The organism is Croceibacterium ferulae (genome assembly GCF_003660445.1).
Classification (GTDB): Bacteria; Pseudomonadota; Alphaproteobacteria; order Sphingomonadales; family Sphingomonadaceae; genus Croceibacterium; species Croceibacterium ferulae.
In genome coordinates this window covers 1-52,213 of the sequence record NZ_QZVQ01000016.1, presented here as the reverse complement: position 1 = coordinate 52,213, position 52,213 = coordinate 1, and the positions used below count along the sequence as shown (strand labels likewise).

The following is a 52,213-nucleotide window of genomic DNA, read 5'->3' as shown; positions in this document are numbered from 1 at the left end:
ACGGTGATGAGGTTGCCGGGGGTGAACCGCGTCGGCTCCAGCACGGACAGGTCCTTGCCTCGCGCCGCCATGGTGGCTTCCAGCTCGTAAGCGATGTCGAAATTCTCGACCAGCGCGGTCTTGCCGCGGCCGGTGACGAAGATCATCTGTTCGATCCCCGCTTCGCGCGCCTCGTCCACCGCGTACTGGATCAGCGGGCGATCGACGATGGGCAGCAATTCCTTGGGAACCGCCTTGGTGGCGGGAAGAAAGCGCGTGCCCAGCCCGGCGACGGGGAACACGGCCTTGCGGATCGGTTTGCGTTCGCTCATGTTGCGGTGCAATATAGTTGGGTCGTCTTCACCGCAAGTGTCTCTGATGAACGCGAGCTGCGGGCTATAGTAGCGCCGCGTCACGCTCCGACGAATGGCCTCGGGACAGGTGAGCTGGGCAGCTGATTCGCGGAGGATTGCCACCTGAGCCGTCCCGAATGCACACCTTCACACCGTAAGATGCCATTTCCTTACACCCAACAAGAGAAGGGTTGCAACTGGCGTCTCACCCGTTTTCTTTGGCAAAAGAAGTACTTGCCTCCGGGCACAGCCTGAAAGGTGCCGCAAAGTCCTGTACCAACAGGAGACAACCGCGCGACATGAACATGCAATCGTTAAAATTGTGTTGTGCTCGCCAAGGGATCGCCTAATTGTGCGGTGCAAGATTGAGTGCCCCAACCAACGAGATAGGGAGTCTGACGTGAGAACCTTAGCCACCATCCTGGCCGCATCGGCCGCAATGATCGCCGCTCCTGCCGTTCAGGCGGCTGACATCGTGGCCGGTGGGCCTGTGCCCGCCGGTTACTCCTTCGAGATCGACGGCGATATCACTGACGGCCCCGTCTCGGCTTCGTACGGCCGCACCGGTATCGCTTCCGGCAACTTCACTGACAACTTTATCTTCCGCATCGACCAGGTCGGGCTCGGCTCGGGGTCGATTTCGACCATCCTCTCGGGCCTGATTGGCTCCGCGACGGATCTCGACTTCACCTCGGTGACCTTCAGCAATGGAACGACCACGTTTCCCGTCGAGATCATGAACTCCGGTGGTCTGGAGTCGGGTGGTCTGGCGAACATTCCGGTGTTCTTTGGCGCGCTGAACACACTCTCCGTGTCGGGTCTGTCGCGCGGCGCAGGTTCGTACGGCGGCACGCTGGCGTTCACGCCCGGGCCGATCCCGGAGCCGGCCAGCTGGGCGATGATGCTGATTGGCTTCGGCGCTGTCGGCTCGATCGTTCGTCGTCGTCGTGACGATAACGTGAAGGTCCGCTACGCCTAATCTGACTTGAGCGTATGCAGAAGGGCAGCGACGAAAGTCGCTGCCCTTTTTTTATGCCGTGAGCAGATGTATGCTGGGGGCAGGGACCTCACGCATGGGCAAGACGCTATCACGCCCAAAGCGGGAAGATGGATCATAAACAGCCGCAATCCGCGCCTGCAAGGTTCGCGCGTCTTCCCGCCCAAGGAAGTGCCGATACAAGGAATGGCTCGAGCCTGGGTTCTCGCCGGCAAACCGTTCGATGTTGTCCTCAATCTCGCACACTGGGAGTTGCATCAACTGCGAAGGGGCATTCACGGCGGTGTTCGTTTTTAAATCCCCCAGCTTCCGAAAACCGAGCGCGGCCTCGTAGAACCGGACATGGCGGGGGTTCACCTCGATGAGCAAGTCCGTGCAGCTATGGTGATGCGTGCCATAGGTGAATATGGTATGAAACAGAATAGCCAGAAGCGGCTTCGATTGCGCAGAAGGATCAAAGGCAAACTTAGTCAGCTCGCAAACGCTGGCTCCTCGCTTGCGCAGCTCAGCAAGCTCCTCCGGGAAACTTGCATCAACACTCAACCCGACGGGCGAGTCGACGCTAAGCGTCAATGTACCCAGAGTGTCGGCCCCGTGCGTGGCTACAAAGGTGGTCCGGCTCTCGTGCTTCGTTAACGTGTGCTGCGCCCCGTATCCTCGCCAGCCATACAGCCGATTAATGATCTGCTCGGCGGCGACCAGATCCTCGTCGCTCGTCGCGACGCGGATGATGAAGTTGCAGTCCGGCATACTGCGCCGGAAAAGCACCAGCTCGTTAACCCTTTCTGCACACCCGTTCTGGTAAGACTGATCGAGACGCGGAACCGCGCAATCTAGCAGCATAGGACGACCCCCTATTATGGAACAAAGTGCCAGCTTGAAGCGTACGACAGCAGGCACGCCTTGAGGCAGTTCGATGTTTCCAGATCAATTTTGACCCTGGCGATCCCACACCAGGTTAACCATACCTATCAGGCCTTAGCTGCGCCGGTGCACACAATCGATGAACCGACGCCTTTTTGGGCATCGTTGGCAGAGCACCAATCCTTCGTGGCGCTGCTCAGTCGTTGATCAATTCAAAAGCGAGTCAGCTGGCTTCTGCAGGAGACTAACCGCTCCCAATCACTCATAAGTGTGCGCGGTTAAGACCGCTTCAAAATGGCATTAGGTGCGGTTGCGGGGCTACGTCGCCGTGATTTGTTCACCATGAAAGGCGTGGATCTACAGCGCCGGCTGCAAGCGTTGCCCGATCTGAGCGGTTTGTGATGAAGTGGATTTGAAGGTAGAAGATCAGCAAGATTTCTGACCTAAAGCTATATCGGTAGAGTGTGCTTCTGAGCTTGAGCACCCGACGATCTGCTTCCAGTGGATAAGAAGTGGCTCGCTCTGGACGGATGCACCAACGAGCTCTCACATGAGGAGATTGGATCGAGCTATGCCCACTTGCAGAGCGCAAACGGCTACCTAGCAGCGCCGAAGGTATATGCCCCAATCACCCCCAGGAGCGATCAGTTGACCACGAACAATGTGGTCAGTCGCTGCTACGTCAGGGCAGAAAGACAAGCGACCACTTTGGGCGAGGATCCGAAGTGATACGGCCAGTCAGCGGCTTTGTCTCGCCGTCAGCATAAAGCGAGCGCTCCTCACGGGCATTCAGCCGACTAGTCTCCACGCCACGGTTTGCCTTCGGAGTCTTGGGCACTCAATCGTCTAGATTCCAGGGCCTCGAACAAGACCTATTCGATCTCGACCTTCACAATTGCAGGCCATCGCGGGGTGCATCTATTCGGCCGCCGGCGATTTCGTAAGCAGTGCCGACCTGCTTGACACCCACCCTCTGCTCCACCGCCGTCCGGCAGTGTGACTTGAAGGCAAGGGGAGGGGGGGGGGGTGAATTCTGCGGCCGATTGTGACAGGCACTTACCTGCCCATCCAACGCAACCTCACGCTACGTTGGATAGGACCAGGTTGATTCCTCACTGACCAGGATTCGGATCTGCAGCCTGCGGCTGCTTCGTAGGGTCACTTAAGGTTTTGCTAATCACGATCTCAGCCTTGGCTTTCTCCTCCTTCAGCCAATTTGCGAGCGTCGTCTGCGTTGTCGCCTGAGCTGCAACGCTCTCGGCAAGAGCGCGACTCTGATCTGGACTGAGCGGCTGCGTCTGCTGGCCCGTGACAACGCCGGCGAAGACGGCGTTCGGCCCGGAGAGAACAAATGGCTTGCCGTTGGGAACGCCTTCGAGTTGTTGCACTAATTCCCTTGGCATCGCCACGCTGTCCCAAGACAGACTTGCGGGCTTAGTCACTACGTTAGCGGTAGCCAAGATCTGTTCGACTTGGGTCATGCTGGCTGAGCGATCAAGAGCAGTCATTACAGCCTTGTCCGCGATGGGGGCGAACTGGAGACCTTCAACCTGAAAGATTGTTCTCGTGCCGCGTGCTGCTTGAACGGACGCGTCGATCTGCCTTGCGTCAGGCTTCGGATTCAGGGTCGCTAGAAATCCGACCGCTGCGTCAGCCAACAACAGCTCACGCATACGTTGCTCATTCAAGATATAGCCGGGAGTCTTGTTGAGCTCCCGTTCCTGGGCGAGGCCAACGAGCAGCTTGCGATTGATCAGTTCGTCGAGCGCCTGCCGACGAAGCGCCGGATCTTGAATATTCTGGCCGCCGCGCGCCGCAAGCTCGTTGTTAAGCTCCGTCGCGGTGATCTCGTAGCCGTTAACCGTGGCAACTGCATCCTCGCCAGGCTGCTTGCTGTTACAAGCCGCTAGCGTTACAAGGAGTAGTCCCACCAGTGGGGCTTTAGAGGCGTTAAGCGTCATCAATCATCTTTCTAGTTGCGATACTCAGGTTTGGTGGTCGCGGAGTTCGAATGGCATGGAAACAGTTTACGATTGGCTGACGATCGGCGTATTTGGCTTCTTGGTGGTGCTTTTTCTACATCGATCCGTCGATGTTGAAAAGCCCAAGGACCATCTTTGGCAGTACTTGTTGGCCGGTGTTGGATGCGCTTTAGCCAATTGGCTTGGTAACGAGCGCCTTGACTTCGTAGCCGTGGGCGTACTGGTCGCGACCCTTATCTACATCTACCACGCTTTACGACCATTCACGTTCCGCTCCGGCAAGTGAATGAACAGAGAAGCAATGGCCGCACCTGCAGAAGCTGTTATCCAAACAACAACTTTCGGGCAGGCGCCTTAACCGAATGGGTCAGAGCTGAGACGAATGAATCCAAGATCGGCAATGCTTGCTGTGCATTCTCTGCAACTACTGAAGTTCGCACCAGCATGCCATCGGGTATCCGGCCAGCGAAGTTCTCCCGTAGAACGGTCCAGCGCTGATCGATACGGGAGGTGGGGAACTCCCTGCCGATGCGCGTCCAATAAAGGACTTGCTCCTTCCGGACACTGGATCTGGTATCAAGCAGCTTGGCAGCAATCGTCCGGCCGTTCCCGAGTGGCAAGTCGACGCGACGGGAGCTGTCGATAGCAAATCCAGCAGCTGGATAGCAAAGCTCCGGACGGTGCATCTGCATACCGCCGCTCTGTAGCGCCCCGTATGCGAGCAGCAACGTGACCTCGTTCTGGCCATCGTGATATGCGCGAACCATAACGTTGCTGTACAGCCGATCGGTAAGGGATCCCTCCGGAGGCATCACTACCGCCGCAGCGGGCATTGCGCGCCAATTGCCAAGCGTTTGGGGCAGGGCATCCTCCAAGGCGTGCGCTGGCAGAGGATCAACGGTCGTATTCTGCGCGACTGCGACACTTCCGCCGGCACATAGGAGACCAACACCGCCAATCAGAAGATCGCGCCGGGTCGTAGCGACTTTCATTCCAACCACGCTCAACGCTCCTTCACGAACAGCTTAGTATAGACACTATCCGCAAGGAACATGCCGGCAAGAGCGACTGAAAAGGTGAACAGCCCTGCCATGTCGTGCATAAAGCCTTGGGCCACCTGACTGCCAGCGTGATACGTCAACAAGACAAGCGCGACAACTCGGATAAGATTGGCCAACACGGCCATCGGGATGATTGCAGTCAGCAGAACCGCAGCTCTCTTGGCGTCGTTTCCGGAATTTAGATAGTTATAGAACAAGCCGATCGCCGTTAATGAGAGCAGCGACATCAATCCGGCACACGCATCAGCTACTAGAAGCTGATACTGGCCCACCTGAATTATCGCGCCTGTGTTTGCGACTGGATAGCCTACAATACTAAGTAGATCGACCGCAGCTGCCGAGATCCACATCTTCAAAGGCTGTGTCAATTCGTCGATCAAGGAACCAGGTGGCACTATGAGGAACGCAAGATACAAGAACGGAAACCAAAGCTTTCTGGCGACCTGTGGCCCAAGGTATACGATTGTCGCGGTTAGCAAGACGAAATAGAGCGCCAAGCTTTCCACACTCAAGATGGCAAAGGTGCGAGCAAAAAGCCACACAAGGCCGAATATCAGGACAGGAACCGCCCAGAGCGCGCTCGTGAGTTCGCGCCGCTCCGCCGAGATCATTTTCCGCTCGCGCCAAATCAACCATGCGCCCGTGGCAAGGATGATAGGTCCGTGAACTCCGTACTCGGTTGCCCAGTGGTCTTGCGCTATCGATACCATGGTTGGCACCGCCATAGCGAGCAGCCCCAGAAGCGCCACAATGACGCTGGTCAGCCGGAAGTTCGAAGCTACTTCGACCCCGTGCTGAGATGGGGCAGCGATGTTCTCCATGAGCTTGTCATTACCCTCATTCAAATCAAAGACTCGTACGAGCCTGCCCGGTCTGTACAAGGGATTGGGGATCACTGCAAAAGCCGGTTGGACCCTGGCAGTGCCGATACGGGCCAACCGCGTTGATGCCCCTGCCTGCGTACCGCAATTCACCAAGTCGATTCTAATGAGAGCCGGTTGGTGAGCCTGAGAGAAGCTTCGATTCACCATGTGATTGAGGGAACCGGCATATAGCCGCGCCTGCCCCTAAACGGCGGCGAACAGTGTGCATCGGTATCGCACATAAACCGGAGTTCTGCTCGGCGCATCGACGGGTGACCTGTCATCCCGGCTCCTATTGCGTCTGACATGCGGCTGACACACCGCGGCCTGCAGGATCAGTCAAAATGGTTTGGTAAGGCCGGAAAGCTTGCAACGCTTGAGGGCTCCGCCCGCGGGGTGCGCAAACTGAGCATACATCGCACGGAAGCGCGACAGACAACTCGGTGAACGGCTATGCAGTGCACTCACTTGGAATCTGCGTAGCTCACCTAAAACCGACGATCATTGCCGGCTGTCCTAGCGCGGTACAAGTTGTCGACTAGGTCTTCGTAGTGCCTTGAGACGCAGTGCCATTTGGAAGAGGAGCCCGTACCAGCTGCGTCAGCTAGGGCGGATTTCGCCCGATCTGAATCATCGGGGAATCCCAAGCGCGTGATGATCTGATTCAAACTGCTGGCCGGGTAGGAGGTCGGCATGGATGGGCCAGCCCTTGTCGATGGATCTGCGCAGCCGGGTTCTGGCTGCGGGGGATGAATGAGCCAGCTGTCGGGCTGCGGCGGCACGGTTCGGTGTCGTGCCGGCGACAGCCGTTCGGTGGCATGCGCAACGTCGTGTGACAGGCAGTTATGCTCCCAAGCCGCAAGGTGGCGACACGGGCTCGCGGCGGATCGAGGCGCATCGCGACAGAGTGCTGGCGATTTGGGCGGAGGCGAAGGACATCACGCTGGATGAACTGCGTGTCGAACTGGCCCGGGCGGGGCTGACGGTGCCGAACGCCGCGCGCTGCACCGGTTCTTCGCGCGCCATGGCATCACGCGCAAAAACAGACCGGTCACGCGGTCGAGCAAGACCGCCCCGATGTCCTGAAGCAGCGCCATGCCTCGTTCGAGAGACAGTTGGATCTCGATCCGGAGCGCCTGGTCTTCATCGACGAGACGTGGACGGCAACCAACATGACCCGCAGCCATGGCCGCTGCACCAGGGGCGAGCGGCTGCGGATAAGCTACCCACATGACAATCGCAAGACGACCACGCCGGTCGCGGGCCTCAGGATGAGCGGCATGGTCGCGCCCATGGTGCTCGACGAACTGATCAACAGCGACTGGTTCGAAGCCTACGTCGCGCAGGTCTTGGTGCCTGAACTCCGGCACGGGGTTGTCGTGGTCATGGAAAATCTGTCGAGCCACAAGCGCTTGGCCGTGCGGGAACGGATCGAAGCAGCCGGCGCAAGTCTGGTGTTGCTTCCGCCGTAAAGCCTCGACTTCAACCCGATCGAGAAGGCCTTGGCCCGCATCAAATCCATGCTGCGAAAGGCGGCCGAGCGGACCGTCTCCGGCTCGTGGTGCCCGACCGGCAAGCTGGTCGATCTGTTCCAACCGGCCGAATGCGCCAACTACTTCGCTTCCTGCGGTTATGGTCCAAGCTGAACGAAAACCGCTCTAAGCCTTTTTTGACAATCAGCGGGCAAACGATGCCCCTTGCAGACCTCAACTTTGCGCACTGATGGCGGGGTGCAGGTGGGGTGACAGCACCGGTCTGATAACTCCATCCTCCATCGCAGACATCAGTTCTTGCGCGTGATTCGAGGCAACAGAAGTCCAGTGCGCTGACGATAGCTGCTGTACGCTGGGGCGAGAGGCGATCGCATGATGTCACGCTCTTCGGTTCTTGCAGCAAGGACGTAAAGGAGGACAACGGCAAGCGCCAACCCGCCAACAAGGTACGATTGTGTGAGGAAGGCGCATGCCAGCCAGAAGATCGAGTAGGCAGTATAAAGAGGGTGTCGCACGTACCGATAGGGCCCGTGCTGGACCACTTGCGCCGGCACTATACCACTAAATGCGAGGCCCAGATTGCGTTGAGCGATCGAGCTCAGTGCCCAACGGAAAAGGAGCGCAGTCGCTGTCGCTATCGCAACTGTCACAATGAGCCGAGTGCTTGGTACATCCGTCTGAACAACAAGATATATGGTTGCTATGCTCAGCATCGCTGAGAGCGAGACAACCGCAAGGAGGAGAGGACGCGCTTTGCTGGAGCGGTCAAAGTGTGACTGTGCGGTAGCAAACCATATTCCGATGCAGAATAGGTGAAGGAGTCCGCCATATTTCGCAACTTCGAGAAAGCTCATTTCATTCCCCTAATTTTTGCTATCGCGCGCTTTGGCAAACTCAAAAGGCTCGCTATTCTGTCGAAGCTGTCGCTTTCCTGCCCAAGTGCTGTAATTCACATTTGTTTCGCAAAGGGTTAAATCGCGCATACGATGCAAGCCGGTCATTAAACCTTTAGCTCGAATGCGTTTGCCGCTGAAGCGGCTCCTCAGCGATTGTACCACTCGTATGTGCGCTCTCTCAAGACGTGAGAGAGCTTTGCGCTAACCTCAGTAAGCCAGTGGCTCCCGCTTAGATGTGCTACACTCGTCAAGCGAAAAGCCAGATCGCACCCGCTCTGGTACGGGACAGACCGCAGCCTTGATCTAGTCTGAGGCGCAAGCTAGGCCCAGCTTGCCGGGCAAACTGCTCTGCTTATAGCGTTTGCCGACCCGGTGTGAGGCCGACCGTCATATTGCGGATGTTTGTCGTGTACAGACGACAGCGGTGTGCCTTATCGAAGGAAACTACATTGAACCCTCTCACGATTGTACACGTCCAAACGCGAATGAACAGTTCGGGCGGATGCGAAGAGAACACATGGGCGAGTTGCGTACATCAGGCAAGCACCGGCCACGTTGTTCATCTTGTCTGCGGCCGCTCGTCGGCCGTGGACGCCTATAAGGGACGACATCCAGGTGTCACAGTGCACCATGTCGACGAGATGGTCTGGAATATTTCGCCGGTTGACGATATTAGGGCCTGCCGGGTTCTGGCGCAGCTTTTTGAGCGCCTCAAGGCTGATGTAATTCATACGCATTCAAGCAAAGCTGGTATCTTAGGCAGAGCCGCTGCGAAGTTAGCCGGTGTCCCGGCACGCATACATGGCGTTCACATCCTCCCGTTTGATAATGTGTCCTCTGGCGAGAAACTTGTTTACTTGGCCGTTGAGCACATGGCCGCCTTTGTCACCGATCATTTCATCCATGTCAGTGAAGGTACAAAAGCTGCGTACAGAAGCGCAGCCGTTGGCCAGTCAGTGCCTCATAGTGTGGTACGTTCAGGCATGGAGGTTGAAAAGTTCAAGGGCGCATCGTGGCCGGAAGATTGGTCTCAATTGGTTGGGGAAACGCACCCTCAACACAAGCCCTCTGTCGTTCTGATGATGGCCGCCTTGGAGAAGAGGAAGCGTCACGCTGAATTCATTCAGGAGTTCGCTAAGCTGAGCTCCCCAGATGACAGGATTCGTGTCCTGTTCGCCGGCAGTGGACCAGAAGAGGGTAACCTGCAGCAGTTAATAGATCGACTGAATGTTGGTGATCGAGTTCGGCTGCTAGGGCACAGAAGCGATCCGCAATGCCTTGTGGCACTCAGCGACGTAAGCGTATTGTGCTCGCTGCGGGAAGGCTTGCCGCGCGTCATTGTTCAAAGTTTGGCAGGCGGCAAGCCTGCGGTTGTCAGCCCATTTCCCGGGATCGAGGAGATCGTTACTCATGATAAGAACGGTATTGTAGCACAGTCCACTGAGGCTGAGGATGTTGTCCGCGAGACGATGGCTTTGATCCGTAACCCTGAGCGCCTCGCTAAGTACACGGCTGGAGCCGAGAATGCGTCCGTTGACGCGTGGTCTTTCGCATCAATGTTCTCGCAACTGGATGCAGCATACGCACTTTGTCTCAGCAACCCAGATGTGAAATCCCGTTTGCGCAAGGCTGCGACGAGGCGCCGGCCCTTACCGGCGCCGAGCGCTGCAAATCACCTGATCTAAGATGGTGATGGTAACATAGCCCGGTAGGCTTGCAGCTTGCATGACAGCCGTTAAGAGCTCTCATGCGAGGAAGCAGATCGCTTGCCTTCGACGGTGCCGGAGGTCTGATCGCTAGTTACTCGATTGCCGAGCGCGAAAGTAGCGCTTCTCCTCACCACCAATATCATTCACTCACCGGCCACCTGGCACACCCAAGCTCATGCGCTTGGGTGTGCGCTTACGGGACAGCGTGTCGATCGTCGCAATTTGGTACCGCGCCGAGCATAGGCTCGACATTTTCGTATGGCGGGACAACAACTTAGCCAACGCTGATCGCGAACTCGCGGCACGAACTCGCGCACTGCCCCTTTTTTGATCCGGCCTTAGGACTGAATTCACTTCTGAGTGCCGGGCGCAAAATGAGTATAGAGTTTTGTCTATTCGACTTGTCTCCAAGGTCGTCATGAACGCACTTTCGGTGAAACGGAGGCACGCCAGCATCGCTGCGGCTTTTTGCTTGCCAATAATTTCAGGCTCTGTTGTTCTATTGTACGAGAGTCGCGCTGTTCCAAGCGAACGTGCTCATGAGGGCGGAGTGTTAGCTGATGCTGCGGATATGCTTGCGCAGCTTTTTGGTCGGGCACCGGGCCCACGATCCGGCACGTTCATTTTCACAAAGCAGGTCCGCGATGACAAGCATCCGCTGGCCAAGGCTGTGGGGACCTCACCCAAGCCGCCGCGACAGAGGGCGCTCGGAAAGACGTTCTATGAGCCGCCCAGCGCTCCTCGTTTCCCCGACGCACCTGAGCGCCAGCCCACAACCATCCTGTTCCCACCCGACCTGCCTCAGCTCGGCTACGGCCAGCAATATTCTGGTCCTACGAGTTTTCAAATCCCACTGGAGTATGGCGGCAATCCGCCCTTCTACTTCCTTCCTCCTGCTTCAGGTGTTGGCGGTGACGCGCCGCCACCTGTCGCACCTATCCCCGAGCCATCGACTTGGGCAATGTTGCTTCTAGGATTTGGTGCCTGCGGAAGCCTTCTCCGCCGTCGCAAAATGAACAAGCGGTCGGAGGCCCACGCGTGAGCAGGGTATCATGCGCAACAGCCGCGTCCGGTATCTTCGCCATCCTTGCACTACTTGCTCCTTTGACCGCTTGCGATAATGAGGATGGATCTCGTAGTGCAGCGCTGAACATGCGGAGCCAGCACGCGCATACGTTAGCGCGAGCGAACCCAACTGGCCGGCTGGTTCTGAGCGGCAACAGTGCCAGCCTAGCAAGCGAGCATCAGCTCGTACCATCAGGCGCCAAATCGCTGCTTGCGCTTCACGAACGGCTAGGACCTGGCGAGTATGTATGGGATGACACTGGCGTGGCCCCGGGCACTCTTCTGATTTGGATAGATCTCGAACGACAGCTGATATCCATCTTCCGAGCGGGTCATGAGATCGGCACGTCCGTCATCTTATACGGCGCTGGGGAACATCCCACGCCACTCGGCCGGTTTTCAATTCTGCGCAAGGATCGGGATTACCATTCCCGCTCTTATGACGCGCCAATGCCCTATGCATTGTTCGTAACGGATGACGGGGTCGCGCTGCACGCCAGCCCCCAGGGTATCGGGCGAGCAACGCACGGGTGCATCGGCTTGCCCGAACGATTTGCCAAGCTGGTCTTTGACAATAGTTCGATCGGCGACAAGGTCACGATTGTCAAAACAGAGCGCGTACTAAGCGAGCAGGTCTCTACGAGGCTCCTGGAAACCTAACGGGTCGTTTACCCTCAATGCGCACCAAGTGTCCACTGCACCAGCCCTAGTAGGCGTAGGAACGGCAGGACACAGGTTAGTGATTGCACAGACATGTCGCGCTGCAAAAGCGACAGCTATATTGCTGATTGGTTTGGCACTCGGCGCAGCGCAACCGCGTACAACCAATCTAGAGCAGCGCCTCCTCGCCAGCCATAATCACGAGCGTTCTATCCAAGGTATCGTGCCGCTGGTCTGGGATGCAAGACTAGCTCAGCACGCCAAAGCATGGGCCGACGAACTCGCAGCTGACGGCAAGTTTCATCATTCACCAACAGGTCGAGATTATCCGTTTGAAGGCGAGAACATCTGGGGGGGAACGCCAGACAGGTTCACTCCAGAGGCAATGGTGGGCTTGTGGATCCGTGAGAAAGCTCACTTCGTCGCAGGAACCTTTCCTCGCAACAGCATAACCGGGTCTGTTGAAGACGTAAGCCACTACACGCAAGTTATGTGGCAAAGAACAAAGGCTGTAGGTTGTGCCTTAAGTCGAGGTGCAGAAGAGGAGATCTTAGTCTGTAGATACAGCGAGCCTGGGAACATCCGCGGCCATCGACCTTTCTGATACGAAACGTGCGAAGTTCAGCATTGTCGATGCTTTCTGAGCGCAAATTGGCAGCAGCACCCACCCACGAGGGACAAGGCAGATTGAGGCCTGACTAGCTGAATAAGTCCTGACACCAACTCGAATAGGGCTCAGGTTATGCTACAGAGCCTTTGGCTACGTTGCCCACCGATTGCCACGGCGACGAGACATGATTGCCGTCAGCCTTGCAGCGGCACGATGCCTTCAAATTGCAAGGAGCAGTTTAGGCGACCATCATTTCCTCGCTCGCCAAGCCATGCATGCGCGGATCCTCAACTCCGATCGCTCCGAGGATCATCGGTCGCACCTTTGAACTATCAACCACTGGTCGAGACAGATCGGGTACCTGCCCCTTGTTGTACCAAATCATGATGCCCTCAGGCACATGGTAGGCTGTTCCGACATCACGCGCGAACCGAAGGAGTCCGGCTTCTGCAAAGGGTACTCGGCGCCCACTTTGATCGATCGTGAGCCAATCATGATCTTGCAAGGGTCCAGGTTGAGCGACACCGATGTTGACCGTCGAGCCGCAGACAAAGCTTTTATAAGCGACCGGTCGGCCGTCAGAAAACCGCAGCCGCGCTATCGCAGCGGCAAATTGCTCAGCATCAGCGGGCGTTTCGAAACTGAAGTTGAAATCCGGATGCATCGCCAAGTGGGACGTGTAAGTGCCCTGAAAACCAACAGCTTGTACAAACCGGCTCATGTCGGTGATACGCAGCTGGTCTCCTCCGCGTCGATCTATGGGAGCCTGGCCCATGCTCGACGAAATAACGAGACTGGCTCCGGCTTTATCGGCCAGACGCCGAAGTACTCCGATTTGCTCATCCGCTACGTCCATTGCGAAGGCGATATTACTCGCCCGCACTGGGTCGCGGCGCTGCTCTGACTCATCGCTTGATAAAGCATGCTTCCAATATCGGTGCATCATTCCCGCCACGTGATTGGTGAAGAAGGTGCAGAGATCTGGCCGGCTGCGATTGTACGCATGCAGAAAGACGTCGAAAGCTACAGGTGCTTGCAGCACTGCACGCCGGGTCTTGTAAGCTGGATTGCGCCGCTCCAAAGCGATCTGCTTCGCAAGCCGCATGACAGTTTTTACCGAAAGACCGGCGTTGAACAACCGCAGAAAGATCTTTGCGACGCTCCCGTCGATCTTGACAGCCGAAACTATGCCACCGTCACTTGCTGTCTGCCGCAAGTTCAGTTCCTGCAGGGCTTCGTACACAGGCGGATGTGCGTCAGCTGCTGGTGCAAACGTATCTGGAACGTAGAAAGCGTACTGCTGGTCGCGAGGAACCGGGTAAGACTGCAAGCTTCCGAACACTCCGACGTTCTTGCCAGCCTGAGCCGCAGTCTCCCATAATGGCGGGTAAGCCGACGCACTGGTCAAATCTTGGTTCAGAAACTCAATCTTATGAACCGTGTTGTCCACGCCGCGGTGCAGCGTCGGCCAGGTGACCCAAGGGTGGAGTTCACCCTGATCTGTCGTAACAGTGGTGTAGTTGCGAGAGGCAGCAACGATCTTCGCGATATTCGAGTTTGGTCGATTAGCGGTGTACCAGTCCACTATCGCCCAAGGAACTTCGTTCAGTTCGTACATGATCACGGAACAGGCACTCTGATCCGAGTGGTTCAAACGAGTTGACATGCTACAAACTCTCTGAACGAGGGAAGCCTGTCCTTAGCATTGTCACTGCTCACGACGCAAGCCGAATAGTCGCGCTTGCCTCAACTCGGGACAACTGCCGCTCTTGCTGGCTAGCCGCTCGCGCCCCTCGGCAGTACAATAATGTAGCCTGAAGTTTGTCTGATATCCGTATCGTTGTCGTTGATACAACAACACGCCGCCCTACCTCGGTCTCCTGGTTCTCGATGCCGATTGTAGGGCTCGAGACACTTCGAATAGCGGCAGCAGTCTCTTTAATCGTCGCGGCGCATAGGACTGCCCAAGTTTCAACTGCTCCCAGCAAAACTAGCCCCAGCATCTCTGAGTAACCCAATGATTTTTAAGGCTTGGTAGTGAGCGCCGCAATCTGGCGATTAACTTCTTCCTTACGGCCGACGCCCGGCGATCTCCCGCAGAACAGGCTGCGAATGTCGTTCGCCAATGTCGGACATGTAAGACCTGTCGTCGGTGGTAAGCGGCCTGTCCGCCTTACGCTCTTGACGCCGAAGTCCGGAGCTAGTCCGCGGCGAGCCCGAGATCGCGCCGGAGCCGTTCAAGCTGGCGCAAGGCGTGCCAATCTTAATTTGCATCGACCGCCTCCGCTTCGCCCAAGATTGAACTAGCTGGATAGCCTTCAAGTTGCGGTGAACCGCCCAAGATCCGCCATAGTAGTACGCGTGCACGTTGAGCCCGCCCGGCGGCAGCCGCAGCGCGCTCGCCACTTGCGTCAGATGTTCGCCGAGCTTCCAACACCGTCAAGAAATCAGACAATCCGGCGCGGTAGCGGATCTCAGCCAAACGTGCCGCTCGACCAGAAGTGTCTGCCTCATCGATTGCGGCCGCTAGCTCACGGTCGGTTGCAGCCACGAGCCCGTATGCAGTTTCGGCATCGCCTAGGGCACCGAATACGACTTCTCGGTAGTTGGCGAATGCTGCAACCTTATCTGCCGCGGCAGATCCGATTTCGGCTTCAATGCGGCCGAAGTCGAGTAAGGGTGCCAGCAAACTTCCTCGGCCAAAGCCGACAGCTGATTGGTCGGAAAACAGGCGGTCCGGACTGAAGGCAAGCAAGCCCAACGCTGCCGACAAGGTCAAGCGTGGAAAACGTTGCGCTGCCGCGGCGGCGAGATTTGCGTCCGCCGCGGCGAGATTTGCAGCCGCCGCTTGAATATCGGGCCGCCGAATAAGCAGGTCGCTGGGGACAGCCGCTGGCGGGGGCATAGACGAGCCTCTAACCCATTGACTCTGGAGTATAGCAAGGATGCTTTGAGCTGACGCACCAGTTAAGCTCACGAGTCTTCCGACAACCCAGGTCCGTTGGTTTTCCAGTGCCGCGATACGGCTTCGGCTTGCAGCTACTCCACTCGCAGCTCGTATTCGGTCAAATTCTGGTGAAATCCCAGCTCGCTCACGGGAGTACGCCAGTTTCACCAGATCTTCGGCCGCCGCAAGGTCGCTCTCGAGTGCAGTTTGACGGGCAGCCAAGGTCCGCCAATCGATCACTGACGATGCAATCTCGGCAAGAAGTAAGTTCCGAACAGCCGCAGCTTCAGCTGTGGCCGCATCTAAGTTCGCAGCTGCCGCGGTTTGCTGGGCCTGCAATCGACCGAATAGGTCTAAGTCCCAGCTGAAGATCAAACTGGCTCCAAAGCTGACCCGAGTGGCGTCGATCCGGGTGTCAGGCGGTAGATCCAATCCAAGCTGATCCGGGTTAAGGCGACTTCCCGCGATCGTCGTCTCTGTAGCCAAATTAGGGCGGCGCTCCGCATCCGCCATCCCGACCCGGGCTCTTGCCTGCTCAATCCTGGCCATCGCTCGCGAGAGTGATGGTGCGCTTGAAAGCGTTTGTTCGACCAAAGCTTTGTAAGCAGGATCTTCAAGCGGCAACAACCCATCGATATTGGCAGTCGCGGTCGTGTCAGCCATCAGCGCAAACGCGCCCGGCAAAGCGGGTCGAGGCGTCGTCATCATTGCGGCCGGGCTCTGCGCGCACCCCGCAAGCGCCCAGCAACACGTCAGAAGAAGCGCGCGCCTCACTTGTTCTTTACCCGCCGCCGCTGAGTTGCTGGCATGTACGCATCGACCTGCTGACCAACGCGGAACAACCCGCTGGCTGGCGGGAGACGGTAGATCAGTTGCAGCACCCGCACGTCGACACGTTCATTGGCGCTGTTTGTGAGCGAGCGCTTAGGCACCATCACCGGCTCGGCGCGTACGAAAACAGCAGTAACCTTTGCTCCTTCAGCACCCCTTGGTGAGACGGTTGCAGGCGACCCAAGGGCCACAAGCGGCGCTTGCGCCTCGTCTACGTCAATCCGAACATGGAGTGGGTGAGTAGCACCCATCTCGACAAAAGGTTTTGCTCCGCCTGCGCCCTGATTGGACAGGAACTCTCCTGGACGTATGTTGACCGCCAGGATTTCGCCTGAGATTGGCGCCCGCGCCGTTGCCCGATCAAGCTCTACACGTGCGCTCTCGGCGCGGACTTGCTCAGCTTCATAACGGCTTTGTGTCGCCGCAAGGCGTGCCTCCGCGAGATCACGCTTACCCTCCGCGGCGCTTACATCTCCCTCTGCACGGATAACCTCCGCTCGGCTCACGGCTGCTGCTTCGTCGACAGCTTGATACAACTCCAACTGCCTTCTTGCGATCCGTTCCCCAGCGCGTGCATCCTCGACATTGGCGCGTGCCTCAGCAATGGCAGTCAGCGCTTCTTGCTCGGCAGCCTGGCTTTCCTTAAGACGAGAACGAAGAGCGCGTGTGTCGACGGTGAACAAAGGTTGACCTCGGCTGACATGGTCTCCTGGAGTCACGAACACTTCCGCGACAAGGCCAGCCAGCGCAGCACCAACCGCAATGCTTTCACTGGACGGCTCTACAACACCGGTGCCGGCCACACGAAACGGACCGCGGTCTACTGTAACACCACGCTCCGGCTCTTCTGGCAGATCAGAATCATGGTCTGGTAGACCTCGAGAGACGAAGATCATCGCTCCGACCAGTCCGAGCAGGGCCGCGGCGGGAAGAATACCGCGAGTGAAGCTGAGATCCTTCAGTGCCATCAGTCCGTCTCCGACAGCTGCCTGCCTTGATCAATTATGCGTCCATCCTCAAGCTCAACGATGCGATCTGCAAGGTCGAACACTCGATTATCATGTGTCACGATAATGCAGGCGCGATCCCTCTGGATCGCGACCTCACGTAGAAGGTTCATCACTCGCCGTCCCGATGTCGCGTCGAGTGCCGCAGTTGGCTCATCGCATACTATCAACTTCGGCGCGTGCACTAGCGCTCGCGCGATAGCGACCCGCTGCTGCTGACCGCCCGAAAGCTGGCTCGGAAGTTTTTCAGCCTGATCCGCGATATTGAGCTTTTCGAGCATCGCCAGGGCTTGATCACGCGCCTCAACCACCCTCATGCCTTGAGCGATTAGTGGGACGGCCGCGTTGCTTGCAGCGTCGATAGATGAGAGCAGATTATACTGCTGGAAAATAAACCCGATGTTTCTCAGCCGGAAGTCTGTAAGCTCACGATCGGACAAGGTGTAGATATCGGTCCCAAACACCCGTACATCCCCAGCCGTCGGCCACAATATCCCACAGAGAATGGATACGAGCGTTGTCTTTCCCGACCCGCTCTCGCCTATGAGGTAGGTCAGCTCTCCAGCTCGTATATCCAAATCTACGCCATGCAACACGTCTACGACCTGCGATCCTGAACGAAAAGCGCGGGTCACGCCGCGGGCGGATATAGCCGCGGATTGGCGCGTCACAGGTGTCATCTGAACACTGCGGCTGGTTCGGTTGTCATCAAGCGATTGAGCGCAATCCGCGACGTTGCCGCCAGTATCAGCGCGACGGCAGAGAAGCTGATGAGCGGCACTTGCCAGGGGATGTAAAAGCCTTTGAAGGTCGCAGAGTTGGAGAAACCCCAGACAAACAGCGCCGTACCCACCAGACCCAAGCTGTAGCCGATCAATCCAATCATGCTTGCCTGCGCGGTCACCATCCTGCGTATCGCCTTATTACTGACGCCCATCGCCTTTAATGCGCCAAACTGTTTGATACTGTCGCGGATGAAAAGACTAAATGTCAGACCTACTATAGCTACACCAATTATGAATCCCAAGCCAACTGTGATACCAAAGTTCATTGGTATGCCAGTATTTTCTAGAATGTATTCGATAGCGTCATCGGCAAACTGCTCGGAGCTCCGCGCCCGTAGTCCCGAAATCTTAGCAATGCGATGTGCTAGCTCCTGATCCGTCATCGCACCATCGCCCTTGACGAGGATAAAAGTAAGACGATTACGCGTTCCGGGCACGTAGCTCAACGCCTCGCTGTAACGAGTGTAGAGGGTAACCTGGTTCGTGAAATTCGGAAACGAGTCCGTCACACCACGTATAACTGCGCGTTGATCATTCAACTCAAATCGTTGCCCGATCACCGGATTGCCGACTCCGAACATACGACCAGCGCCCACATCGTCGATGATGACGCTGCCGGGCGATGTAAGGGCTGCGACTTTCCCTGGCGCGACACGCGGCGGTAAACCCACCAAAGTTGAATCATCAACGCCGACAATCGCAACTGCTTCTAAATTGCCCGCACCTGTGCGCACAGAGGCCGTCGCGCGCAAGTGCGGAACCGCCCAAAGGATACCCGGTACCGATCGAACTCGATCGAGGGCGGTAGAGGGAAGCGGATAGGCCACCTCAATCGTGCGGGTTGCCGGATCCATCACCCAGACGTCCGCATCGGGCACATTGTAGACGCCGCTCGCCCCGCGCTCCAACAAGTTGGCGAATATAGTTAGTTGTTGCGTGATGAGCAGAGTTGAGAACGCCACGCCGAAAACAAGTCCATAGAACTTCTGGCGATCGCCAGTTAACATTCGAAGAGCGATCCAGATCATTCTTTAGCTCAGAACCCCGTCGCACACTGGAGATGAGGAACCAACAGTCATCACCTAGGATGGGTTCGGCCTGAACGGCATCGTACCATCTGTCAAGTCCATTGCAGCGAACGGTTACCTCTAATTCGCATGTGGCCAGTCAATCTTCCAATGCAAGCACGGCGTTACATTCTCGCTGCTATAGATCCACAGTTAGATAACACCATATTGTGACAATCGCAGTTCCTTGGACGTTATGTGCCACCCTGATCGCACAATCTCATAACGCCGAGACGTTCGGTCCCGATCCGCCAACTTACAACTTGCGAAGACACCTTATCTGCGGACGCCCACTATGCAGATACCAGCCAATATCCTGTGTTGCCTACTCGATCGATACGATCCCGGGACCGCCAGAGCATCGTGGTCAGGACGACCTCTGGTCTCCTTCCACGAATTTCAATGCCTCGACTGAGCAATGCATCGTAGAGCTCCTCAACGCTTAATGGTCGGCCCGCCTCGATAAGTATCTCCGATACGGCAGCTACAACAATACCGCGATCCGGGTTCTTCGGTCGGCTACCTCTCCCCTGATTACCGGCTCTTACACTAAAAACGAACGACGGCAGTTCGGAAATAGCTTCGGCTTGGCCGCTTTCCTCGTTCAACGCGCGTAACATGGCTCGAGCTTGGATCAGCGCGTCATTTATCTCAACCTCCTCCTTAGCTAAAACCTTCTGCTGACGGCGCACAGTGCTAAGCCTCGCCAGGAGCTGCGCTATCTCGCGCTCTGGATGACGCGCATCATGCTCCATGGGTGCCTCGGCCCAAGTCTCGAATGGGCGGAAAGCCGCGCATCAGCGCGATGCCAGAACTTTGGGAGCTGCTCGCAAGCCTTCACCGTAATCTCCGGAGCTCTGTCCAGTGTTCCTCATGGCCTTTACACCAGTCCTTGTAGCAGTAGCACCCCTACCGCAATCAGCGTTCCGTCGCACGACATCGCTCGGGTGCGTGAGGTGACGCTTCTCTCATGAACACAGCGAGCAAGAAGGCGTGCCTAAACCTGTCTTGCCAGAGACGCGATTGGTGAGCACCCGATGCGCGTGGAGCCCGTGGAGCCCGTGGCTTTGTTCGATTGCACCGGAGGCACCACGCGCCACGAATTACCGCCATTCCTTGACCGTATCCTTGCGGGTTGGCCGGCTTCGCCTTCGGCTTGTAAGACCATGTGCGTTCCAAAGCTGAGGCTTGCAAGTCGCGGCGCGTGACCGGGGCCACGCTGCTCAGCAATCGGCTACAACATGCCAAAAAAGGCTCAAGCGCAGGACCAGCCTTGTACTCACCGGACCAACCCTAATCTGCCGAACCGATGACGCGATGCGCGGGCTGCAACCCACCATGGCCGCTTAAACGGAGAAGTCCAGCTTGATAGTTGACCGATGGATGCGCGTGACAGGCCAGCAACCTCGGTCAACATCGCAGTGCGCTGTGCCTTATCATCTTGTGTCAGAACAAGCGCGCAACGCCTAGCAGCCCGATGGATTCCAGACCAAACATCTCCCAACGGACGTTCAGTATTGGCCGGTGGCTTTCCGCCTCTATAACTCCAACCCACGCCGGTCCATTTCAATCGCCGCGATCTCAGACAGCGGTGTAGGTGATCTCCGGTAAAAGATGTCAGCAAAGTCGAGTAGATCTTCGTCGTTAAGAGTCAGTATCGCTCGCTCCACCTCTCCAAGGCGCTTCTTGGCGCGAGCGCCGTGATCGGCTCTCCGAGTAGTTCTAGCTTTCAACATGAGAGTATCCTAACACATCAACAGGCGTCTTGGCACCTGTTCTTGTACAATGGTCAGCGCTCATCCAAACCTGATTTCTTAAAAGGCTAGGAAGGTTCTTAAAGGCCTTTGAACTTACTATTTGCAACTCGCAAGGGGTCGCCTAGAGTTCTTTCAACATGCTCGTGAATGTCTGTCCACCGTAGTAACAATAATATTCAAATCGCGCGAGGTGATACTGCTGCTCAAACGCGCTAGGGCGAATTGACTTCAAGTTGCATGCGCTCAACGCCCGCCCGATCAAGTAATAACTTACCCGCCAAGGACCTGAGCAATGGTCGGGAAGGACCTCGAAAGTTGCATGTAGCCGATTCTAATCTGGCCTATCAACGCCTGGCGAGCCGCCTCGCTGGAGTTTAATCCCGTAAGTGTCGCCCCAACAGTCTGATCGAAACGTACCATGCCTTCACAACCCCGAGTTCTGCAATCTGGTTCCTTGTGCTGGCGCTCAACTGATGAATGAGCGCCTACTCAGCCAAATCGGGATGTATGTCAAACATCAGCCTTCCTTTGCTCCTCTGACAGATCGAAACTTCTGGCAGCCACCTCAAACCGCTTTGATTTGTGTTTCGAAAGTGTTTTGTTCGAAGCGGAATCAAAAAAGACCGTCCATCGCGGCTGGTTTGCGTCAAGTGCATAAGCTGCGGCCACTAAGTTTCGGTGCGCCAAATCATACCTTCAGCCCCCCTCCACTATTTTTAAAAGATCTTGTGACAATAGTAATAAAATGTGCGGAAGCACGGCTTTGTCGGTAAACAAAGCTCGGTAAATGCAATATTTCCGTGCGTGTCCTCCAACACGCCTATTCGCTTCGATTATCGCCGAAGGTTTAGGCAGCCGCCTACCTCGGATAGCAGGCTTGTCATGACCATTACCGTCGATGAACCTGCAATACCTCTTCGTCTTGGTGGCGATCTTGTGACAACATCCGAGCTCTCTTGGCCAAACGCGAACCTCATCCTCTCGTTTTATTCGAACCCTTCCATGGCCGTAAAATACGCTCGCCATAGTCGGCTCAGTACCTGAGCTGTGTTGCGAGGTGACGTTGGGGCGAGGGCGCCCTCGTTCGTGACCTGGCAAGCATTAAGGCGCGCCTCTCACTTGCCCAAAGGCGCTTAGGGCCGACGCAGACATGCTAGCTGCGCTTCGAGCATGAAGTCTCCTAATCCGAACTGAGACATCTTGCGGTTCGCAACCGCCTTCGTTGAGAGGTGGAAGGATGTATCAATTTGGGCCTTGATTGATTTGGAGGTAGCATGTCGGAGTTTGTAATCAGTGGACGAGATAGCTCGGGTATGCCCACTGCAGCGAACTTCGCGGCGCGAAGCAGTTCGTCCAACTTGGCTCAAAAGCGCAGCATCCGGGTAGACGGCATTTACGACAGGGTACGATCATTAGTGGATCGATTACGACCTACGGTTGGCACCGATGAGCAGTGCAGCGTTTGTGGCGGGACAGAGTATTTTCGCGGCACGTGTCAATGGTGTGACGTGATTTGACGTACAGCTGCCGACCAATAAGCCGAGAAACGCTTGTGTTATGATGGTTAAAGTATCTTGGAGGGCTTGTTACGGTGATGCCTCGACAAATTATCGCCGGCCACGTTGCCGAGCGCGAACGGCTTCGATTTGAGCGTCGGCCGCAGCGCGAATCCGCTGCTGCAGCGAAGCGTCGGTGCGGCTCGCGTTCACAATTTGACTGAATCGGTCGGCGGCCATGCCGTTCCGCTGCATTGCTTGGCTTACAGCAGCTTTTTTCTGTTGGCTCGTCATCGTCGCATCACTCTCGACTTGGTTAATCACCAACGCGATCAATGCAAACCGGCCAACCTCATCGTCGCTGATACTGCCCGACTGAACCGCCTGAGCTGATCTTGGCGGAAGCCCAAAGGCGCTGGCGCTCACTAGCGCGGACGCCGCGATAGCGGCAAATAGCAACTTCATGACATGCTCCTTTCAAGGTTGGGCAATGTACCCAGGTGGCAAGGGGTGCACCAGCATAACATTCATACCAAGGCGCATTGATCAGAACCCATGCGCCCACTGGCGCAGGCCGATGGTCATGATGCGCCAGGGTTGATCGGCGAGCTTGTTCCAGGCGTAGCAGCAGTGCTCAACGATGTCGTCGTAGGATCTGTAGATCCGGTTTGACAGCCAGTTATCGCGCATGAACTGCCAGGTTCTCGACCGGATTCAGTTCCGGGCAGCGGGGTGGCAGCGGCAGCAGCGTGATGTTGGGCGGGATCACCAGTTCGTTCGAGCCGTGCCATCCGGCTTGGTCGAGCAGGATGACAGCGTGTGCGCCAGGCGCGACATGGAAGGCGATCTCTTCCAGGTGCAAGCCCATAGCCGCGCTGTTGCAGTGGGGCATGACAATGCCGGCCGCCTTCCCTTCAGCCGGGCAGATGGTACCGAAGATCCATGCCGAGGCTCTGCGTTGGTCCTTGGGAGCTGATGGACGGGTGCCGCGCCTGGCTCAGTGAGCTGGCCCCCAAAATGACCTGACAGGGTCTCGCTCTTAGATAAGAGTGAGGCATATGACTGAGCATACGACCAGGCGTTACCACGATGGCGAGGTCCTCTCCGGGGTTCAGCGCCGGAGGCGCTGGACCCCGGAGGAGAAGGTCCGGATCGTCGAGGAGACCTACTTGCCGGGCATGAGCGTGTCGCTCGTCGCCCGGCAGCATGGCATCAGCGGCAGCCAGATCTTCACCTGGCGCAGACTGATGGCGCAAGGGGCGCTGACCGCAGCTGGTGCCGGTGAGGAGGTGGTGCCTGCCTCCGAATACCGCGCGCTGCAGGGCCAGATCGCCGAGTTGCAGCGTCTGCTGGGCAAGAAGACCATGGAAGCCGAAATCCTGCGTGAGGCCATGTCCCGGGCCGCAGGCCCAAAAAAACTGCTGCTGCGCTCGATCTCGTTGCCAGGGGACGGCCGGTGAGCGCCGTGGCCGAGGCCCTGGGCATCAGCCGGCAGCACCTGTCTGCCATGCACCACCGGCCACCTCCACGTCGGCGCGGGCGACCGCCACTGCCCGATGCCGAACTGGTCGGCGACATCCGCGTCCTGATCGCCGATCTGCCCACCTATGGCTACCGCCGCGTCCATGCCCTGCTGCGCCGCCAGGCTGCCAAAACCGGGCGCACCGCGCCCAATCCCAAACGGGTCTACCGGGTCATGAAGGTGCATGGCCTGCTGCTCCAGCGCCACAGCTCAAGCCGGGAGGAGCGACGCCATGAGGGCCGTGTTGCGGTTGAGCAGCGCAACACCAGCTGGTGCTCTGATGCGCTGGAGATCGCCTGCGACAACGGCGAGAAGGTGCGCGTGGCCTTCGCGCTCGACTGCTGTGATCGCGAAGCCATGGGACACGTCGCGACCACGGGCGGCATCACTGCCGAGGATATCCGCGATCTGATGGTTGCCACGGTCGAGCACCGCTTCGGCCCGGTGAACCGCCTGGCCGCGCCGATCGAGTGGCTCACCGACAATGGTAGCCCCTACGTCGCCGGCGACACCCGCCGCTTCGCCCGCGACATCGGTCTGATACCGCGGACGACGCCAGTCAGCTCGCCACAATCGAACGGCATGGCTGAAGCCTTCGTGCGCACCCTCAAGCGCGACTACGTCCGCGTGAACCCCACACCCGATGCTCGCACAGTCCTCGAGCAGCTGCCTCGCTGGCTCACCCACTACAACGAGGTCCATCCGCACAAGGCTCTGGGCTACCGCTCACCCCGCGAGTACATCATCCAAACCCGCGAGGCCCCGTCAGGCAATTAGGGGGCAACAACACTCAGCGGCGGTTGAGCTTGGTTTGCTGCCCAATCCGCGCCTCGTCCTGCCACCACAGCTCTACCGGCGTGCCGCGCGGGAGCTTGCTGCAGATTGCCGTTAGGCGGTCGGCAAAGCCCTTTTTAAAAGCTCGATGTCCTCCGCGGTGCCGCGGTCGCGCCGAGAGCTTGCGATAGCCCATGGCGCGAAGCTCCCGGCTCAGCCTGTGGCGCGTGACTGACAGGCCAAACTCGTCCCAGACCCATTGCGCCAGATCGATCAACCGCCAGCGCACGACCCCGTGTGCCGCCGGGATCGGCCCTGTCTCGACCTGCACGTCAAGCCGGGCACGCTGCTGGTCGTTGAGGATTGAAGCCCGTCCCCGTGCCTTGCGGTTACCCAGGCCGTTCGGCCCTTCGGCGTTGAAGCGTAGTACCCAGTCGCGCACGATCTGCAGCGTCACGCCCGCCAGCTTCGCCGCTTCGCTCTGGCTGCCCCCGTCCACGATCAGCGCGATCGCCAGCAGCCGGCGGACCTGATCGCCATCCGCGCAATCGCGCGCCACCTTGCGCAACTCTCCTGCCGTCCAATCACGTCGAACCGTGATCGCCGCAGCCATCGCGAGCCTCCCTCTGCTCGCCATGTTCAAACAGACAATCAGACGCTTGGGAATCCTCAATCGTGAGTCAGCCTTCACGCTCTTTGGTATTACGACGAATAGCAGCTGCTGTCGCCTTCCTTGGAGGATGCGGAGCGCACTTTTGCTTGCCACCGAGATTAATAAATATATGGCGCTTCTCGTCTAGATGAACTCAATTTAGATGTATTCTAAGTGGCAGCCTCGACAAGGGCGGCTACAGCACTATACAACTCGACAGGAAGGCGCCACATTCAGATGACCGCATCAAATCAACTTACCGCGAACACAAATCCATCGTAGACAGGAGATGGCTTAAGCCACGAATTATCTCCTTAGGAAACGCTGTAGGTTTGCGTCGCAATCGGCAGCTGACCAGTTCAGCGAGTAGTCGCTTTGCCCCGATATACGATCTCTGCAGATCCGACAGCAAGCCATCATAGCAACGCGCACCGGATTGAACGAACGCTCGTCGGATGAGCATGGCTTTTTATCAGTTAGCGGTGTAGATTTGGTGCATCATGCGAAGCACCTATTATCTACATCCGATTGATTGCAAATGCCGAACGTGCAAGCATCCTCGGCAACGAGGCATACTCTACGAACCGGGTATGCGGGTAGCGGTTGGCGCACTGCGCGTCATCGATCTTGCTCTGAGACTGGGCCAGCGCCTGCGAAGGAGCAAAAAAGGGTCGTCGCGATGCAGCATCGTGCGCGGTCTGGTGACCGGATTGAGAACAGTCTCGGTAAGTTGGAATTCCTCTCAACTCCGGTACGCTAGACGGCCGCAAAGAGGACGCATGTCACTGGTACTGGTGTGACGATTGTCTGGCTTTGACAACCGCACCGCGATGCAGCTGGTGCACGAGATCCGCGTGGACCACGTGCTGCGTTACGTCGATGCGGTGGGTACCGGCGTTTACGCCTAACAATGCATCTGCAGAAGCTGCTGTATCGGGCGCTGATCCTGTCTGGGCGTCTGACCCGCTGTCGAACGCGGGGGCGGTGGTGTTTGGCGTACGGTTCGATCGGGGGTGAGGCGAGCGGCGCTCCAAGCCTCTGGCGCCAGACATCCCCATTCGGGAGGCAAACCAGGGAGCTGTTGCAGCTGACCTCGCTGGTCTGCCTGCCGGCCGATGTGAGGCCGCTGCTGGACGGGACCAATGCGGCGGCGCTGGCGCGATCACGCAGCTGCTGGCCGATCCCATTTGGCAGAATGCGATGCTGAGCGGCCGCGCGAAGCCGCCGCCGGATCTGGCGGAGCGGATGATCGGCTGATCGGTGAACTTCTGCCGGTCCGGCGGTTCGCAGCTATGCCCGTGGCGCGAACGCCGATGTGCGCAAACTGGTGCTTGGGGCTGGAACGCGGGGTGACGCTGGTGGTAGATGATGAGGGTCCGCTGGGCTAGCCGGGTCAGGTTGGCATCAAGGTCGAGCTTGGCTGCCGATCAATCTCCCACCGTTGTCCCCCACCCATACAGGGCCGGTTGAGTGGCATAGTACATGCCGGTGTTTCACGACGGATCGCCGCCGGCGCGGCGTTCCTGATCGCTCCGAAGAAAGAACACGTTGCGTTCGAACATCCGGCGAGCACCAGCATTGCGCGAGCCGCCATCGGCAAAGGCGAGCGATTGGGCGAGGGTCGCGGCCAAAACCAGCCCTGCACGACTGCACGGGCTGGCTGACGCGGTCCGGACGAGCGGCTCGTCCGCCTCCGGCTCGTCACACGCGTACGCCACGAAGCTCTAGCGCTTGCGCGCAATTTCCTCATTGGTGGGCGGATTGGCCACGGGAGCCAGAATGCGGCCCGTTCTCCTGCTCCCGAAAGTTGGTCCCTGGAAGCGCCTTGCATCTGGTCCACCGGCTGCTTAGCCGGCGTCCAGTTCAAACGCATGCTACTTTCGAATGACATTGCTGCACTTGCTGCTGCTGTGAAGCTTTACCTCCAGTTACGTAAGGCTAGCGGAAGAGCAAGGATTAGCAGACAGGTTGACGCTTTCGCAAACTACTTACTCAAGCTCGGGACATGTCCTTACCAGGTTGATCAAGGCGTCCTTCATGCCGCAAGACGCGTGTCTGCGTTCTCCTGCAGCGCATAACCACGGCCCCAGACAGTCTGGATGTAGTTCTCGCCCCCGCAAGCGCCTGTCAACTTCTTCCGTAACTTGCAGATGAAGACGTCGATAATCTTGAGCTCGGGCTCATCGATCCCGCCATAAAGGTGGTTCAGGAACATTTCCTTCGTTAGCGTGGTGCCCTTGCGCAGGGACAGCAGCTCGAGCATCGCATATTCCTTGCCAGTCAGGTGCACGCGGGCACCATCGACCTCGACCGTTTTGCCATCCAGGTCCACCGCTAGCTTGCCGGTGCGGATGATCGACTGGCTGTGCCCCTTGGACCGGCGGACCACAGCATGGATGCGGGCAGTCAGTTCGTCCCGGTGGAACGGCTTGGTGACATAATCGTCCGCACCGAAGTTGAAGGCGCGCACCTTGCTATCCAGTTCGGAGATGCCGGACAGGATCATTACCGGAGTCTGCACCTTGGCAACGCGCAGCTTCTTCAGCACGTCATACCCGTGCATGTCCGGCAAATTTAGATCGAGCAGGATAATGTCGTAATCATAAAGCTTGCCTAAATCGAGCCCGTCTTCACCAAGGTCTGTGACATCGACAGTGAAGCTCTCAGCAATCAAGATCAGCTCGATCGCCTTGGCAGTGGTAGACTCGTCATCGATCAGAAGTACGCGCATTTGACATTTCCTCTGAGGTAAGGTGAACTTTGTGGGACAGACCAGGTGGTGCTTGGAACCCCTTAGTTTCAAAGCCACTCGCGCGGTCCGCTCTGCTTTGATAACCTGGCCGGCGAACGGGCACGTGAGCTATTCAGGCATAGCGTAGCAGCGGAGCGGACCCCGCGCGCGGGTTAGACGGTGCCTCCACGTGTACGATGCTGGCTGGCCGCGCGAAGGTCTGGCACGGCATCGGTGCTACTCGAGCTGGCGCCGACATCATCTGTCCGCCAAACTGCCCATCCATCCATATCCTTACGGCGTCAGCGGGGTGGCCAGCGTGCAGCTTGCTCATCATGTTAGCGCGATGGATCTCAACCGTACGTGGACTGATTTCGAGGTCGCGGGCGATCAACTTGTTCGACTTACCGGCAGCGACACAATCCAGCACTTCACGTTCACGCCGGCTCAGCTGCATGATGCGGGTGCGCGCCTCTATCTGCCGGCGACGAAGGGCAACAAGTGGACCGGCAGCCTTACCGACCCGCCGCAATCGTTGGGCCTGACTATTGCCCTCCAGTGGCAATGCCAGGCAATCAAGGGCCCCGTCAGTAATCGCATCTACCACGTCGTTGATGGTGAAGCCTTGCGCTGTGACCACCAGCGGCAGCGACACCCCGGCTTCGCTCAGCCGCCGAACCAATCCGGCCGTGCCTCCGGCAACTGTATCGTGCGCAGCCAGGATGATGCCTTCACCTGCCGGCCGCTCCAGAAGCTCGTCCAGCTCACTGTAGACCTCCGCATGATGCCCAATGGCAAATGCGGTGCGAGCCTGTTCGGCGCGAGAGCGGCTAGTACCGCCGACGATATGAAGGTGAGCGCGTTCCATGCCCAATGCTATGGCGCAGATTGCAGCTTGCCGCATGCCGAACTCGCGCCAAGATGAAGCGGTCTCTAAGTACAAAGCCGTTACTTCAGCATCACAAGAAGAAAGTCCCTCCAGTTTGGACCTTTAATCTGACCACAGCAGCGCCAACGCCTCAGCAAATAGCCAAGCTCCGCCAAGCGTCTAGCATTTCAGCTAGGCGCCCGTCCGGTGCGCTGCCTGCAAGCTAGTGCTAACTCGCAGGAAGGGACGCTATCACCCGGCGCCTGGCTGATCACGCAGAACTCGGTGCAAAGCTTAAGCACCCGAAAAGCCAATCAAAATCAAAAAGGTTCGCGCGTGCTATCGTTGAATCCTTTGATGCAGGCCATCGACGGTAACTGCGCCGTCAACTCACAGCGCTGTTGCTAACAGCGGCGCTGCTCCAGGCGGGCTTTGCCATGTTCTACGATCCGACGGCCCGACGGGTGACTATGAGCTAGGCCGTGCGGGTGCTAGGTACATATGCTGGACGGCATCTCTCATGTAAGGCATGAATCTGACCTTCCTCCCATTTTATCTTGGATCGCCGGCCATAAACGAGCCTTGACCATCGAACACCGCCGCGGGTGCAATGCTTTGACAAGGCCAAACATCCCAGCGGCCTCGTCGTCGAATCTCGAGAGTTTTCGCCTAGAGCTAGTCGGCAGACACGGTGTACACGGAAGCCAACAGTGGGCACCTGATCCATCTTGCGCCCAGCCTGACCCACAAGGATCAAACGATGAAGCCTGCTACCATGAATCCCTCACCCATGTTGGTCAGCGATGACGAAGTCGGCCGCTTTGCGCTTGTAGCGCTGCTCATCAACCAAGTAACTGCCGACCGGTCGCTTTCTCCGGAGCAACGGCAGACCGCGGTGTCGCACTCAGCCCGACGCAACAAAATCACGTCGCAGCGATTTAGCGAGATTGAAAGTGCGGCTGAAAGGGATCTGTCATTGCAACACCGGATTAAGGTGGCAGCCGAAGCTCATATCAATGCTGTAAAGGCGCATAAAGCGAAGCTGTAAGTCCCGGAAGATCGGACAGCAACCAACGCGGTGGGACGCGAATAAGCGAACAGTCACATAATTCATGACACGACTGACCATTGCCAGGGGCTAGGACAAGAATCTGGTCATTCGAGCGTACTGCGGCGGCAAAGGATTATCCGACGATTCGATAGCTACGCCGCCGCAGCATTACGTGTCCAACAGCTCCGGCGTTTACAGAGACGACCCCCACATCGATCATCACGTAGCTTTCGCTCAATCAAGCGCTCGGAGAGATCCAGGAGCACCCGGACCTCCACAAGGGAGATCGGGCACCCGCGTCGGTGGTGCCGAACCGGGCTGTCAGTTCGCTCTCAGCGTGGTCGACCTTCGTCACCAGGCCCACGTCGCCATTGTAGAGGTCGCGCTCGCGATCGTTGATCACGTGCATCACCTTGTCCCCTACGCCGTAGCGGCTGCCAAAGCGCTCGACCGGCGCATCAGGCGCTGCGTTGAGGCGTTCCTGCAGCAGCAGGTTGAGGGCGCGCGCTCCGGCGCCGCCACGTTGCATCGGACACAGCACCTGAATGTCGCGCGTGGCTTCGACGCCGAAGCGGGCAGGGATGCGCTCTGACACGAGCTGCAAAACCCGGTCAGCAACTTCGCCCGGCTCGTCTGCCGGGACGTAGAAGAAATCGCTTTCGTTGCGGATGTCGAGGTCAGGCAGCTTGCCCGCATTGATCCGGTGCGCGCTGGTCACGATCCTGCTCTCCGCAGCTTGGCGGAACACCTCTGTGAGCCGCACCACCGGCACGGCACCGCTGCCGATCACGTCCTTCAGTACCTGACCAGGACCGACACTCGACAGCTGATCGACGTCGCCCACCAGCAGCAGGGCGGCGGAGGAGGGCAGGGCCTTCATCACCGCATTGCACAGCGGCACGTCGACCATGCTGGCTTCATCGATCACCAGCAGGTCGCATTCGAGCGGGTTGTCGTGATTGCGCTTGAACCCGCCGCCAACGCCGTCGACCTCCAGCAGCCGGTGCAGCGTCATCGCATCGAGACCGGTGGACTCCGCCAGGCGCTTGGCTGCACGGCCCGTGGGGGCGGCAAGGGCGATCTGCGTGCCTTTGGCGGCCAGCACCTTCAGCACCGAGTTGACCAGCGTGGTCTTGCCGACACCGGGACCGCCAGTCACTACGCACACCTTGGATGCGACCGCCGATGTCAGCGCGTCGACCTGGCTAGGCGACAGGGCCACTCCCGTACGTCGCTCGACCCAGGGGATCGCCTTGGCAGCGTCGATCTCACCCCAAGGTAGACGACCTCTGCGCAAGGCCAGCAGCCGTTCGGCAATCGCCTGCTCGGATTTGAACAGGCCGGTGAGGAAGATCACCTGCTCGCCATCGGTGACGCCGGTCATGACCTCGCCGGCGTTCAGTTCTTCGACCAGGGCTACCTCGATCAATGCTGGATCCACCTCCAGCAGCTTGGCACCCGATTGCAGCAGGTGCTCCCGTGGCAGCCCGCAATGCCCATCGTCCATTGCCGTGGTCAACGCGTATGCGACACCAGCCCTCACGCGACGTGGATCATCCTTGGCATAGCCCAGACGGCTTGCGATCTGGTCAGCGGTCTTGAACCCGATCCCGGCGATATCGCGCGCAAGGCGGTAAGGGTCCGCGCTGACGACCGCGATGGCTTCCTCGCCATAGGTCTTGAAGATCCGCACCGCTCGCGCGGACGAGACCCCCTGAGTGTAGAGCCACACGATGATCTCTCGGATGATCTTTTGATCGGACCAGCCACTGATGATCTTGGCTTCGCGCACCGGACCGATGCCGGTCACCTCCCGCAACCGTGCGGGCTCGCGCTCAATCACATCGAAGACGTCCATCCCAAATGTGCCCACCAGCTTGCGAGCATAAACCGGGCCGATCCCCTTGATCATGCCCGAGCCGAGATACTTCTCGAGTCCCTCCAGCGTCGTGGGCACGGTCGTGGTGACCCGCTCGGCCCGGAACTGCAGGCCATGGGTGCGATCATTGATCCACCCGCCACGAACCTCGACGTGCTCGCCCGCGCCGATCGCCGGCGAGTGCCCGGTCACTGTCACCAGGTCACGGTGCCCTCGGACCTTCACCCGCAGCACACAGTAGCCGTTCTCGGGATTGTGGAACGTCACTCGCTCGACGTTGCCCTCCAGACGCTCAAGCGGCTTGGCATCAGCAGCAGGGTGAGCGGTAGATGCTGACGGTCTCATGGGCCCCGATATGCGCTCACGACGAGAGAAGTGGGAGGGCTTACCGGGGCAGCTCACGCCCCCCACTCAGCCGTGCACGTGCCGACAATCGCTGCCCAGAACACGCGGTCTGCTCAGGCACGCTGCCGAGAAGTCCTGAGCTTAGGAGTGGGGCATGTCCGCCCCTTTGCGGCGAGGACGAGGACAAGCGCTTAGATCCATTCTAGGCATCTTCAATCAGCGTCCTGATCCGAGTGGCCAGCACTTCCATCCCGAATGGCTTGGTCATGACGTGCATTCCGGGCGCAAGCTGTTCCTTGCCTATCGCCGCGGTTTCAGCATAGCCGGTGATGAAGAGCACCTTCAGGTCAGGCCGGCTTGCACGTGCGGCATCGGCCATCTGCCGCCCGTTCATGCCGCCAGGCAGCCCGACGTCTGAAACGAGAAGGTCAATGCGTGCATCGGATTGCAGCACCTTCAACCCGGCCGCGCCATCTGCCGCCTCGATTGCTGTGTAGCCCAGCTCCTCGAGCACATCGGTCACGAGCATCCGAACTGACGGCTCGTCATCCACGACCAGCACCGTCTCCCCAATCTGCGCGCGCGGTGCTTCAGCCAGCTCGTGATCGCCCTCATCGATCTGAGCCTCACCAGTGTGTGAGGGGAGGTAGATACAGACCGTCGTCCCTTGCTCTGGTTGCGAGTGGATGCGCACGTTGCCGCCTGACTGGCGGGCGAAACCGTAGGTCATCGACAGACCAAGCCCGGTGCCGACGCCGATCGGCTTAGTCGTGAAGAATGGGTCGAATGCCTTGGCGATCACGTCAGGCGTCATGCCGGTACCGCTATCCGACACGCAGACCACAGCGTAGCGGCCCGGCTCCAGTTCGTGCAGGCGTGCCGTACGCTCGTCGAGTGTCCTGTTGCTCGTCTCGATGGTTAGATTGCCGCCGCTCGGCATCGCGTCACGAGCGTTGATGCATAGGTTCAGCAACGCATTTTCCAATTCATTCGGGTCGACCAGCGTCGTCGATAGTGCTTCACCCGGCACGAACCTGGTCTCGACCTCAGGGCCTACCGTGCGCACGATCAGGTCCAGCATGCCTTTGATGAGCCGGTTAGGATCGACGTGCTTTGGGTCAAGCGTCTGCCGGCGGGAGAAGGCCAGCAGCCGGTGAGTCAGCGCGGCCGCCCGCTTGGCAGCTGCTTGTGCTACCGCATTGTACTTCTCGAGCTCGCCGATCCGCCCCTGCTCGATCCGGATTGCCATCATCTCCAGACTACCGCTGATCCCGGTCAGCAGGTTGTTGAAGTCGTGCGCCAGACCGCCCGTAAGCTGCCCCACTGCTTCCATCTTCTGGCTTTGGCGAAGTTGCTCCTCTATCTTCCGACGTTCCGTTTTGTCGCGCCCGATGGAATAAAAGAGGCCCGCCTCGGACGCTGTCGCCCAGGAAATTAGACGGTAGCTTCCGTCGCGGCAGCGAAATCGATTTTCGAAATGTGCTGCCGCCTCGCCTTTCTCCAACCGGGCAAACTCTGCTCTCATTGCGTCCCGGTCGTCGGGGTGAATCAGCTCGACGAAGTTGCCTTGGAGCAACTCCTCCTCGGTCCAGCCAAGCATCGCCGTCCAGGCCGCATTGACGGTGTGGAGGCGGCCATCGGCTCTGCAAACACCCATCAGATCGCTCGAGAGGCGCCACACACGGTCGCGTTCGCGAGTGCGTTCCTCCACCCGCTCCGCCAGAGTGTCGTTCCGCTCCTTGAGCGCGATCTCTGCCGCTTTTCTCTGGCTGATGTCCTTGAAGTAGACGGCCAATCCACCAGTTGCGACCGGGTGGATGTCGATGTCGACCCATTTGTGAAGAATGGGCGAGCGAGCTTCGAGCCGGATGGGACGTCGTTCACGCATTGACCGCTGTTGCGCATGATACGGCTCGCTGCCGACCGCCTGGGGGAACTCGTCCCAGTAAACCATTCCGATCAGGTCCTGCGGAGCACGGTTCCATAGCTCGCCTGCCTTGCGGTTGACGTAGGTGAAGCGCCATTCCGCATCGACGGCATAGAAGGGATCGGGCAGCGATTCGGTAAGCTCAGCCAGCATGGCATTAGCGCCGCTGGTGGCTTGCCTGCTCTCCTCCAAGGCCAATTCGGCGCAGCGCTGCTCGGTGCGGTCACGAAGGATCTTGAGGTATCCACCCTCTTCCTGTCGAAGAGGCATCAATTCGCCCGTCGCGAAGAAGCGGCTACCGTCCTGGCGCATGTGCCAACGCCCGTCCGCAGCGCGGCCCGCCTCGTCAGCCTCTCGCATCTCCTGCTGCGGCGCGCCGGTCGCCCGATCCTCCGGCGTGAAGATCATGTCACAAGACTGGCCCAGCGCCTCGGAAGCCCGCCAGCCCAATACGTGCTCGGCACCTGCGTTCCAGCTGGTAATCACGCCTTCGGCATCCAGCGAGATGATCGCGTAATCGACTGCGCTGTCGATAATTGCATTCGCAACCGCGGCTTTACGCTTCATCGTCCCCTCAACCCGCCAGAAAACCCCCGTTATCGCCCCGATTGCTGACCATCATCGAGGGATCAATCACCTGACCGGTACAGCACGCGCACATACTGCAAGCGAGAGTTTTTCAACACAATCACCCACTTGCTGCCATTTCGCCTGAAGTGTCATTTCGCCCTCAGCCGGAACCGACCTCTTTCAGCGCAAGATACTCAGCAATGCGGGGGAGTGCCCTCACATCCTCGCACTAGTGGGCCCAGAACGCGACCGAGCGGCCTGCTCAAGTTCTCTCGCATACTGCTGAACAATCTCGGCATCGCCGGCGTCTGTCAGGAGGCGGGCGATGCCGCGGAAGCGCGTCGCAGCTTCGCGCGGATCCTTGAAACTGGCCATTTTGTTTCTCCCACGTTCCGTTGTTCCCACATCCGCCCAACGACGAGACTGACGAACCATGATTAAAAAAGCGTTAACAGACATGGGGTAGCAGCAGGGATCAGTTTTGTAGCAGAAGCTCAGCGTCGCACTCGGTGCCGTCGGCCGCTTGACCAGCTTCCTGACGGCAACCGTCCCGATTGGGAGGGTCGCAGATCTCCTGAATCTCGAATTTCGCGTATGCGGCATCGGCTTGGTTGAGGTGGGTAGAATTCGGTCTGCTTTGGGCGTCCAAATGGCCGAAGCGGACGTTGACCAGCGGCAGAGCAGTACCGTGAGTCTGTCCCCGAGCCGCCTCGGGAGCGCTTTAAAGCACTGCATTACAAACGTTTGTCAGAACACAATTTCGGAACCAACCGGCTAGGCGCCGGGTATCAAAGCTTTCGCTGCGAGGATGGGACCGCTGCCATGAGGACTGCTATCACGGAACAGGACCTTCGTTACGATGCTGATCCGGCTCGCTTATCAAGCGCTATGTTGAAGTGCCAAGGCTGGGCGCCAAGTTGTGCCGACTTGGGTATGTGTCACCAAGAGGGCGGGTGCTTCTCTCAGGCACGGTGTGCATCAGGGCGCAGATCAGTTCCGAAGTCTGCCGGCGATCGCTCCAATCGCATCCATTAGGTTCGCCTCGCCGATGCCGCTCGACGCGCCTGTGATGACCGCGACCTTGCCGGTCAGATCCTGCATTTTCATCTATTCTCAGCTCCGATTCTATTCAGCGATCGACCATCGCCATCTGCCGTTCGTTGTACCGCGGCCCCGACACAACCTCCGGACGAAGCGCCTCGTCGAGCCGATTCATCTCCTCAGCGTTGAGCTGGATGTCGGCCCCGCCGACATTCTCCTCCAGATAGACGCGACGCTTGGTGCCAGGAATCGGCACGATGTCATTCCCCTTGTGGAGCAGCCAGGCGAGCGCGACTTGCCCGGGCTTCACGCCCTTGGCCTGCGCAATTGCTCGGACCGCGTCGGCGGCGCGCATGTTCGCTTCGAAGTTCTCGGCCTGGAAGCGTGGATCGCCGCGGCGGAAGTCGCCCTCGGGATAATCGTCCGCAGGTGTCGCAGTGCCGGTCAGGAAGCCCCGGCCGAGCGGGCTGAACGGCACCAGACCGATGCCGAGCTCCCGCAGGAGCGGGATGATGTCCGCCTCCAGATTGCGTTCCCACAGCGAGTACTCGCTCTGCAGCGCCGTCACGGGTTGCACCGCATGGGCCCGGCGGACGGTTTCTGTGCCGGCTTCCGAGAGGCCGAAGAAGCACACCTTGCCTTCCGCAATCAGCTCGCCGACGGCGCCCGCGACATCCTCGATGGGGACGGCGGGATCCACCCGATGCTGGTAAAACAGATCGATGTGATCGGTGCCGAGCCGGCGCAGGCATGCCTCCGCGGCCGCGTGGATGTGCTCGGGCCGGCTGTCGGTTCCGACCATCTGCGCATCCTGGATATCGAAGCCGAACTTGGTCGCGATCACGACCTCGTTCCAGCGACCCTTGAGAGCCCGGCCAAGCAGTTCCTCGTTCGTGAAGGGACCATAGACCTCTGCCGTGTCGAGGAAGGTCACGCCTAGCTCGAGCGCACGGTGCAGCGTCGCGATCGACTCCGCATCGTCGAAGCTGCCGTAGGACTGGCTCATCCCCATGCAGCCGAGTCCGAGGGCGGATACTCGTAGCCCCTGACTGCCGAGGGCCCGTTGTTGAAGCATAATGGTCTCTATCCTGCTGTGGCGCATCACGCGCGGGGGGCATCATTCATAACGAGCAGCATCGCCGGACGACGGGTCGTTCGAGCCCAAGAACCATCGACTTGGCCACTTCGGTTCAGCGATTCTGCAAGGCGAGGATCCTGGCGGGTGCCGGCGGGCTCGTCAGCCTGTGCCGGGTCTGCGTCGCATTGCCGGGCCTTCTTGGCTGTTGAAGCGTTGGGAAGACTGAACCTCACCATCGATCACCGGGGAGAATGCGCATGACGATTCCTGCCTACGGCGCCTATGCCGCCGACAAGCCGCTCGAGCCCATCCAGATCGAGCGCCGCGCGCCGGGCCCCAGTGACGTCCAGATCGAGATCGCCTATTGCGGGGTCTGCCACTCCGACCTGCACCAGGTCCGCTCCGAATGGGGCGGCACGTTCTATCCCTGCGTGCCCGGCCACGAGATCGTCGGCCAGGTCAGCGCGGTGGGCGAGCAGGTCACCCGGTTCAAGATCGGTGACACGGTGGGCGTTGGCTGCATGGTCGACAGCTGCCGTCAGTGTCCCTCATGCCAGGACGGCGAGGAGCAATATTGCACTGGGACCGGTTTCGTCGGCACCTACAATGGTGCGACCAACGACCCACCCTGCCACACGCTCGGCGGATATTCGCAACGGATCGTTGTGGACGAAAATTTCGTCCTCCACATTCGCCATCCCGAGGACCAGCTCGCCGCGGTCGCGCCGCTGCTCTGCGCCGGCATCACCACCTACTCGCCGCTGCGCCACTGGAACGTGGGGCCAGGGAAGAAGGTCGGCGTGGTGGGGATTGGCGGTTTAGGTCACATGGCGATCAAGATCGCCCACGCCATGGGCGCAAAAGTTGTCGCCTTCACCACGTCCGAGCGCAAGCGCGAGGACGCGATGAAGCTCGGGGCTGACGAGGTCATTAACTCGCGGAACGCCGAAGAGGTGGAGAGCCATGCAGGCAGCTTTGACTTCATCCTCGACACGGTCGCAGCAAGCCACGACCTCGACGCCCTCACCGTTCTCCTCAAACGTGACGGCACGCTGACGCTGGTTGGCGTTCCGGAGCATCCGCACCCGTCGCCTAATGTCGGTACCCTGATCTTTCAGCGCCGCGCGATCGCCGGATCGCTGATCGGCGGCATCGCCGAGACGCAGGAGATGCTCGATTTCTGTGCAAGCCACGGGATCGTCGCGGACGTGGAGATGATCCGCATCCAGCAGATCGACGAGGCTTACGACCGGATGCAGCGCAGCGACGTGAAGTACCGCTTCGTGATCGACAACAGCACGCTCGCGGCCTGACTGCCGTGGCTTGGTAAGGAGACGATCTCGATGAAGGTGATGGCGCTGCGATCGCCAGCCGGTCTCGATCGGTTGATCCTGGAAAATAAGCCCGATCCTGGGCAGCCTGGCCCAGGCGAAATCCGGGTCGCGCTGCACGGCAGCTCGCTGAACTTCCATGACTTGGGCGTCATCCTCGGCCGCATGCCGGCTGAGGATGGCCGCATTCCGCTCGCCGACGGAGCGGGTGTGGTCGAGAGCGTGGGCACTGGCGTGAGCGAGTTCGCGCCCGGCGATATGGTTGTGTCCTGCTTCTTCCCCGACTGGCAGGATGGCATGCCGACGATCGGCGACTTCAGCCGCACCCCCGGCGATGGGATCGATGGCTTCGCGCGGGAGCATGTGGTGCTTCCCGCCACAGCCTTCACCCGCGCACCAAAGGGCTATGACGCGGTCGAGGCGGCGACAATCACGACGGCAGGCTTGACCGCATGGCGGGCGCTTGTCGTCGACGGCAAGCTCAAGGCGGGCGACACGGTGCTGCTGCTCGGCACCGGCGGCGTGTCGATCTGGGCGCTCCAGATCGCAAAGCTGATGGGCGCGACCGTCGCGATCACCTCGTCCTCCGGCAAGAAGTTGGAACGGGCGCGAGAACTCGGCGCCGACTTCCTCGTGAACTATCGCGAGCAGCAGGATTGGGGCAGCGTCGTCCGCGAGTGGACGGGCGGCCGCGGCGTCGATCATGTGGTGGAAGTGGGTGGCCCGGGCACGCTCGGCCAGTCGATCGAAGCGGTGCGGGTCGGCGGCCATATCTCCCTGATCGGCGTGCTGACCGGCGGCGCGGGGGAGGTGCCAACGGCAGCCCTGATGGCCAAGCAGGCGCGCCTGCAGGGGTTGATCGTCGGAAGCCGGCGTGAACAGCAGGACTTCGTCCGTGCGCTGGACGCCGGCGGCATCCGCCCGGTGGTCGACCGGCGCTTTCCGCTCGAGCAGTTGGCCGAGGCGTTCCGGTTCGAGATGAGCGGCGAGCACTTCGGGAAAATCGGAGTCGAATGGTGACGGGCTCGGCATTGGTCGCAGGCGCTGCCGGGATCATCGGTGACGCCTTGATGCGCGAGCTGGATGGCAACGGGTGGAAGGTGCGTGGCCTGTCGCGCCGCAAACTGCGCGATCATGCGTCTATCCAGGCGGACCTCACCGACGCCGAGCGCACGGCCGCCGCGTTGCGCGAGGCGAGGGACACGACGCACCTGTTCTACGCGGCGCTTGCACCCGACCCCGATCTTGCCACCGAAGCGACGCGCAACGCCGCAATGCTCGGCAACCTGCTAGACGGGCTGGAGGCCGCAGGCGCTCCGCTTCAGCGCGTGATCATCTACCAGGGCTTCAAGATCTACGGCATCCATCTGGGCGCCAAGGTGCCGACGCCGGCCCGCGAGAGCGATCCGCCGCACATGCCACCAAACCTCTACATGGCGCAGGAGTCGGTGCTGCGCGAACGCGCCGCACGCAGCCGCTGGGACTATGTCGCCCTGCGGCCAGACGTGGTGGTCGGCGACATCTGCGGCAACCCGATGAACATCGCGCTGGTTGTGGGCGCCTTCGCCGAGATCAGCCGCGCGCTCGGTATTCCCCTGCGCTTTCCCGGCACTGACAAGGCCTACGGGCAGCTCGTCCAGTTCACCGATTCGCGCCTGCTTGCCCGTGCCAGCCTGTGGGCCGCGACCAGCGATCGCGCCGGCGGCGAGGCGTTCAACGTCACCGACGGCGACGTCTTCCGCTGGGAGCGGATGTGGAGCGATGTGGCGCGCCATCTGGATCTGGAGACCGCGTCGCCCGTGCCGCTGACGCTGACCCGGCACATGGCCGACAAGGGGCCGCTGTGGCGCACGCTGGCCGAGAGACACGGTCTGATCGAGCCAGAGCTCGTCCGTCTCATCGGCTGGGGCTTCGGCGACTTCATCTTCCACACCGAAACCGACGTCATCTCCGACGTGAACAAGATCTACGAGCATGGGTTCACCGAGCGGATGAACTCGACCGCCTCTCTGCTGAGCGCCATCGACAGCCTCAAGCGCCAGCGCATCCTTCCCTGATTTGAAGGACGACATATGGATCAGCATCCCGCCATCGCAGCCGATCGCGTCGCAGTCATAACCGGGGCTGCCAGCGGCATCGGTCTGGCGGTTGCCCAGAAGATGAGTGCCGCCGGCATGCGCCTCGTCCTCGCCGATGTCGACGAGGCTCGACTTCACGCGGCCGCCGAGGATCTGCGCGGGCAAGGCGCCGAGGTACGTTCGCTCCGGACGGACGTCAGCGATCGAACTCAGATCGAGGCGCTCAGGCAGGCCGCCGATGCGCTCGGCCCCGTATCGCTGCTGATGAACAATGCCGGGCGCGAGGGCGGCGGCGGTATCCTCGCGGGACCCGACATTTGGGAGCAGACGATCGCGACCAACCTGATGGGTGTAGTGTACGGCGTGCAGGCGTTCCTGCCCGGGATGATCGACGCAGATTGGCAATGCGCAATCGTCAACACGGGGTCCAAGCAGGGCATCACCCTTCCGCCCGGAGACACCGCGTACAACGTCAGCAAGGCGGGACTGAAGGCGTTCACGGAGTCACTCGCGCACGATCTGCTTGGCACCGGCGGACGCGTCAGTGCCCATCTGCTGATCCCAGGCTTCACCTACACCGGGTTTACCAGACGTCGCGGCGTTGCGGAGAAGCCGGCGGCCGCGTGGACCGCCGAGCAGGTCGCCGACTTCATGCTGGCGAGCATGGCGCAAGGCGACTTCTACATCCTGTGCCCGGACAATGACGTGACCCGCGCGGTCGACGAGCGCCGGATCGCCTGGGGTGCCGGCGACGTCATCGAGAACCGTCCGGCTCTGTCGCGCTGGCATCCCGATTATGCCGAGGCGTTCAAGGAGCACATGGAAGGCGGCGCAGCATGAAGGTCGGTTTCATCGGGCTCGGCCGGATGGGCAGCGCCATGGCGGCCAATCTCCTCAAGGCGGGTCACGACCTGGCGGTGTGGAACCGCTCACCGGAAAAACCCGATCCGCTTGTCGAGGCAGGTGCGCGGCGTGCGACGTCACCGCGCGACGCGGCCGATGCCGATGTCGTCATGTCTATGCTCGCCGACGATGCCGCCGCGGAAGCGGCGGTCTACGGTGAAGACGGCATTCTCGGCAGCGCCGCGATTCATGTCTCGCACAGCACGATCAGCGTCGCGCTCGCCGACCGGCTGGCAGCGGATCACCGGGGCGGCCGCGGGTTCATATCGGCCCCTGTCTTCGGCAGGCCGGTCGCCGCCGAGACGGGCCAGTTGGTCGTGGTCGCCGCGGGCCCCGCCGACCAGGTCGCGACGTGCGAGCCGCTGTTCATGGCCGTCGGACAGCGCCTGTTCCGGGTCGGCGCTCGGCCCTAAGATGCTGCTTGAAAGCCGACGTGAGCATCTCAGCTTTCAAAGCCGACTGCGGCTCGTTGAAATTTCCTACGAGCAGGCCCTACCGGATGGGTCCCGATAAGCGGGCCACAGCTTCGCCGATCCAGCGCGGGCGACCTTCCCTCCGGCCGTTCCGCGAGAACTTCTCCTACAATAGAGGAACCAGAAATTGTCCCTTGGGCCTGCGCGCCTAGGCAAAGCACGAGGCCTTCATGTTCGCCCGTATCCGCAATCTTTCCCTCGCAGCAAAAACGACTGCACTGACCATTTGCGCCTTGCTACTGCTGGCGACGGGCACATTCTTCGTCAGCGACGGTGCCGTTACCGACAATGCGGCCCGCACCGCTGCCGAGCGTCAAGAGACGAATATGAGGGTCGCCTGGGACGTTCTACGTAGTTACGGCTCGGAGTTCCGTCGCGAGGGCGATAAACTCTTCGTGGGCGACCAATTGCTTAACGATTGGAGCGAGCCGGTTGACAGAGTGAAGGCGCTGGTTGGCGGGACGGCTACCATCTTTATGGGTGACTTGCGCGTCACCAGCAATGTCAGGAAGCCCGACGGCACTCGTGCGATTGGTACAAGGCTGGCCGCCGGTGAAGCCCGCGACGCCGTACTGGGGCAAGGCACCCCCTATCGCGGGGAAGCCGACATCCTTGGCGAGACCTTCTACACCGCTTACGATCCAATTAAGAACGCCGCCGGCGAGACGATCGGTGTCCTTTACGTCGGCATTCCCAAGGCAGAGGTCACTGCGTCCATAAGCGATCTACGCCGCTCAATGGCGATCGCCTGCGTTCTCATTGCACTTGCCGCGGCCACACTGTGCTTCCTGGTCAATCGCGCCATGTTCCGCCCGCTCAGCCAAATGAACGGGGCGATGCAGCGCCTTGCCGCTGGTGAGACGGAAATTGATATTCCGGCCCGAGATCGGGGTGACGAGATCGGCCGCATGGGCACCGCACTTGAAGTCTTCCGGCAAGCAACCATCGCTAAGCAGGCTGCCGAGACAGCCAATGCCGCAGGCCAAGCAGATCGCGCTCGCGCGATGGATGCACTTGGCACTGCTCTTACCAGCTTGTCCGACGGCGACCTCACTATCCGGATCGCCGGCGACTTCCCGGCGGATTACGAGATGCTCGCAAGGGATTTCAACGGCGCCGTTGCCCATTTGCGTGAGCTTATCGGCTCAGTGATCGAGAGCTCCCACAGCCTTCGCACCGGCTCGAGCGAGATCGCACAAGCATCGGAAGACCTTGCTCGCCGCACGGAAAGCAACGCGGCAAGCCTGGAAGAGACCTCGGCTGCGCTGACCCAGATTGACGGTCGGATCAGGGCGACGGCCGAGGCCGCAGGCCGTACGGTGACCCGGGCCGATGAGGCAATCAGCACTGTGTCCGGCGGGCGTGGCGTCGCTGACGAAGCGGTTCAGGCGATGGGCCGCGTACGGGAAAGCGCCAAGGGCATCGACGAGGTGATCGAGGGCGTGGACAAGATTGCGTTCCAAACCCGCGTGCTGGCGATGAACGCAGCTGTGGAGGCGGGTCGGGCAGGTGATGCCGGCCGCGGCTTTGCGGTTGTGGCGGATCTTGTCAGCGCGCTGGCCATGCGCGCCGAAGAGGAGGCAAAGCGCGCGCGCGATCAGCTGACGCTCACGCAGACGGATATCGTTACGGCTGTTGAGGCGGTGCAGAAAGTGGACGGCGCCCTAGCCGGCATTTCTGAAGGCGTTGGCGAAGTGCACCAGCTGCTGGGCGGTATGGCGTCGGACAACCAGGCTCAGGCTGCGGCGATCAGCCAGATCAGCGCCGCTGTGAGCAGCATGGATCAGGCAACGCAGCAGAACGCCGCAATGGTCGAGGAAACCTCGGCTGCCGCACGAAACCTGAACACCGAGTCTGAAGCTCTGGCAGGCAAGGCCGGTCACTTCAGGATCATCGACGGGGTTAGCGAAGGTAAGCTCATGGCGAAGCCGGATGTCCTCACCCCAAAGGCTTCGGCCCTGAAGGGGAAAAAGCCGTCAAAGATCATGAAGACCAAGGCGAATGGCAGCGCCAATGGCCACTACGTCGCCTCGTCTGCCAGTGACGACTGGACGAACTTTTAACGTCGTTGGCGAATGTTGGACTGCTACGCTGTGCTCGGTGAATGATCGAGCTAGGCTCGCACGAGGATAGCGGCGAACTGAAGCAGCGCTGTGCCTTAGCGTCGGCAAACACATCTTCCTGACGAACCGAAAGCGGAAGCCGGTCAGTCCTCGGCCGCCGACCCTCCAGCGTGCGGATGGCCGGCCTCTCCGCCAGTCTCCTTTCAGTGCCCTGATGGATAGGCGGCGTATTGTGAGGCCGGCATGTCCGGCAGCGCCTTCACGAAGGCGGCTATGTTCCACAGCGTCTCGTCATCGTGCGTGCCGCCGAAGGCGGGCATGCCGGTCATCTTCGCGCCATGCTTGACGAGCCAGAAGACCTCGGTGTCGCTCCACTCGTCGGCCGCTCTGGCCAGAGCGGGCGGCTTTGGGCGCATGCCTTCGGCCCATTCGGCGCGGCCCTCGCCCACGCCGCCGTGGCAATGCGCGCACATCGCCTTGTACCCGCCCGCGCCCGCGGCGACCATCGCCGGGGTGAGTTCGGGCGCGGCGATGTCGCCTCCGTGCCCCTGCACCGAGTTGCGGAAGGTGGTATCGAGCGCCCAGGCGGTGATCGGGTTGTGTCGGTTCGTGGCCGCGACATTGTAGCCCCCCGTCAAGATCACCAGCAGCGCGATCAGGATGAGCAGCGCTAGCATGCCGAGCGCGCCCAGAAGAAGGCTCTTCCAGTCGATCGTCATTCGCCCTCCTCCGCCGTACCGATGCATTGGCGATAGCCGCGAAAGCCAAGTTCGTCCTGCGCGCCGGGAAGCATCACGATCATCTCGTGCTCGGGCAGCCCGGCATTGCCCTCGCCCTCCACCGGCCGCAACTGGACGTTGAGACCACCGTCGACGAAGCGCCGCCCGCCCGCCGCCGACAGCTCAATCAGCTTGCCATTGAGCTTGATCGCGCCTGACCCGCGCGGCCGGTAGAGGAAGGACGGTTCGCTCACCTCGGTCAGGCGGATGGCGCAGCGCCCCTCCAGCCCGCCCAGGGCGGCGATGTCGGCATCGGTCATCGTCTCCGGCTGCACGGCCTCGATCGCGATGCCGGACAGCGCCTCCGCCGCGCCCATGACCGGGGCGGGAGTGGGCGCTGCATCGATCTGCGCCTCGCGGTCATTGCCTGGCGCGATGTTCGAGTTGCACCCGGGGAGCATTGCCAACGCAACGGGGGCGCAAGCGAGGACCAACAGGCGCCTCACCGCCCGTCCTCCGGCGCATCGGCTGGCCGGGGCATCCGCTCCGCGGTGGGCAAGCCGTTCGCCTCGATATCGGCGATCAGGTACTTCATCTCGGCGATCTCGCGACGCTGGGCGAGGATGATGTCGCGCGCCAGCTCGCGCACGCGCGGATCGCGGATGTGGGCACGTTCGCTGGTCATGATGGCGATCGAGTGGTGCGGGATCATCGCCTTCATGTATTCGGCGTCGGTCACTGTGGTCTGGCTGCGCACCAGCCACAGCGCCAGCGCAAAAACGAAGGCCGCTACACCCAGAATGACGAGGTTCTTGGTGCGGTTCTGGTACATGCCCCACATGAACAGCAGCATGATCGCCATCATGCACGCGCCCATGACGAACGCCATCCAGAAGCGCGTCTCGCTCCAGAACACGTGGTCGATCGAGTAGGTGTTGAGGTACATCAGAACAAACATCACCACCGTGGAGGTCGCGATCATCGCCAGGAAGCGCCAGTACATGCCGCCTCCGTCGTGCTGATGGCCCTGCTGTTCGTGCTCTCCTTGCGGCACCTGCTGCTCCTCCTGTTTGCAGAACTAATGCCTGGAGGGGGGGAGGTTTCCGAGATTGCCGCTCTCAGGCACCGGTTTGCCGGTGACGGGTTTCATCGTCTCGCTGTCCCAGCGGGTGACGGGCGCGCCGGTCTCGTCGCGCTCCAGCACGCGCTCGTCCCATTCGATCACCCTACCTGATTGCTTGGCGCAGGACCATGGATGAAGCGTCCGCCGAGTAGGGCTTCTGGAGCAGCGGGAAGCCATGCGTGCTGCCCTTGGGAGGCTGCGATGAACGGCAGCTGTGGCCCTCAAACGCTCAAAAGCGGTCGGGCAGGAATCCACCCACTTTCAGCCATGCTGAGCAGGGCGACGCTCGTCTGAAAGCCGAAGTGCGGCTTCGCCCAGTTCCTGGCCAAGACCTGCCCCGATCGGCTTCCGCCCCAAGCCCGACTTACAGTGCCTTCTGGCACTCACCTGAAGGCTGTCGCCGGGTCGAGCAGCTTTTCGCTGGGCCGGTTTTCCTAAGCGCTCTTACGATTTGGTGACACCCTCCCGGCGTTCGAGGGGAAACTACCGCGCGTTAGCCAACGCCTCTAAAGCGGCGGCTATCTGTGCCTGGCTGTACGGCTTCTGCAGCACGGGCACGTTACTGAAGCCCTTTCCCACTCCCTGGAGCCCATATCCCGTGGCGAAGACATAGCGCGCGCCGCGCTGCTGTAGCGCACTCGCGACTGGGAAGCTTTTTTCCCCATGTATGTTCACATCCAAGATCGCGGCGTCGACCTCCAAGCGCCGGACGAGATCCAACGCCTCATTCAGCCGGCTCGCGAGCCCGACAACAACGCAGCCAAGATCAATGAGGATGTCCTCCAACGTCATCGCGATAAGCGGCTCGTCTTCGACGATAAGGACGCGCATGCCGGTAAGAACGCTCACGCGATCAAGCCTGGAAGGGGCGCATCGACGTCGCAGATCAATCCTTCTGCGCGAAAGTCCAGCCTGACTTTACCTCCAAGTTCACTTGCAAGCGCCCGCTGAAGCATGCGCGTACCGAATCCATGTCGTGACGGCGGTGTTACCTTCGGACCACCGCGCTCGATCCAATACAGGCGTAAGCGCTGCTCGGCGCCGATTGGTTGTATTTTCCACGATACCTCCACGCGCCCCTCTGGCGACGTGAGGGCACCATACTTCGCTGCATTGGTCGCCAGCTCGTTCATGGCAAGGGTTAAGGTCACCGCAGTCTTCGGTGCGATCTGAAAGTCAGTGCCATCTATTGCCCAGCGGCCAGTCCCGGCTCGGAACGGCTTCAGCGCGTCCTTCACCAGGGCCACAATAGAGACTGACTCCCATCTTTGCTCCGTCAGCAGGTTGTGCGCGCCTGCGAGCGCAGCCAAGCGTCCTTCGAAAGCAGCACGGGCCTCTGCGGTGGCAACTTCCCCTTTGAACGTCTGCTGAGCAATGCTTTGGATGATGGCAAGCGTGTTCTTAACCCTGTGGTTCAGCTCATCGACAAGCAGCCGCTGGTGCTCCTCCGCTCGCTTACGCTCGGAGATGTCCTGTACCTCGATGATCGTACCGACGGTTTTCGATCCTTCATCCCGCACGGGGCTTGCGGTGAAGGCGACCGGGTAGAAGCGGCCATCCTTGTGAACGAACACCTCCTCCCCTTGCTGGTTGTTGTTCTGAGGAAAGGCACGATCAATCGCACATTCGTGAAGTGGAAAGTGGCTGCCGTCCGGACGCGTATGATGAATGACGTCGTGAAGGGGACGGCCCTGCGTCTCGTGCAAACTAAAGCCCGTCAGGCGTTCCGCTGCGGCATTCATGTAAACACAGTGCTGGTTTGCATCCATGAGAAAAATCGCGACCGACGCATTGTTCAGGACAGCATTGAGCCTGCGCTGAGTTTCCGCCAAAGCGCCAAGCGCCGATTTTTCCTCGGTGACGTCAAAACTCACTCCTACGTATCCTGCAAGCGCGCCATCCTCCTGGAACCGCGGCTTCCCCTCGCAGTGTAGCCACAGCAATGCGCCGGAAGCCGATATGAAGCGCGCCTCGGCCTTAAAGGACTCTCTAGCGGCGAGCGCCCGCATGAGCTCAGAGTGAAACGCATCTACATCGTCTGGATGGACAACGCGGCGCCAACCAAAGCTATGCAGCGTCTCCACTTCGCAGCCGAAAACATCTTCGTGACGTTTGTTGACGAAGACGAGTTCGCCGCTTTCGTTCGCCTGCCACATGAGGGCGGGAGAGCTGTCCGCGATGATCTGAAAGTGGGCCTCGCTTTCACGGAGGCTTTGCTCAGATTGCTTTCGCTCAGTGATGTCGCGCAGAAATCCAAGGAAGTATGTCTCTCCGTCCATCGTGACTGGAGAGATCGACAACTCCACTGAGCACTCGTGGCCCGCCTTGTGGAGTGCAGCTATTTCGATGCGACGGCCGAGCACCGGGCCCGTGCCAGTCTCCAGGTATCGCTGCACTCCTTCGATGTGGGCTGTGCGATAACGCGGCGGGACGATCAGGTCCGTCATGGGGTGACCCACTGCTTCCTCGCGAGACCAACCAAATGTTGCTTCTGCGGCGGTGTTCCAGTCCGCTACCACACCGTCAGCCCGCATAATTACGACAGCATCCAGGGCAGAATCGAGCACTGGCTGCAGGGCACTCGCACTTGCAGATGTTGCGCGGCGGTGGAGATCGCTATCTTGCATCAAACTTCACCCGCCCGAGGAACGCACGCTTTTCCGTCCTCCGGCAGCCCCTAAAACAACAGAAGCAGGAAAGCGATGCCCGGTAAGCACTTAGCCCGCTTTATTTCCTCTGAATGGTCCGGACCAGAAGTGCACTTGAGAGATGTCCCGGGCAGTCCAGCCCTCATCCGCGGGCGGAGGAAGTCGGCGAAAACTCAGTAGCTTTGTTCGCACTGAATCCGCTGAACATTGTGAGGCGCCAGGGGGTCGCTCTCATTCGAAATTTTGTGGTTGCGCGGAACGCCTTCTGAGCGGTGTCTTTAGGGTATACCTTTAGAAGACCGGGTACAAAGCGGTCTCTTTTCCGTCCCAAAGCGATTCAAAACGGACTAAACCGAAACGGACCATCTAAAAAGGACCGTAAGTGTTCGTCCGAGCTTATCTGCGTGCTTCAACTGCCGAACAGGACGCAACTCGCACCCGCTCCGCTCTTGATGCTTTCGCCGCGGCGCACGGCTTTCGGATAGCAGCCCGCTATATCGAGAATGAGAGCGGCAGCCGCCTTGCCCGTCCAGAGCTGTTTCGGCTGCTTGATGATTGCGGGCCGGGCGATGTGTTGCTTGTCGAACAGATTGATCGCTTGTCCCGCCTCGGTTCTGGCGACTGGGCGAAGCTCCGCGCAGAGATCGAGACCCGCCAGATCCGTGTTGTCTCACTAGATCTGCCGACATCCTGGAACCTGGTCACGCCGCCGGACGAGTTCACCGCCCGCATGTTCACAGCTGTGAACAGCATGATGCTCGATGTCCTCGCCGCAGTCGCCCGCAAGGATTACGATGATCGTCGGCGTCGGCAGGGGGAGGGCGTTCAACGCGCCAAGACTGCCGGCCTCTATAAAGGGCGTCGGGAGAACGTCGACCGCAACGCCGCGATCGCGCGGTCCTTGCGCGACGGTCAGACCTGGAGGGAGATCATGAACGCCACTGGCTGCAGCCGCACGCTCCTCGCAAAGATCGCCCGCAGATTGCAGGAGGACGCCATCTGAAGCGCCGCAACCAGCTCTCACGCGAACCGAGGCAAGATTGACCGCCGGATCCGGTCTGGTTGCCTAGAGATTATCGACTTTGATTGTATTGCGTGCATGTTCCCACGAATTACGGCTAACGGGTGTCGGTCACTCGAAGATGACGCTCGAAGATCGGCTGCGCTTAGGTTTGTTGCGATCTGACCTACAACCAGCTGTTAACCTCTGCGTTCTAGTTTGACCCAGCTATCACGATCGGGTTGGCGGCTATGGATACGATTATCTTAGAGCTTCGAAGCGTTATCGATGATCGATCTGGCGATGCCTGCGGTGCCTGGATCGAAGTTCATCAAGCACTGCCAAATGGCCGTAAAACCGATCTGTCTTTCGCCGCCGGGTCGCTCAACAAAACAGCTGACGCGGTAGCGCTCGGCCGTGATGTAGTATTCTAAAGCTTAGCGTCCGTTGACCTACCAGCCACAAGCATCATAACAGTGGGGCGTCTGAAGATTAGGTTGGCAACGCTCCTTGCATTGATGGGGTGGACCCTGGAGCGGGATGAAGATCAGCATATATGCAACAGCCCGAGAAGGCTTTGACGCTCCCCCCAACAGGGCTGATGACCTACGCTGCTGGGGACCGTAACCCGCGCGCGATGATCGACCCGACTGCCACAAACACCTTATCCGCGCGCAAACGGTGGATCGAGCAGCTGCCGGTCGCGCGCAATCGTCCGGTGCTCGGCGCAGTCATAACGCTCTGTCTGGTTGCTGCGGCATTGCTGCTGCGGATTGTCGCCGATCCGCAGCTGCCATCCGGCTTTCCCTATGTGACGTTCTTCCCGGCCGTGATTGTCACATCGTTCCTCTTCGGTGTGCGCCTGGGCTGCGTTTCGGCGCTGCTGAGCGGTCTGCTAGCCTGGTACTTCTTCATTCCGCCGGCTTATGGCTTTGCGCTAACTCACGGAGCAGGTTTTGCGCTGGCTTTCTACGTCCTTGTAGTCGCAACGGACTTGGCGCTGGTTCACTGGATGCAAGCCGCTAACAGCCAGCTTGCTCGCGAGCGCGAAAACAACCGGCAGCTTGCGGAGATGCGCGAAGTGCTCTTCCACGAGCTGCAGCACCGGGTGTCCAACAACCTGCAGGTCGCAGCTGGCTTGTTGACGATGCAGAAACGTCAGCTTGCCGACGCCGACGCCAGAGCAGCTTTGGACGAAGCTGGTGCCCGCCTCGCCCTTGTAGGGCGCATCAGCCGACAGCTTTACGATCCGTCGGGTGCGGCTCAGCCCCTGGTGCCATTCTTAGCTGAGCTATGTCGTGGCGTAGTTGATGCAAGTGGCCGCACTGATGTCGATTTACAGGTGAGTGGCGATGAGCACCTGCGACTTCAACCCGACGCTGCCGTGCCAACGGCACTGATTGTCGCTGAAGCGGTCGCTAATGCTATCGAGCACGGCTTTGCCGATGGCAGAGCGGGGCACCTTGAAGTGCAGGTCAGGCGCGATCAGGAGGGAAGCCTTGAGGTGCTGATCCACAATGATGGATATGGCTTGCCTGCCGACTTCGACCTTGGAGCAAGTACCAGTTTGGGTCTGCGGATTGCGGTAATGCTCGCACAAGGACAATCCGGCCGCTTCGATCTTGGCAGGCGTGAAGCCGCGACCGTGGCGACCCTGACCCTTCCAGCTAATCTGCTGACGGTGGAGCGCTAGCCACATCATAGCCGGCGATTAGCCTGAGGGTGATGTACCGGCACCATCGCCATCAACAGATGCCAACCAACGCGTTTCCGAGGCTGCGGCGGCACGTTAGCAGCCATCCGGCGCACCTGATAATCTGTGCGCCTGCCCCTCAGCTGCGTGCCGGCTGATCGACTCAGGCCGGCGTGGCCTAGAGTTGTCTAAGCCGCCGGAACCTCAGCGGTTGTGTTCGTTTCTGATCTGATGCCTGAACAAACAAAAACCGTGGTACTCGTGGTCGAGGACGAGCCGCTCATCCTGATGGATGCCATGCAGACCTTTGAGGATGCCGGGTTCGACGTCATTGACGCCTTTAACGTAGATCATGCTCTGGTTCGCCTGGACGAACGCCCCGACATCAGTGCCGTGTTCACTGACGTCGACATGCCAGGGCGTTTCAACGGGGTCGAGCTTGCGCGCATGGTGCATGATCGGCGCCCGGACGCGGTCATCATCGTCACATCCGGCGCTGTCGCCGTGCGCCGAGATGATTTGCCGGAACGCAGTCAATTCATCCCCAAACCTTACCGTGGTGAAAAGGTGGCCAGTCTAATCGCGGAGCTGCTGGCATAGCCGATCAGCGTGTGAGTATTGCGTTCCGATGTAACGTAAGAGGCCCCATCACTGCGAAACATATCGGACCAGTCTTGTGAGACTTGTCAGGATGGAGCTTCGGCGTGGGTCAGTAGGGAGGGCAGGGAGCGCCCGCTGAACGATCCTCCTTCGTGCACCCGTATGATAAATTCTCATGGTGAGCCGCCTCAAGTAGCGTCGTCGGAAACGTACGTGCGGCCACAGGACTCGAGCGTGTTATGCTCACGGACCGGTGCCTCCTCCACGATGTTCATAGCGACAAAGGCCCTTGCCCAAGGCGCTCATGCGCATCCGTACGTTTCTACCCGAAAGATATTATTCGTTCAGCCTGCGAATGCACCCGAGCGGAACTGCATCGCCGTTGTCGAACGACGGCGGTACCGCAAGGCAGCACCGAGTACGCCGAAGCCGATGCACATCATGGCCCCACTCGCCGGCTCTGGTCCCGCCTGGACGGCGGTAAGCCCAAACTGCTGCTTAATGTCGCGGTAGCCTGCGGCTTGGACGGCCGCGGTCGGGTGGACACCGTCGAAGGAGAAAAAACCAGCACAACCCGTTGCCTGCGCACCTGCCGCGATGCAGGTCGTGTCGGTCCGCAGGGGCGGCAGACCAAAGGAGGCCGGGTCCGTCAGTACGCTCTGATTGAAGTCGCTAAGACTGTAGAACAGGAAATCGGTGTCGTCGCTCAGCGCAAGGTTGGC

At 59.7% G+C, this 52,213-nt stretch carries 45 protein-coding genes and 2 pseudogenes; 19 read left to right on the top strand and 28 right to left on the bottom strand.

Going from position 1 to position 52,213, the window contains the following annotated elements; all coding sequences use genetic code 11:
- The coding region (locus D5S08_RS15205) for a sugar phosphate nucleotidyltransferase (protein ID WP_148667368.1) at positions 1 to 311 on the bottom strand (311 nt) is incomplete at its 3' end.
- 421 nt (positions 312 to 732) lie between these two features.
- On the opposite strand from D5S08_RS15205, the gene D5S08_RS15200 reads away from it, so the two are divergent.
- A complete protein-coding gene (locus D5S08_RS15200; RefSeq protein WP_126665610.1) occupies positions 733 to 1,311 on the top strand; it encodes an FxDxF family PEP-CTERM protein in 579 nt (192 codons plus the stop codon).
- 51 nt (positions 1,312 to 1,362) lie between these two features.
- On the opposite strand, the gene D5S08_RS15195 is transcribed toward D5S08_RS15200, so the two are convergent.
- Together D5S08_RS15195 and D5S08_RS15190 are read right to left on the bottom strand one after the other, a co-directional pair.
- Positions 1,363 to 2,097 carry an N-acyl amino acid synthase FeeM domain-containing protein gene (locus D5S08_RS15195; protein ID WP_126665609.1) on the bottom strand — a complete coding sequence of 245 codons (735 nt, stop codon included), beginning with the start codon at positions 2,095 to 2,097 and terminating at the stop codon, positions 1,363 to 1,365.
- A 1,208-nt stretch (positions 2,098 to 3,305) separates the two neighbouring features.
- A complete protein-coding gene (locus tag D5S08_RS15190; protein WP_121120047.1) occupies positions 3,306 to 4,154 on the bottom strand; it encodes a SurA N-terminal domain-containing protein in 849 nt (282 codons plus the stop codon).
- Positions 4,155 to 4,209: 55 nt separating this feature from the next.
- Between D5S08_RS15190 and D5S08_RS15185 the strand changes: the two genes are divergently transcribed.
- Entirely contained in the window at positions 4,210 to 4,461 is a 252-nt protein-coding gene (locus D5S08_RS15185) for an XrtV sorting system accessory protein (protein ID WP_121120046.1), read from the top strand.
- Positions 4,462 to 4,498: 37 nt separating this feature from the next.
- Here the strand turns inward: D5S08_RS15185 and epsI are convergent, their stop codons facing one another.
- Both epsI and xrtV read right to left on the bottom strand, forming a co-directional pair.
- Positions 4,499 to 5,167, bottom strand: a complete 669-nt coding sequence (epsI, locus tag D5S08_RS15180; protein ID WP_121120045.1) for an exosortase-associated protein EpsI, V-type — start codon at positions 5,165 to 5,167, stop codon at positions 4,499 to 4,501.
- A gap of 11 nt (positions 5,168 to 5,178) precedes the next feature.
- On the bottom strand, positions 5,179 to 6,057 hold the full coding sequence (gene xrtV / locus D5S08_RS15175) for an exosortase V (protein ID WP_162302009.1): 879 nt from the start codon (positions 6,055 to 6,057) through the stop codon (positions 5,179 to 5,181).
- Positions 6,058 to 6,796: 739 nt separating this feature from the next.
- On the opposite strand from xrtV, the pseudogene D5S08_RS15170 reads away from it, so the two are divergent.
- Positions 6,797 to 7,745: pseudogene (locus tag D5S08_RS15170) on the top strand (IS630 family transposase).
- Positions 7,746 to 7,882: 137 nt separating this feature from the next.
- On the opposite strand, the gene D5S08_RS17540 reads toward D5S08_RS15170, so the two are convergent.
- Positions 7,883 to 8,305 carry a methyltransferase family protein gene (locus D5S08_RS17540; RefSeq protein WP_421757476.1) on the bottom strand — a complete coding sequence of 141 codons (423 nt, stop codon included), beginning with the start codon at positions 8,303 to 8,305 and terminating at the stop codon, positions 7,883 to 7,885.
- Between the two features lie 668 nt (positions 8,306 to 8,973).
- Between D5S08_RS17540 and D5S08_RS15160 the strand changes: the two genes are divergently transcribed.
- From D5S08_RS15160 to D5S08_RS15145, 4 genes are all read left to right on the top strand, one after another.
- Positions 8,974 to 10,173 (top strand): glycosyltransferase, encoded by a 1,200-nt coding sequence (locus tag D5S08_RS15160; protein ID WP_162302008.1) that lies wholly within the window; start codon positions 8,974 to 8,976, stop codon positions 10,171 to 10,173.
- 442 nt (positions 10,174 to 10,615) lie between these two features.
- Positions 10,616 to 11,239 (top strand): PEPxxWA-CTERM sorting domain-containing protein, encoded by a 624-nt coding sequence (locus tag D5S08_RS17385; protein ID WP_121120041.1) that lies wholly within the window; start codon positions 10,616 to 10,618, stop codon positions 11,237 to 11,239.
- A gap of 110 nt (positions 11,240 to 11,349) precedes the next feature.
- Positions 11,350 to 11,922: a L,D-transpeptidase family protein gene (locus D5S08_RS15150; RefSeq protein WP_121120040.1), complete on the top strand. Its 573-nt coding sequence runs from the start codon at positions 11,350 to 11,352 to the stop codon at positions 11,920 to 11,922.
- A 121-nt stretch (positions 11,923 to 12,043) separates the two neighbouring features.
- Complete coding sequence (locus D5S08_RS15145; RefSeq protein WP_162302007.1) at positions 12,044 to 12,526, top strand: CAP domain-containing protein; 483 nt, start codon at positions 12,044 to 12,046, stop codon at positions 12,524 to 12,526.
- A 244-nt stretch (positions 12,527 to 12,770) separates the two neighbouring features.
- Here D5S08_RS15145 and D5S08_RS16580 read toward each other — a convergent pair whose 3' ends face one another.
- The 8 genes and pseudogenes from D5S08_RS16580 to D5S08_RS15105 form a co-directional block, all read right to left on the bottom strand.
- Complete coding sequence (locus tag D5S08_RS16580) at positions 12,771 to 14,150, bottom strand: hypothetical protein (protein WP_126665607.1); 1,380 nt, start codon at positions 14,148 to 14,150, stop codon at positions 12,771 to 12,773.
- Between the two features lie 645 nt (positions 14,151 to 14,795).
- A complete protein-coding gene (locus tag D5S08_RS15135; RefSeq protein ID WP_121120037.1) occupies positions 14,796 to 16,253 on the bottom strand; it encodes an efflux transporter outer membrane subunit in 1,458 nt (485 codons plus the stop codon).
- The gene (locus D5S08_RS15130; RefSeq protein WP_121120036.1) at positions 16,250 to 17,278 is read right to left on the bottom strand and encodes an HlyD family secretion protein; all 1,029 of its coding nucleotides are present in this window, start codon (positions 17,276 to 17,278) and stop codon (positions 16,250 to 16,252) included. The genes D5S08_RS15135 and D5S08_RS15130 overlap by 4 nt, the downstream gene beginning before the upstream one ends.
- Complete coding sequence (locus D5S08_RS15125) at positions 17,278 to 17,997, bottom strand: ABC transporter ATP-binding protein (protein ID WP_121120035.1); 720 nt, start codon at positions 17,995 to 17,997, stop codon at positions 17,278 to 17,280. The genes D5S08_RS15130 and D5S08_RS15125 overlap by 1 nt, the downstream gene beginning before the upstream one ends.
- Positions 17,994 to 19,130, bottom strand: coding sequence for an ABC transporter permease (locus D5S08_RS15120; RefSeq protein WP_121120034.1), 1,137 nt, complete (start codon positions 19,128 to 19,130; stop codon positions 17,994 to 17,996). Before D5S08_RS15120 ends, D5S08_RS15125 begins: the two co-directional genes overlap by 4 nt.
- Before the next feature lie 332 nt (positions 19,131 to 19,462).
- Positions 19,463 to 19,924 (bottom strand): hypothetical protein, encoded by a 462-nt coding sequence (locus D5S08_RS16575; RefSeq protein ID WP_126665606.1) that lies wholly within the window; start codon positions 19,922 to 19,924, stop codon positions 19,463 to 19,465.
- A gap of 2,609 nt (positions 19,925 to 22,533) precedes the next feature.
- Entirely contained in the window at positions 22,534 to 22,887 is a 354-nt protein-coding gene (locus D5S08_RS15110; RefSeq protein ID WP_121120032.1) for a DUF4168 domain-containing protein, read from the bottom strand.
- 81 nt (positions 22,888 to 22,968) lie between these two features.
- Positions 22,969 to 23,419 (bottom strand): annotated as a pseudogene (locus D5S08_RS15105) (IS630 family transposase); the annotation flags it as partial.
- 61 nt (positions 23,420 to 23,480) lie between these two features.
- Here D5S08_RS15105 and D5S08_RS15100 point away from each other — a divergent pair.
- Positions 23,481 to 24,721, top strand: a protein-coding gene (locus D5S08_RS15100; protein WP_121120031.1) for an IS3 family transposase whose coding sequence is annotated in 2 segments (ribosomal slippage) — positions 23,481 to 23,835 and positions 23,835 to 24,721 — 1,242 coding nt in all. Because the reading frame shifts where the segments join, the coding sequence is not laid out codon by codon here.
- A gap of 13 nt (positions 24,722 to 24,734) precedes the next feature.
- Here the strand turns inward: D5S08_RS15100 and D5S08_RS15095 are convergent.
- The 4 genes from D5S08_RS15095 to D5S08_RS15080 form a co-directional block, all read right to left on the bottom strand.
- Complete coding sequence (locus tag D5S08_RS15095) at positions 24,735 to 25,331, bottom strand: helix-turn-helix domain-containing protein (RefSeq protein ID WP_162302006.1); 597 nt, start codon at positions 25,329 to 25,331, stop codon at positions 24,735 to 24,737.
- 1,532 nt (positions 25,332 to 26,863) lie between these two features.
- Positions 26,864 to 27,088 carry a hypothetical protein gene (locus tag D5S08_RS17030; protein ID WP_126665604.1) on the bottom strand — a complete coding sequence of 75 codons (225 nt, stop codon included), beginning with the start codon at positions 27,086 to 27,088 and terminating at the stop codon, positions 26,864 to 26,866.
- Positions 27,089 to 27,405: 317 nt separating this feature from the next.
- A complete protein-coding gene (gene ctrA, locus D5S08_RS15085; RefSeq protein WP_121120028.1) occupies positions 27,406 to 28,101 on the bottom strand; it encodes a response regulator transcription factor CtrA in 696 nt (231 codons plus the stop codon).
- A gap of 133 nt (positions 28,102 to 28,234) precedes the next feature.
- Positions 28,235 to 28,969 (bottom strand): response regulator transcription factor, encoded by a 735-nt coding sequence (locus tag D5S08_RS15080; protein ID WP_121120027.1) that lies wholly within the window; start codon positions 28,967 to 28,969, stop codon positions 28,235 to 28,237.
- 760 nt (positions 28,970 to 29,729) lie between these two features.
- Between D5S08_RS15080 and D5S08_RS16565 the strand changes: the two genes are divergently transcribed.
- The gene (locus tag D5S08_RS16565; RefSeq protein ID WP_126665603.1) at positions 29,730 to 30,017 is read left to right on the top strand and encodes a hypothetical protein; all 288 of its coding nucleotides are present in this window, start codon (positions 29,730 to 29,732) and stop codon (positions 30,015 to 30,017) included.
- A gap of 241 nt (positions 30,018 to 30,258) precedes the next feature.
- On the opposite strand, the gene recD2 is transcribed toward D5S08_RS16565, so the two are convergent.
- The 3 genes from recD2 to D5S08_RS15065 form a co-directional block, all read right to left on the bottom strand.
- Positions 30,259 to 32,244, bottom strand: a complete 1,986-nt coding sequence (gene recD2 / locus D5S08_RS15075; RefSeq protein ID WP_121120026.1) for an SF1B family DNA helicase RecD2 — start codon at positions 32,242 to 32,244, stop codon at positions 30,259 to 30,261.
- Between the two features lie 202 nt (positions 32,245 to 32,446).
- Positions 32,447 to 34,738 (bottom strand): hybrid sensor histidine kinase/response regulator, encoded by a 2,292-nt coding sequence (locus tag D5S08_RS15070; protein ID WP_121120025.1) that lies wholly within the window; start codon positions 34,736 to 34,738, stop codon positions 32,447 to 32,449.
- A gap of 1,132 nt (positions 34,739 to 35,870) precedes the next feature.
- The gene (locus D5S08_RS15065) at positions 35,871 to 36,857 is read right to left on the bottom strand and encodes an aldo/keto reductase (RefSeq protein WP_121120024.1); all 987 of its coding nucleotides are present in this window, start codon (positions 36,855 to 36,857) and stop codon (positions 35,871 to 35,873) included.
- 260 nt (positions 36,858 to 37,117) lie between these two features.
- Here D5S08_RS15065 and D5S08_RS15060 point away from each other — a divergent pair, with 260 nt between their 5' ends.
- The 6 genes from D5S08_RS15060 (at position 37,118) to D5S08_RS15035 (ending at position 43,708) form a co-directional block, all read left to right on the top strand.
- Complete coding sequence (locus D5S08_RS15060) at positions 37,118 to 38,173, top strand: NAD(P)-dependent alcohol dehydrogenase (protein ID WP_121120052.1); 1,056 nt, start codon at positions 37,118 to 37,120, stop codon at positions 38,171 to 38,173.
- Between the two features lie 30 nt (positions 38,174 to 38,203).
- On the top strand, positions 38,204 to 39,211 hold the full coding sequence (locus D5S08_RS15055) for a zinc-dependent alcohol dehydrogenase family protein (protein WP_121120023.1): 1,008 nt from the start codon (positions 38,204 to 38,206) through the stop codon (positions 39,209 to 39,211).
- Positions 39,205 to 40,248 (top strand): SDR family oxidoreductase, encoded by a 1,044-nt coding sequence (locus D5S08_RS15050; RefSeq protein WP_121120022.1) that lies wholly within the window; start codon positions 39,205 to 39,207, stop codon positions 40,246 to 40,248. The genes D5S08_RS15055 and D5S08_RS15050 overlap by 7 nt, the downstream gene beginning before the upstream one ends.
- Positions 40,249 to 40,263: 15 nt before the next feature.
- On the top strand, positions 40,264 to 41,109 hold the full coding sequence (locus D5S08_RS15045) for an SDR family NAD(P)-dependent oxidoreductase (RefSeq protein ID WP_121120021.1): 846 nt from the start codon (positions 40,264 to 40,266) through the stop codon (positions 41,107 to 41,109).
- Complete coding sequence (locus tag D5S08_RS15040) at positions 41,106 to 41,585, top strand: NAD(P)-dependent oxidoreductase (RefSeq protein WP_121120020.1); 480 nt, start codon at positions 41,106 to 41,108, stop codon at positions 41,583 to 41,585. The genes D5S08_RS15045 and D5S08_RS15040 overlap by 4 nt, the downstream gene beginning before the upstream one ends.
- A 230-nt stretch (positions 41,586 to 41,815) precedes the next feature.
- A complete protein-coding gene (locus D5S08_RS15035) occupies positions 41,816 to 43,708 on the top strand; it encodes a methyl-accepting chemotaxis protein (protein ID WP_121120019.1) in 1,893 nt (630 codons plus the stop codon).
- A gap of 203 nt (positions 43,709 to 43,911) precedes the next feature.
- Here the strand turns inward: D5S08_RS15035 and D5S08_RS15030 are convergent, their stop codons facing one another.
- From D5S08_RS15030 to D5S08_RS15010, 6 genes are all read right to left on the bottom strand, one after another.
- Positions 43,912 to 44,427, bottom strand: coding sequence for a c-type cytochrome (locus tag D5S08_RS15030; RefSeq protein ID WP_121120018.1), 516 nt, complete (start codon positions 44,425 to 44,427; stop codon positions 43,912 to 43,914).
- Positions 44,424 to 44,888, bottom strand: a complete 465-nt coding sequence (locus tag D5S08_RS15025; protein WP_121120017.1) for a DUF6692 family protein — start codon at positions 44,886 to 44,888, stop codon at positions 44,424 to 44,426. Before D5S08_RS15025 ends, D5S08_RS15030 begins: the two co-directional genes overlap by 4 nt.
- 41 nt (positions 44,889 to 44,929) lie before the next feature.
- Complete coding sequence (locus D5S08_RS15020; protein WP_121120051.1) at positions 44,930 to 45,409, bottom strand: DUF305 domain-containing protein; 480 nt, start codon at positions 45,407 to 45,409, stop codon at positions 44,930 to 44,932.
- A 96-nt stretch (positions 45,410 to 45,505) separates the two neighbouring features.
- Positions 45,506 to 45,652 carry a hypothetical protein gene (locus D5S08_RS16780; RefSeq protein ID WP_155522987.1) on the bottom strand — a complete coding sequence of 49 codons (147 nt, stop codon included), beginning with the start codon at positions 45,650 to 45,652 and terminating at the stop codon, positions 45,506 to 45,508.
- 381 nt (positions 45,653 to 46,033) lie between these two features.
- A complete protein-coding gene (locus tag D5S08_RS15015; RefSeq protein ID WP_241557456.1) occupies positions 46,034 to 46,399 on the bottom strand; it encodes a response regulator in 366 nt (121 codons plus the stop codon).
- Positions 46,396 to 48,177, bottom strand: a complete 1,782-nt coding sequence (locus D5S08_RS15010; RefSeq protein ID WP_121120015.1) for a sensor histidine kinase — start codon at positions 48,175 to 48,177, stop codon at positions 46,396 to 46,398. Before D5S08_RS15010 ends, D5S08_RS15015 begins: the two co-directional genes overlap by 4 nt.
- A 403-nt stretch (positions 48,178 to 48,580) precedes the next feature.
- Here D5S08_RS15010 and D5S08_RS15005 point away from each other — a divergent pair, with 403 nt between their 5' ends.
- From D5S08_RS15005 to D5S08_RS14995, 4 genes are all read left to right on the top strand, one after another.
- Positions 48,581 to 49,201 carry a recombinase family protein gene (locus D5S08_RS15005; RefSeq protein ID WP_121120013.1) on the top strand — a complete coding sequence of 207 codons (621 nt, stop codon included), beginning with the start codon at positions 48,581 to 48,583 and terminating at the stop codon, positions 49,199 to 49,201.
- 248 nt (positions 49,202 to 49,449) lie between these two features.
- A complete protein-coding gene (locus tag D5S08_RS16560) occupies positions 49,450 to 49,632 on the top strand; it encodes a hypothetical protein (protein ID WP_126665602.1) in 183 nt (60 codons plus the stop codon).
- Positions 49,633 to 49,835: 203 nt separating this feature from the next.
- A complete protein-coding gene (locus tag D5S08_RS15000; RefSeq protein WP_121120050.1) occupies positions 49,836 to 50,891 on the top strand; it encodes a sensor histidine kinase in 1,056 nt (351 codons plus the stop codon).
- A gap of 213 nt (positions 50,892 to 51,104) precedes the next feature.
- Entirely contained in the window at positions 51,105 to 51,491 is a 387-nt protein-coding gene (locus D5S08_RS14995) for a response regulator (protein WP_206610362.1), read from the top strand.
- Between the two features lie 344 nt (positions 51,492 to 51,835).
- Here D5S08_RS14995 and D5S08_RS14990 read toward each other — a convergent pair.
- The coding region (locus D5S08_RS14990; RefSeq protein ID WP_121120009.1) for a PEP-CTERM sorting domain-containing protein at positions 51,836 to 52,213 on the bottom strand (378 nt) is incomplete at its 5' end.

Excerpts from the sequence above, each read along its gene's own strand:
- D5S08_RS15020 (WP_121120051.1), bottom strand. The coding sequence starts at position 45,409 with ATGATCGCGACCTCCACGGTGGTGATGTTTGTTCTGATGTACCTCAAC.
- D5S08_RS15060 (WP_121120052.1), top strand. The coding sequence starts at position 37,118 with ATGACGATTCCTGCCTACGGCGCCTATGCCGCCGACAAGCCGCTCGAG.
- D5S08_RS15150 (WP_121120040.1), top strand. The coding sequence starts at position 11,350 with ATGCGGAGCCAGCACGCGCATACGTTAGCGCGAGCGAACCCAACTGGC.
- D5S08_RS15095 (WP_162302006.1), bottom strand. The coding sequence starts at position 25,331 with ATGGCTGCGGCGATCACGGTTCGACGTGATTGGACGGCAGGAGAGTTG.
- ctrA (WP_121120028.1), bottom strand. The coding sequence starts at position 28,101 with ATGCGCGTACTTCTGATCGATGACGAGTCTACCACTGCCAAGGCGATC.
- D5S08_RS15185 (WP_121120046.1), top strand. The coding sequence starts at position 4,210 with ATGGAAACAGTTTACGATTGGCTGACGATCGGCGTATTTGGCTTCTTG.
- D5S08_RS15045 (WP_121120021.1), top strand. The coding sequence starts at position 40,264 with ATGGATCAGCATCCCGCCATCGCAGCCGATCGCGTCGCAGTCATAACC.
- D5S08_RS15190 (WP_121120047.1), bottom strand. The coding sequence starts at position 4,154 with ATGACGCTTAACGCCTCTAAAGCCCCACTGGTGGGACTACTCCTTGTA.
- D5S08_RS17385 (WP_121120041.1), top strand. The coding sequence starts at position 10,616 with ATGAACGCACTTTCGGTGAAACGGAGGCACGCCAGCATCGCTGCGGCT.
- D5S08_RS15055 (WP_121120023.1), top strand. The coding sequence starts at position 38,204 with ATGAAGGTGATGGCGCTGCGATCGCCAGCCGGTCTCGATCGGTTGATC.
- D5S08_RS16565 (WP_126665603.1), top strand. The coding sequence starts at position 29,730 with ATGAAGCCTGCTACCATGAATCCCTCACCCATGTTGGTCAGCGATGAC.
- D5S08_RS16560 (WP_126665602.1), top strand. The coding sequence starts at position 49,450 with ATGGATACGATTATCTTAGAGCTTCGAAGCGTTATCGATGATCGATCT.
- D5S08_RS15110 (WP_121120032.1), bottom strand. The coding sequence starts at position 22,887 with ATGAAGTTGCTATTTGCCGCTATCGCGGCGTCCGCGCTAGTGAGCGCC.
- D5S08_RS16575 (WP_126665606.1), bottom strand. The coding sequence starts at position 19,924 with ATGGAGCATGATGCGCGTCATCCAGAGCGCGAGATAGCGCAGCTCCTG.
- D5S08_RS15040 (WP_121120020.1), top strand. The coding sequence starts at position 41,106 with ATGAAGGTCGGTTTCATCGGGCTCGGCCGGATGGGCAGCGCCATGGCG.
- recD2 (WP_121120026.1), bottom strand. The coding sequence starts at position 32,244 with ATGAGACCGTCAGCATCTACCGCTCACCCTGCTGCTGATGCCAAGCCG.
- D5S08_RS16580 (WP_126665607.1), bottom strand. The coding sequence starts at position 14,150 with ATGTACGAACTGAACGAAGTTCCTTGGGCGATAGTGGACTGGTACACC.
- D5S08_RS15030 (WP_121120018.1), bottom strand. The coding sequence starts at position 44,427 with ATGACGATCGACTGGAAGAGCCTTCTTCTGGGCGCGCTCGGCATGCTA.
- xrtV (WP_162302009.1), bottom strand. The coding sequence starts at position 6,057 with ATGGAGAACATCGCTGCCCCATCTCAGCACGGGGTCGAAGTAGCTTCG.
- D5S08_RS15130 (WP_121120036.1), bottom strand. The coding sequence starts at position 17,278 with ATGGCACTGAAGGATCTCAGCTTCACTCGCGGTATTCTTCCCGCCGCG.
- D5S08_RS15035 (WP_121120019.1), top strand. The coding sequence starts at position 41,816 with ATGTTCGCCCGTATCCGCAATCTTTCCCTCGCAGCAAAAACGACTGCA.
- D5S08_RS15070 (WP_121120025.1), bottom strand. The coding sequence starts at position 34,738 with ATGAAGCGTAAAGCCGCGGTTGCGAATGCAATTATCGACAGCGCAGTC.
- D5S08_RS15080 (WP_121120027.1), bottom strand. The coding sequence starts at position 28,969 with ATGGAACGCGCTCACCTTCATATCGTCGGCGGTACTAGCCGCTCTCGC.
- D5S08_RS15025 (WP_121120017.1), bottom strand. The coding sequence starts at position 44,888 with ATGCTCCCCGGGTGCAACTCGAACATCGCGCCAGGCAATGACCGCGAG.
- D5S08_RS17540 (WP_421757476.1), bottom strand. The coding sequence starts at position 8,305 with ATGCTGAGCATAGCAACCATATATCTTGTTGTTCAGACGGATGTACCA.
- D5S08_RS15000 (WP_121120050.1), top strand. The coding sequence starts at position 49,836 with ATGATCGACCCGACTGCCACAAACACCTTATCCGCGCGCAAACGGTGG.
- epsI (WP_121120045.1), bottom strand. The coding sequence starts at position 5,167 with ATGAAAGTCGCTACGACCCGGCGCGATCTTCTGATTGGCGGTGTTGGT.
- D5S08_RS15065 (WP_121120024.1), bottom strand. The coding sequence starts at position 36,857 with ATGCTTCAACAACGGGCCCTCGGCAGTCAGGGGCTACGAGTATCCGCC.
- D5S08_RS15120 (WP_121120034.1), bottom strand. The coding sequence starts at position 19,130 with ATGATCTGGATCGCTCTTCGAATGTTAACTGGCGATCGCCAGAAGTTC.
- D5S08_RS15050 (WP_121120022.1), top strand. The coding sequence starts at position 39,205 with ATGGTGACGGGCTCGGCATTGGTCGCAGGCGCTGCCGGGATCATCGGT.
- D5S08_RS15160 (WP_162302008.1), top strand. The coding sequence starts at position 8,974 with ATGAACAGTTCGGGCGGATGCGAAGAGAACACATGGGCGAGTTGCGTA.
- D5S08_RS15010 (WP_121120015.1), bottom strand. The coding sequence starts at position 48,177 with ATGCAAGATAGCGATCTCCACCGCCGCGCAACATCTGCAAGTGCGAGT.
- D5S08_RS15125 (WP_121120035.1), bottom strand. The coding sequence starts at position 17,997 with ATGACACCTGTGACGCGCCAATCCGCGGCTATATCCGCCCGCGGCGTG.